The sequence below is a fragment of the bacterium genome (genome assembly GCA_035454885.1).
Taxonomy (GTDB): domain Bacteria; phylum UBA10199; class UBA10199; order JACPAL01.
In genome coordinates this window covers 1-41,486 of sequence record DATIGE010000045.1, presented here as the reverse complement: position 1 = coordinate 41,486, position 41,486 = coordinate 1, and the positions used below count along the sequence as shown (strand labels likewise).

Genomic DNA, 41,486 nt, shown 5'->3' with positions numbered 1-41,486 from the left:
CTGGAGGGAAGGGGCGATCGCCTGGGGAAGAAGGGTTGGGAAGGTGACGGTCATAGAAGTTCTCCTTGCTTGTGCGTCGTTAGCGATCGTCCCGAGGGAGCAAGAGTTGTTGCACGCGTGTGGTCGACGGCGAGTTTTGTGAGAATGGATAGGAAGGGATGAAAGAGATCATCGCGAAGAGGATGGGGTTGTCCTAGACCAAACAACACGAAAGTCATCATCTTCTTCCCCCAGGAAATACGCGCTCCAGCCTTGCGGCGGTAATTTCAGCGGACAGAGCCTCCTGATGGCTTCTTCAAGGGCTTGCGTGATTTGCCCGACGTAATCATTCTCAAAAAACTGTCCAAAGTTGGCGCGAAAGGGGCAAGCAGTAATCAATGTGTCTTTCTGGGCTTCCGGGGGCCTGGAGGGCCCTCGGCGTTGAAGAGGCCGCAACTCAACGGGGCGCTTGACGATGACGGGGCCATGATCGGAAGCCCCGTCCCAGCCGCCTCTCAACTCGTCTCCTACGTGGTGGGCCTCTCCGCCAGCTATGGAGCCCTCTGCGACCTGCGGGGGGAGGCGATCGATCCGGCTTTTCGCGCGCCCGCCGGCGAGGTTCTGGGGACGGTCGGCCGGAGTTTTGCCTTTCAAGAACCGATCATCGACTATCGTGCCGGCGGGATGACGCGCGTTCGAAGTCATCGCGAGATCGCGCGATATATCGAGGAGGCCGCCCCGTTGTACGCCGGTCATTGGCAAGAGATTTTGTACCGATCGGACGATCTGCAACGGAAGCTCTGGCCGCAGATCGAGGCGGCGGCCAAGGGGTTCGTCCGGGCCGGTTACGACACCTACGGGGACGCGGTCGTCTCCGGAGCGTGGGCGGCGGAGGCTCTCAAGGTGGGGATGGAGATTGCCCGGCGAAAAACGCTCGAGGCGCCGGAGCCCGTAGCGCCCCTTCCCCCGAACATGGCCCATTTGGGCTTGATGGTGGAACTCCTGAAAAAGTCCCTGGCCCAAGGCGACTTGGAGGACGCCCGGGTGCGGATCGAGTCCGTCCGCAGGCAAAGCTCCGGCGCGGCGATTCATCACTTCGAGGGCTATTTTCAAGCCCTGGCCCGGTTCTATTCCGAAACCCCCCTCGACAGCCGGATTCGGGATGTGATGGCCCTGGAACTCGAGGCGTCCGGAAGAAATGAGGCCCTGGGCTTGTTCGTCGAGGAGGTCGGCGATGTCTTGGACCGCTGGCGCCGGTTGAGCCCATGGCAAAGGGTCAAGCAAGGCCGGATGCTTTGGATAGCCCTCCAAGCGTGGCTCCGCTTTCGGCGTCTGAATGCGCGCCTCCGCCCCCGACAAGAAACTTGACATGGTAAGTCATATGATTTAATCAAATGATTACATCATATGAATGAATCCAAGGCCGCCAAGAATCCGAGCCCCGACACCTCCGAGGCCATCCTCCGGGCCGCGACGACCCTCTTCTCCCAAAAGGGGATCAACGGCACGACCACCCGCGAGATCGCGGACCTGGCGGGGGTCAATATCGCCGGCCTGCACTATCACTGGGGCGGGAAGGAAGACCTCCTCAAGGCCGTGTATCAGCGGGTGATCGAAGAATTGATGGGCCTGGTCGCCCGGATCTTCGATAATCCGGCGGCCCATTTGAAAGAAAACATCGAGACGCATCTCGGCCGGTTTCACGACTTTTTCATCGAGAACGCCGAATACGCGCGGATCCTTCTTTACGGCGACCTCGAAAAGCCGACTTTCATCGCCGAGTTGCGCGACCGGTACATCTTGCCGATCGTTCGCCAGGTCTCGGAACAAATGAAGTCGCTCATGAGGGAGAAGAAGATCCGCAAGATCGATCCGGAGGCGATGCTGCTCTCCATGTACGGTTCGCTCCTGGTTCCCTTCGCGGACTTTGCGGCCCAGAAGGCCTGCATGGGCGACACGATCCTGAATAAAAAGATAGCCCAGAGATTTCGAAGGCAGTTCATCGATTCGGTCCTCTCGACGTTAGGATTGGAGGTTCTATGAGAACAGAAACAGGACTCCTCGCGGTGCTCTTCGTGATGGGTGCATCGGCCGTGGACGCCTCGCCCGTCAAGGTCACGCACGATATCCGTTCCGATGGCCCGTCGCAGGTGATCGCGGAGGGCGTTCTCCGCGCCTCCCCGGAAAAGATCTGGTCCCAGATCATCCGGTTCAACGATTACGCGACCTTCATGCCCCACGTCCTGGAGAGTTTCTTCATCACGGAGAAGGGCGTCGAGGGCCTGAAAAACGCGGGGACGAGGAACGCGAACAAGCTCCGCGCCGTGGCGAAGAAATACAAGGTCGCCGTTCCGAGGCGGGAAGGTCAAAAGTGGGGCGGGCTCGTCTTCATGGTTCTCAACACGCCGTTTCCCGTCGAGAACCGCTGGTACGTGATCCGGACCGTCCAGGACGAAACCAAGGCGGCCGAACACAAGTACAAGAGATGCTGGGAACTCGTCACGGGTAACATCGAGTCGGCCCAGGGCTGCTGGACGTTCGTCCCCGGCGTGAATCCGGAGGAGACCGTCAGCCGCTACGATGACCAGGCGGACCCAGGCGGCAACGTCCCCGAGTGGGTGACGCGGATGGGCGCCACGCAGACGATTCCCCAGATGTTCGAAAAGGTCGAAAAACTCGCGCAGTCGATGGACTAAGGAGAGCGTTATGGCGAACCTGAAAGAATTGTCCGAATCCCTCCGGGAAAAACGGGAAAAGGTCCGACAGATGGGCGGGACGGAGGAGGTGGCCCGACAGCACAAGGCCGGGAAGCTCACCGCCCGCGAGCGGGTCGACCTCCTCTTTGACAAGGGGACCTTCGTCGAGTTGGGGATTTTGGGGCACCATCAATCACAGCACCCCTCCATGGAAGGCAAGTACACCCCCGCCGACGGCTGCATCACCGGCTACGGCAAGGTTCAGGGCCGGCTCGTCGCTTGCGCCGCCTATGACTTTACGGTCATGGCCGGCTCGATCGGTTACACGCAGGAACGCAAGGTCGATCGTCTCCGCGAATTGGCGATCCGGGAGAAAATTCCCTTTGTTTGGCTTCTCGATTCGGCAGGGGCCCGAATCCAGGAGCTCGCGGGCTCGCAATTCGCCGAGAGCGGCAAGATGTTCTACGACCAGGTCAAGATGAGCGGGTTCGTCCCGCAGGTGGCCGCCATGATGGGGCCTTGCGCCGCGGGCACCGCCTACGTTCCCGCCCTCGCCGACTTTGTGCCCATGGTGAGGGGGACGAGTTCGATGGCGCTGGCCGGGCCTCCGCTCGTGAAGGTCGTCATCGGAGAGGACATCACGATGGAGGACCTGGGCGGCTCGAAGGTGCATTGCGAGGTGAGCGGCGTCGGCGACCTGGAAGCGGCCGACGACAAGGCGTGCATCCAGGCGATCAAGGAATATCTGAGCTATTTCCCGTCGAATTGCGAGGAAAGGCCGCCGCTCTCAACCGGCGCCGGAGGCGAAGGCTTCGGTTACGATGAGGACATCCCCGACGACCGCGTGGATGAATCCATTCTGAACATCCTGCCCGACAGCCCCAAGAAGCCTTACGACATGAAGGCCGTCATCCAGAAGGTCGTCGACCATGGCCGGTTCTTCGAGATCAAACCAGGCTTCGCGAAAACCATCGTCGTGGGATTGGCGCGCGTCTGCGGCAAACCGGTGGGCATCGTCGCCAACCAGCCGATGGTGATGGGCGGCGTCCTCGACGTCGATTCCGCCGACAAGGCCGCGCGCTTCATCAATCTCTGCGACGCCTTCAACATCCCGCTGCTCTTTCTCCAAGACGTGCCGGGATTCATGGTCGGTTCCAAGGTGGAGAAGCAGGGCATCATTAGACACGGCGCCAAAATGCTTTACGCCGTGTCGCGCGCGAGCGTCCCCAAGCTGACGGTCGTGATCCGAAAGGCCTACGGGGCGGGCTATTACGTGATGTGCGGCAAGGGCTACGAGCCCGACGGCATCGTCGCCTGGCCCTCGGGCGAGATCTCGCTCATGGGGGCGGAGGGAGCGGTGAACATCATCTTCCGGAAGGCGATCGAGGAATCGGACAACCCCGAAGAGACGAGGAAGCAATTGGTGGAGATGTTTCAGAAGGAGATCAGCCTGGAGAAGGCGGCGGGGGCGGCCTACATCGACGACATCATCGACCCGAGGGAGACCAAGCGGTGGATCGTCAGGACATTGGAACTCGCGCAAAACAAGGCCACCCCATGGCCCAAGAAGCGCCATGGGGTGGCTCCGGTTTGATCTTCTTTCTCTTACAGCATGACGCAATTGTTCTGACTCAGGATGTCATCCGCTTCGTTGTGCGTCCCGACGGTCTGGCGCATTCTCCTCCCGCCGGTCGGACCTTGAAAGTGGCAGCCGATGCCGTTGGAGCCGTCGTATCCGCCGCCCGAGCTGCCGCCACCGGGAGGGGGCGGAGGCGTGGGCTCATCCGGCGGGGTGGGATCAACGACAATCTCACCGTCCACGGGCAAGATACCACCGACGGTGGGTTTGTCGCCGCCGCCGGGACCGGGATCGACGAACATGCACGTCTGGGGATCGCCGATCCGGCAACAGAGGTAGGGATTTCCTTGTGAGACCCAACCCGTCGGACAATGAGAATCCGCGCCTTCGTCTTCCGTCGGCGTATCGGTGTCGGATGGCGTATCGGTTTCGGTCGGCGTCCCGGCGACCTCGGGCGACGTGTTTTCCGGGACGATCGTATCGCCGGCCTCATCGGTCACGGCCTCGGGCAACGTTTCCTGTCCGGCCTCGGGCTGCAGTTGCATGTCTCTCAACTGCGCAGGCGACGTCTTGGCGTACGTGCAGCCGAACCCGGCGGCGGCAAACAGGAACAGGACAAATAGCTTCTTCATGACTTCCTCCTGCCGGGATGAAGAGCAAGAGGCGTGCCCAAAGGAGTGCATTGAAAGGACTCAGGTTTTTAGGTTGGATTCAGCTGGCGAGTTAAGCACGAGAAACAATTTGGGGAATAATCAGATGTGGGGCCTTCGGGGCGAGAGCGGTATCTCGCCCCGATATTGGGCGACCATTGGCTTTGCCAATGTGAAGCCCAGGATGGGCGCCCCGCGTCGCAGTTCACGGAGCGCCCCGTTCCTGAGGTCCTATAAGGAGGACACGTGTGCTGTCCTCTCCCTCGCAGACTTTCTCGAAGCGATTTTCTTGGCGCCCGTGCGGCTCGCCCTTTTCTTGGCGCCGGTGCCGCGGATCTTGGAGTGGGGGCCTGATGCGGCGACGGCCCTGGCCACCGACGGCGAGTCCTCGGCATCCCGAGTCGCCCCGGCGGCCTGACGTTTGGCGCCGGTGGCGGCCCTGGCCCAGGACGGCCCCTTGAATCCCAGAAATGAGAAGATTCCCGTCACGATGAGAGCGATCAGGTAGACGAAATAGTTCTTGGCTCCGCGAATGGTGGCCATGAGTCCCCCCTTGTTCCCTTGCAGTTAGCAAATGGAATGCCATGAGGCGTCGTCTGGGGATAAGTCGCTAACCTACGAATCCATAATATGATTCCCTTGTGATAGACTGTGACCATATATGGTCAAATTTCTGAAATTCCTCGGGATATTTTCAAGATGAGAAAGGGAAGCGTCAAAGGCTTGACGTCCCCCGGAGGGCTTGTTGCGACGTGACAAATTTATGCTGTGATCTCTTAGGGGCCTGTGGGCGTTACGGGCATGTAGTGGTACATTTTGGTGGGCGAGATGTAAAACTGGTAAGCGATCGCCGGTTTGCCCTCCGGGCCATGGACGGGCGAGCAGGCGACTTCGTCCTCGTCGGCCGTGTTGTTCGTGAGATTGTATTCCCCCGACCCGTCCGCGTTGATCCGCCAGATTTCCCAATCCTTCTCCGCGCCGCCGCTTCCATGAGGCTTGTTGGATGCGAAAAAGATGTACTTGCCGTCGTAGGAATAGCACGGATGCGCGTCCTTGGCCTCGCCGCTTCTGTCCGTGATCTGCGTCTGATGCTCGCAACGGTAGGTCTTGACCGGGATGCTGGTCGTCGACGTGGTTACGCCTGAAGGGAAGCAGACTTGTGTTCCCATGACGGAGGAGCAGCTCTGCGAAAAACCCGTTGGCATCGTGAAGTCGACGGTGGTCGCCGAAACCTTGAAATCGCAGGACCAAATGTCGCCGTCGCGGACAAACAGCAGCTTGTCGCTCCCGACGGCGAACGACGGGTCGGTCTCGTCGGTCCCATCAAAGTTAATGCCTTCGATCTTAACGGTTAATCCCAAATCCTGGGACGGATCGGTGGCATAAAGATCGTACTTTTCGTCGCCATCCTTACGGGAAAAGACGAGGTGGCCGTCTTTGGACCACGTGACCTCATTGAAGTCGAGCGTGCCTTGGGCGTTGTTGGGGACAAGGATCCTCGAATTCGCAGGGCCGATGTTTTCGGGATTGGTGCCCATGCGGATTTGCTTCACGAAAAATTGATTCTTGGACGGCTCTTCGTCGGACGGCGCGTTTTCCTTCGTGCACAGGTCGCTGCAGCCGTCGCCCGATGTCGTGTTGCCGTCGTCGCACTGTTCGTAGCCTTCCCGGATGTTGTTGCCGCAGACGGGAATCTGACCGGCGAGGAAGGCGAACTTGTTCCCATTCTGGCTCCATTTCAGATACCGAGGAATGTAATCTCCGCTTCCGTCGTCGTTCGCGTCGAGATCGAGACTATAACTTAAGGCGGGCGGGGAGGCGACGATGTCATAGATGCCCGTGGTACCTCCCAGCGGGACGGGAATGATGAGCAACATGACCATGCCAAAAAAGTCCGAGGCGATTTTCGTGCCATCATGATTGAACGTGGGCCCGCCTTGGAATTTCCAGATGAATGATTCCTTGGCGTTCTTCGTAATTTGAAGGGGTGCGGCCCCTCCCGCACAGTCGTTGGCGAGAAAGAGGTTTTCGGCCGCCGAACCCACGCGGTCGGAAACGAAGGCGTACCGGTTGCAATAAGTCTTCTCCGGGGGCGGAATCGCGGCGCAGGCGCTGGGGACCCCCGTGCAGGTATAGCCGGTTTCCACGGTGCAATCGGCGGCGCAACCGTCGGAGCCGGCGACGTTCCCGTCGTCACAGCCCTCCCCCGGGTCGAGGCTCCCGTCGCCGCAGGCGGTCGGGGGAGTTCCGGTGCCGCCGGTGGTCGTTTCACCACTGCCGCCCCCTGATGTCGTGCCACCCGTGGTCGCCCCTCCTGTCGTTGTCTCTCCCGTCGGCGTGATGACTTCTTCTTTTTCTCCCGCACCGGCCGTCGGGCCGGAGGTGTCACCGGTGGGAGGGGTCTTGGTGGTGCCCGATGCCTTGATCGTGGCCTCGTCGGGGGAACCGGCGCAGCCCCCGGCGCCCAAAACCAATGACGCGACGACGGGCAGCCAGAGGGCGCAGACCACAAGACTCAAGATTTTTTTCATGGAACTCCTCCCACTCCGGGCAGTAGCAAGATGAGTGCCATAAAATCCGGCGCGGTCGATAAGGCCTAATCCGTTGAAATAAGAGGTCTTTTTTTTACGCACCCCATTTCGACCCGGTGTGATTTTCACTCTCAAAACGATCAGTTTATCATTATGATAATTACAAAGGGTTCGTGTCGGTTTGATTGACCTGCCGGGCCGAGCCCGGGTATGTGTTGTCACACACCCTTCGGGTGCGGTTCATCTTTTGATTTCCGGAGGATTTCATCGTGGCCCCCAAGACCATCATCACCTGCGCCCTCACGGGCGTGCTCGCCAAAAAGGAACAATGCCCGGCGATTCCTTATTCGCCGGCGGAGATCGCCGAGGAGGCCAAGCGGGCCTACGACGCGGGAGCGGCGGTGGTTCATATCCACGCGCGCACGCCGGAAGGAGGGCCGAGTTGGGAGTCCAAGGTGTTCGGCGAGATCAAGGCCGAGATCCGAAAGCGTTGTCCCGTCATCCTGAACTTTTCATCGGGTGGGATCGGCCTGCCGATTCAGGAGCGGACGGTCCACATTACGGACCATAAGCCGGAGATCGGGGCCCTCAACATGGGGTCGATGAACTACGCGATCTATTCCAGGAAGAACAAAAAATTCTACCACGACTTCGTGTTCGCCAACCCGTTCGGCGACATCCAGTACTGCCTCGACCGCATCAACGAGGCGGGCGCCTTGCCGGAACTGGAATGTTTCGACGTCGGGCACACCGCCAACGCCGTGCCGTTCATCGACATGGGTGTCTTGAAGACCCCGGCCCATTTTTCGCTGATCCTGGGCGTTCTCGGCGGCATCCCCACCAAGGCCGGAAATCTCGCCTGCATGGCCAGCAATCTCCCCGAGGGTTCGCATTGGGAAGTGATCGGGATCGGGCGCGATCAATGGCGATTGATCGACGAGGCGCTGGCGTTGAACGGCGACATCCGCGTGGGCCTCGAAGACAATTTCTACCTTCCGAACGGCGAGATGGCGAAATCGAACGGTGATTTGGTGGCGGCGGCGGTCCTCAAGGTTCGAGAGAGGGGGAGAACGCCGGCGACGGTTCAGGACGCGCGGGCGGCCTTGCATTTGCCGGGACCTGGCTGACGGTGGCGACGAGAAAGCCCTCCGGCAGTTCGCGGTTCAGGCGGGAACGGATTTCCTCCGGGTCCACCGCGGCGTCCAACTCCAGTTTGAATTCCTGGTCGAACATCTCCTTGCCCACCGGCATGCCGGGTCCAAAGGAAATGCGCGGCTGCGGATGGAAGCCCTGGCTGAAGCGAACCGGAAGATCCCCCCGCGAGACGGCGCGGCGCAGGGTGTCGACGAATTCGAGGTGGCTCAAGAACGCGCCGGGGCCGGTTTTGGAGAAGGTGCAGGTGTAGGAAACGGTGTTTCCGGGTAGGGGCGCCAGGCCTGGCGCCCCTGCAACCGGGGTCCTTTTCTCAATGCTTGTTCGAAAATTCGCCACGATGTCCTTCAACGGCTCGATCTGATACAGCCTGACCTCCGTCGTCGTCTTCTTCTTCACGGCCTTGCCCTGGTCGTTCAGGACCGGCTGTTCATAAGAGCGGTTTCGGACTTCGGAATAGTCGCAGACACCGCAGGACGTGCAGGTCCCCGTTGAACAGTCGGCGATGAATTCCGTCTTGAGCGACGCCTGCCACTCCTCCCAGAGCCAGTCCTTCTTCATCTCCACGAAGAGATGGTCCCACGGAAGGATCTCGTCCCGCGTTCTTTCGCGTTCGACATAGAAGGCCGGGTCGATTCCCAGTTCCGTCCAAGCCTCCTTCCATTTCTCGTAACGCAGGCCCTCGTCCCACTCGTCGAAGCGGCAGCCCTTTTCCCAGGCCCGGAGGACGAGACTCGAGAGGCGCCTGTCGCCCCGGGAGAAGACACCTTCCAGGTAGCTCGTCTCGGGCTTGTGGGGCTTCAGGTTCAGGCGCCGCGAGCGGAGGCGCGACCGGAGGAGGTCGAGCTTGCGGTGACATTCCGCCAGGGGGATCTGCGGGGCCCACTGGTAGGGCGTGAACGGCTTGGGCACAAAGGGGGAGACGCCCAGGTTGATCTCGGCGCGGCGGTTGTGCTGGAGGCCGATGCCCAATGTCTTTTTGCCCAACTCCGCGATGGCCGCGACGTCCTCGTCGGTCTCGGTGGGCAGCCCGATCATGAAGTAGAACTTCATGAGGCTCCAGCCGTTGGAGAAGACGGTCTTGGCCGTCGTCAGGAGGTTTTCCTCGGAGTTGCCCTTATTAATCACGTTCCGCATCCGCTCGGTCGCCGCCTCCGGGGCGATGGTGAATCCGGTCTTCCGGACGCGCTTGATCTCCATCATCATGGCCTCGGTCAGTTGCTCCACGCGCGTGGCCGGGAGCGAAACGCCGACTTTCTTCGGTCCGTGCTCGTCCATGAGGTCCTTGAGGAGCGGGGTCACGCAGTCGTAGTCGCCGATGGAGAGGGAGACCAGGCTCACGTCCTCGAGGCCGGTCGCCGCCAGCTGATTCCGCACGATCCTCTTGACGGTTTCCGGCGATCGCTGGCGCTCGGGGCGGTAGATGTAGCCCGCCTGGCAGAACCGGCAGCCGCGCGTGCACCCGCGCTGGACCTCGACGCCGATCCGGTCGTGGATCACCTTGGTATGGGGGACGATGGGCGTGTCGGGAAAGTAAGCGGCGTTCAGGTCGGAGACGGTGCGCTTCCTGACGCCGGCGTAGCCTTCGAGAAGGGGACGGATCTCGCGGACCGTGCCGTCGCCGTTGTAGAAGACGTCGAAGAAAGAGGGGACGTAGACGCCCGGGATCCGCGCCAATCGTTTCAACAATTCGGGCCTATTGGTTTTGAACGTCTTGACCGCCTCGCAGACCTCGAGAATCGCCTCTTCGCCGTCGCCCACGACGATGGCGTCGAAGAACTCGGCGACCGGCTCCGGATTGAAGGCGCCCGTGCCGCCCCCCAGGATCAAGGGGTCAGACGCATCCCGGTCCTTGGCGAAGAACGGGATTTTCGCCAGGTCGAGCAGCGTCAGAATGTTCGTGTAGGTGAGTTCGTAAGGGATCGAGATGCCGAAGACGTCGAATCGACGGACGGGCTCGGAGGATTCGAGCGTCGTGAGCGGCAGGTCGTGCTCACGCATCTTGGCCTCCATGTCGGTCCAGGGGGCGTAGACGCGCTCGCAGGCGATGTCCGGCCGGTCGTTCAGGAGGTGGTAGAGGACCGACAGGCCGATGTTGCTCATGCCGATCTCGTAGGTGTCCGGGTAGCAGAGCGCGACCTTGACGTCGACGCGCGCAAGGTCCTTCTTGACCGCATTCTTCTCGTTGCCGAGGTAGCGCGATGGCTTGCGGACCTCGGGGAGAATTTTTAGGATCTTTTCCTTCATAAATGAGTTGAGGGCGCATGAAAGAATAGTATAGGTCTCGGGTCATGTCCACACTCCGCGCCTTATTCTTCACCGCCTTGTTGATCGCCTCCTCGACGGCGTCCGCGAACGGGGTCTTTGTTCCTCAGGGGAGGACGCTGGAAAAGCTCGATTTGAAACAGTCCCTGAAGGCCCCGGCGTCCGAGGAATGGACGGGGCCCGTGCTGATCAAGAACATCGGAGGAAACGAACACGTCAGCGCCCATCTCGTCTGGATCAGGACCGCGGAAAAGCTCCACACGCATGCCAAGCACGACGCGACCGTGATGCTTCTGAAGGGGCGGGGGACCTTCTGGTTCGGGGGGCAGGAGATCCGCATGAAGGAGGGCGACGTGTTGACGATCACCCGCGGCGTCGTGCACGCGTTCAGGAACGAGTCCAAGAAACCGGCGGCGGTCTACGTGGTCTTCAGTCCTCCTTTCGACGGCAAGGACGTCATCGAGGCCGGTGATGTCGTCCAATAAGATTGCGAAAGTCCTGCTCAAGCTCGGGGCCGTCGCGCTCCGACCCTCGAAACCCTACGTCTGGGCCTCGGGCATCCGCTCTCCCATCTATTGCGACAACCGCCTCCTCCTCTCGCACCCGAAGGAGCGCGACCGCGTGATGGAAGGCTTCCTCAAGCTCGTCAAGAACTTCAAATTCGACGCCGTGGCCGGAATCGCGACGGCGGGCATCCCCCACGCCGCCATCCTGGCCGACCGGCTCGGAGTGCCCATGCTCTACGTGCGCGCGAGCCCCAAGACGCACGGCAAGGGCAACCGGATCGAAGGGCAGGTCCGCAAGGGGGACCGCGTGCTCGTCGTGGAGGACTTGGTCAGCACGGGCCAGTCGAGCCTGGAGGCCGTCCGCGCGCTCCGACAGGCGGGGCTCAAGGCCGACGACTGCGTGGCGATCTTCACATACGGCTTCCCCTTCGCCAAAAACGCGTTTCAGAGGGAGCGCTGCCGGCTTCACACCCTGACGAATTTGCAGGCCCTCCTGGACGAGGCGGAAGAGACGGGACGGATTGCCCCTCAAGATCGCGGCCTGATCGAGAAATTCGCGAAAAATCCCCAGAATTGGTTTTCGGAATAGAGGAAAATCACGGCAGCAGGAGCTTCACGCGGGGATCGTGCTCGCGGCGGACGACCTCGAAGGCTGCGGACCGTTCGGCGGTGACCGTCTTGATCGTCTCCCATCCGGACTTCGTTTTTCCAAAGACCTGGATCTTCGCGGTGGCGTGCTCGGTGTGGTGCGAAAAACGCTCGCCGCCCGCCGGGTCTTGATAGCGGACGGCCATCATGCGTTCGGGGACGGTGTGGAAATCGCCGACGAACATGAGATCATCCGAAATCGTCTCGAAGTGCCAGCGGTCGAGCTCGCCCGCGCTCCGGTTGGTCCACCATTGGACGGGTGAATTGCACCGGTAGAGGCGCCCCTCCCATTGAAAGAAAAGCAGGGTGAGGGGAGGCGATGTCCTGTCCCCCAACCGGATCCGGGCCGAGAGACCGTCGAAGCAGAACGTCGGGTCGTCGAAGGTATTCGCGTTCGCCCAGATCCAAGACTCGCCGTGCTCGGTGCCCCACAGATGCCCTTGATGGGCGGGCATTTGGCCGAAGACCCAGCTCCGGTCGTTCCAGGAAAACTCTCCGGAGAGCGAGGTCGAGAGGTACGGAACCACGAACTTCGTCTTGGGAAAGGCGGTCTTGTACAGCGGTTTGGGAAAGTACCAGAGGGGCTCCGGACGGTCGTGAGGAGGAAATTTCAACTCCCAGGAGACGCGATGGCCGTCCTGTTCGACGGCGCCCCGGCAGCCATCGTCGAAGATCGCCGAAGGCCCGGCGGCGAAATAAAAGACGTCCCTCTCGATGCGGACGTTTTGGAGCGGATACGTTTTTTTGATCGCTGCGTTGCGGGACGGGTCTTTCGCGTCAAAGAGCATCGCCCAGACCGAGGCCTCGGGCGGGCGGTCGATGGATGACAGGATCGTGTAGCGCAGCCAGATCCCCACCGATTGGGCCGTGTCGCAACCCTTGACGTAGTAGACCTCGTAAAACGGCTTTTGGCGGCCGTTCCAGCGGGTGATGTTCGACTTTTCGCGAGGGGATAATGGCATGTGTAGGGGCGAATCTTGTATTCGCCCCTCTTACATATCATTTTTGTTCGGAATAATCATACACCCCGCGCCCGGTTTTACGCCCCAACCAACCCGCCTCGACGTATTTGCGCAGCAACGGGCAGGGCCGGTACTTGTCATCGCCGAGATCGTGATGGAGGACCTCCATGGCCGCGAGGGTCACGTCCAATCCGACGAAGTCTCCCAGGGTGAGGGGGCCCATCGGATGATTGGCGCCGAGCTTCATGCATTCGTCGATCGTCTTGGCGTCCGCGATTCCGTCCTGGAGGACGTAGAAGGCCTCGTTGATGAGCGGGAGGAGGAGGCGGTTGACGGCGAAACCGGCCGAGTCCTTGATCGCCGCCGGCGTCTTGCCGAGGGCCTTCGCGACGTCAAAGACGCTTTGGTAGGAGTCGTCCGAAGTCTGTATCCCTCGAATGATCTCCACCAAGGCCATGAGCGGAACCGGGTTAAAGAAGTGCATGCCGACGAACTTGTCGGGACGCCCGCTTGACGCGGCCAGCAGCGTGATGGAAATCGACGACGTGTTCGTCGCGAAGACGGCCTCTTTCTTGATGGCGCCGTTCAGCTGGGCGAAGAGATCCTTCTTGATCTGGATGTTTTCGGTGACGGCTTCGATGATGAGGTCGCAGTCCTTCAGCTCTTCGAGGCTCGTGCAAACCTTGATGAGTTTCTTGGCGTTCCCGACCTGCTCGGGCGTGACCTTGCCCTTCTCGACCAATCGCCCCCAATTCTTTTCGATCAGCGAGACGCCCTTCCTGGTGCGCTCTTCGCTCACGTCCTTGACCAAGACCTCGAAACCGCTCCAGGAGGCGACCTGGGCGATGCCGTGACCCATGGTGCCGGTGCCGAGGATTCCGATCTTATTGATTTTCATAACGAATCTCCTCTTCTGTTTCTCGTGGAAGGCGTCCGTTGTACTCAGCCGGGTAAAATTAAGTCAACGAAAAACCCGGTTTTTGGTATCATTACCAGTTGTATGAGATGGACCGCCTTCTTGCTCCTGGGTGCGCTGTTCCTGCCCTCGATCGTTTCCGCCGAGAGTTTTTATGCCCGGGAAGCCAAGGCCGAGAGGCTTTCCTGGATGCCCTTTTTGCCCCACGAGGCGATCGAAGCCGCCTTCTCCGACCCCACCGGCGAAGACGTTGAAGAGAATTCCGACTACCGGATCACCATCAACCTGCCGGCCCGGCGGCTCTTTCTTTATGAGATGGGAAAGTTGATCAAGGTCTATCCCGTCGCCGTCGGGTCGAACCGTTACCGCACGCCGGTCGGGCCACGCTATCTCTCCAACGTGACCTGGAACCCGTGGTGGTATCCGCCCCCGTCGGACTGGGCAAAAAACGAAAAACCGACGCCGCCTGGGCCGGGCAACCCCCTGGGACGGGTGAAAATGTCCTTGGGCGGCGACATCTACCTCCACGCGACGAACAAGGAATACACGGTGGGGACCCCCGCCTCGCACGGTTGCATGCGCATGAAGGGAAAGGACGCCGTCGAGCTGGCGTGGTTTTTTCAGTCCAAGTTTTCCGACCAGACCGATGAGACGCTGCGGCCCAAGTACGAGGCCCGCCGCTGGGAGAGCTTTTTCGTGCCTCTCAAGGAAAAGATTCCCGTGGATGTCGTCTATGAGCGCGTGACGGTCCTGGAGGACGCGGTGGTCGTTTACCCCGATATTTACGGCCGGGCCGGCGATCTTGAGGGGCCGGTGCTCAACCAACTCTCAAGCGTCGGCATTCCGGCTTGGGAAGTGGACCCGATGAAGTTGGAGGACTTGAAGCGCCTGCCGAATTCGACGTCGGTTCCGATCGGGGACTTGTTGTAGCACCGGGCGATCACGAGGATCGACCCTACGCCATTATTTCATCTGCGCCTTGATCGTCTCGTCGAGATTCTTCAACCCCTTCTTCTTCGCATTGACCAAGATCGCCATGTTGCCGGCGGGGTGCTTGTTCTCCCGCATGAGCTGATGGCATGTGCCGGTCTCGGCGAATTCGAAGGTCTGAGAGAGGCAAGGGTCGATCTTGTTCGCGAGGACCAGGTCGTTGAATCCCTTGGCCTGGTCGTCGTTGGCGAAGTGCGAACCCTGGAAACGCTTCTGGCGCATCCAGTGGTAGCGGAGGTCGATCGTCGCATTGTAACCGGAGGTGCCGGCGCAGATCACGACCATGCCGCCGGTGTCGCAGACGAAGATGGACGTCGGAACGGTCTCCTCGCCCGGGTGCTCGAAGACGATACGCGGGGACTTCTTTTCGCCCAGCACGTCCCAGATGGCCTTGCCGAAGGACTTCGCGCCCTGGGCCCACTGGTTGTATTTTTCCGTATCCTTCCAGTGCGGGAGCATGCCCCAATGGTTGAAGTTCTTCCGGTTGATGGCGCCCTTGGCGCCGAGCTTTTTGCAGAACTCGATCTTGTCGTCGCCGCCGACCACCGCGATGGGCACGCCTCCGGCCGCCTTGACGATCTGGATCGCCATCGAGCCCAATCCCCCCGTGCCGCCCCAAATCAGGACGACGTCGCCTTCCCGGACCTTGTGCTCGGGCCAGCCGTGGAGCATGCGGTAGGCGGTGGCGCCGACCAGCATGTAGGCCGCGGACTCCTCCCACGAGAGGTGCTTGGGCTTGGGCAGGCACTGGTGGTCTTGAACCTTGGTGAATTGCGCGAAGCTGCCCCAGTTGTTCTCGTAGCCCCAAATGCGGAAGCTCGGGGAATACATCGGGTCGATGCCGGCCTTGACCGACGCCTCGTCCTGTTTCCACTGGCCGCAATGGACGACGACCTCGTCGCCGACCTTGAGGTTCTTCACGGCGCTCCCGACCTTCCAGACGATGCCGGAGGCGTCGCTCCCGCCCACGTGGAAACCGCTCTCGTCCTTCCAGAAGGGATCTTTTGAACGCGGCTTGATGACGTCGACGGGGACGCCCAGGGCGGCCCAGACGTTGTTGTAGTTGACGCCCGCGGCCATGACGTAGACCAGGACCTCGTCCGGTTCGAGGGAGGGAATCTCGACGGCCTCCCGTTGGAAGGCATTCTTGGGCTCGCCGAAACGGTCCTGACGGACCACCTGAGCGTACATCTTCTTGGGGGTCTCGCCCAGGGGGGGGATTTCGCCGAGTTCGTAAATGTCCTTCGCCATGGGGCCTCCTGTTTCCGTTACGTCCATCCTGGCTGGACGTAACAGCCCCCGGGAAGGGGGGCCGAAAAATGAGCTTTCGTGTCTAGTCGAGCGCTGGGGTTCGCGTCAAGGCTAGACCAGGTCGGCGATTTCGGAGAGGATGCGGTTGAGCTCGAAGTCCTTGGGCGTATAGACCCGCGCGACGCCCAGTCTTTGGAGGTATGGCTTGTCGGATTCGGGAATAATGCCGCCGACGACCACCGGGATTTTTCCGAGTCCCGCCTTTTTCATCCTCTCCATGATGTCGGCCAGGAGCTCGTTGTGCGAGCCGGAGAGGATGGAGAGGCCGACAACGTTCGCGCCCTCGTCACGCGCGGCGGCGACGATCTGTTCGGGCGTGAGACGGATGCCCTGGTAGATGACCTCGAAACCGGCGTCGCGCGCGCGCACGGCGATCTGCTCGGCGCCGTTGGAGTGCCCGTCCAGGCCGGGTTTGCCCACGAGCATGCGGATGCGGCCGCCCAATTTTTTGCTTTTATCCTCCACCTTCTGGCGCAGGCCTTTGAAGGCCTCGGCGTTCGGGTCGGCCGATCGCTGGCCGCCCACGCCGGTGGGCGCCCGGTATTCGCCAAAAACCTCGCGGAGGGCGAAGGCCCACTCGCCGGTGGTGACGCCCGCGTGCGCGCACCCGACCGAGGCGGGCATGATGTTCTTGTCGTTCTTGGCCGCGGCCATCAGGTCTTCCAGGGCCTTCTTCACCTTTCCCTCATCCCGCGATTTGCGAAAGGCGTTCAGGCGGTCGATCTGTTGCCGTTCCGCCTTGGGATCGACCTTCATGAACCCGCCGTCCTCGCCGGTCGTGAGGGGGGATTTCTCGGATTCCGCGTAGCAATTGACGCCCACGATCTTGATCTCGCCGGCCTCGATCTTCCGGATCCTCTCCGCGTGGGAGGCGACGAGCGATTGTTTCATATAATCGATGGCCTTGAGGGATCCGCCGAGCAATTCGATCTTTTCGATCTCCTTCTTGGCGCCGGAAACCAACTCGTCCACCTTCGCGTCGACGACCTTCGAGCCGTTGAAGACGTCGCCGTATTCCAGCAGGTCCGTCTCGTAGGCGAGGATCTGCTGCATCCGGAGAGCGAGCTGCTGGTCCCAGGGGCGGGGGAGACCCAGGGCCTCGTTCCAGGCCGGGAGTTGGATGGCGCGCGCGCGCGCGTCCTTGGAGAGGGTGACGGCCAGCATCTCGTAGATGATGCGCGCGATGTTGTTTTCCGGCTGCCTTTCGGTGAGGCCGAGCGAGTTCACCTGCACGCCGTAGCGGAACATCCGGTACTTGGGGTCGTCGACGCCGTAACGGGTCCTGGTGATCTCGTCCCACAGGCGGACAAAGGCCCGCATCTTGCACATCTCCTCCACGAATCGGATGCCGGCGTTGACGAAGTACGAGATGCGTCCGACGACTTTTGAAAAATGCTGCGGCTCGACCTTGCCGGAGGCCTTCACGGCGTCCAGGACCGTGATCGCCGTGCAGAGAGAGAAGGCGATCTCCTGAACGGGCGTCGCCCCCGCCTCTTGAAGGTGGTAGCTGCAGATGTTGATCGGATTCCACTTCGGAACCTGATGGACCGTGAAAGCGATCATGTCGCCGATCAAGCGGAGCGAATGCTCGGGCGGAAAGATGTATGTGCCGCGCGAGAGATACTCCTTGATGATGTCGTTTTGGGTGGTTCCCTGAAGGGCCTTCACGTCGCCGCCCTGGTTTTCCGCAACGGCGATATAAAGAGCGAGCAACCACGCCGCGGTCGCGTTGATCGTCATCGACGTGTTCATCTTTTCCAGCGGAATGCCGTCGAAGAGGGCCGCCATGTCGCCGATGTGGGAGACGGGAACCCCGACCTTGCCCACCTCGCCCTTGGACATGACGTGGTCCGAGTCGTAACCGGTCTGCGTGGGCAGGTCGAAGGCGACGGAGAGACCGGTCTGGCCCTTCGCCAGGTTGGTCTTATAGAGCTCGTTCGAGGCCTTGGCGGACGAGTGTCCGGAATAGGTCCTCATGAGCCATGGAGATTCGCGTTGTGTCGTCATGATGATTTCCAGCTTAGGAAATCATACCCGAAGGGTCAAGGACGGGACGGGGAGCGGGTCGGGGACGGGCGCGAAAAGCGGAGTTTCGTCCGGATCTCGTCGGGCAGGTCCGTCTCCCCGATGACGGCGCTCTTGGGCAGACGGTAGTAGCTCCTTCGGAGGCGAAATTCGTTCCCCTCGATCTCGTGACGGATCTCCGCCAAGGGCACGGCGGCGCTGACCGCGCTCAGATTCCTGTCGCGGAAGCCGTCCGCCACCTTTTCCGTCTCGATCGTGAAGGGGTCCGAGAGGCTGAGCAGCCGGAAGGAGCGACCGAGAAAAGCCGCCTCGGTTCCCAAGCCTTGCAAATTCACGGGCTGGTGTCTGGCATCCTTGCCGGTGATCCGGATTCTGGCGTCGACGGATTCACCGGTGGCGGAGTAAAAGGCGATCATCGAGCGGACGAGACCGGAGAACCAATCCATGGTGAAGTCGGTGCGATGGACCTCCCCATTCGCAAAGAGGGCCACCGAGCGGCCGGCGGTATAAGTGGCGTCGAATTCGAGATAGTGCATGAGCGAATGGTACCAACCGTATCCCAGCACCACGGACTGATTCAAAACCTGCCGGATATGAATCGCCCGGCCGTCCTCGTTGATGAAAAGCCCTCCCTGTCCACGGGACAGGACGGAGAGGTGCCACCGGGAGCGGCTGGGAGAGGCCGGCGAGGAGGGTGCGCGAAAGGGATGATTGAGCCTCATTTCCTTCAGGCGCATTTCGTCGAGGAGGGCCGCAGACAGGGAAAGGCCCGGAAAGGTCGGGGCTCGATGCGGACCGGGAGTCGCCGCCTGGATCCGCGTCGAAGAATCCCTTTGCGGATCCCTTTGGGTCCGACCTTCGATCTCGCGGTAACGCACCGCCAGGGCCTCGGCTTCGTCGTTCAGGCGCCGCATGGAGGAGATGAAGTCCGCCATGTTCAGCGACGACATGCCCACGGATGTTATGCTGGCCCAGCTTGCGGAAATGAGGGGGGCCGAGAGCCCCCCCTGATGGTTGGAAAACAAATTCAGTGCTTCGCTCGCCGGTTGTTCGATGGCCCCGAGATGAATGACCGGACCGAGCGCGCTGACGACGGGGCAATGAATGGGATACATTCTTATCCTTTCCGGTCCTCATCGCATGTCAGTTAGTCTAGTTGCGAGAAAAATGTGACAGAATGGGACAGCGGGGCTACTGTTTCTGGATCAGGAAGCTGACGATGTGCGAGTTCAGGATCCGGGAAAAATAGGTCGGCACGAGCGGTCCGGCGATCGGCTCCTGGATCAATTCGAACGACGGAGGAAAGTATCGGCCCAGCATTTGAAGAATGACCTCCAAGTCGCCGGCTGTCTGGTAAGGGCAAAAATCCTCCTGCCAGAGAAACAGGCCGCCCGGGACGAGATTTTCCGACAACGTATCCAGCAAGACGTCATAGATAAGATTCGGGTGAAACGCGAGGATCAGGTCCGCGCGCAGGTTGCGGACATTTTTGAGTTCCCCCGACGATCCGAACCGGTAATCCGCCCGATGGTCTCCCCAGTCCAATCCTTCGTAGAAAGGGAGACTTTCCTCTCTCATGTCCCTGTCAAACAGGGTCAGCTGTGACGGCCTCCCGAACCGGCTTTGGATGCGATCTATCAGCCGGCGCGCGTAAAGTGGGTCGATTTTCGAGGGGCCGGGACCGAAGAGGGCCACATGCGGCGATCGCTCCGAAGAGAAGGGAAAAGATTCCAGGATCCGCTCCTCCGTCCTCTCCAGGTCGGGTCCGGCGTCCATGACAGGATAGGTATCCGCGGGACTGTAGAGCGTTGAAGCCTCATGGGCTTTGACCGTCTCGGACATGCCGGCCGTGAGATAGCGGACGGATCCAACCCCCAGATTGGGAAAGACGCCCGTTTGAGCGACGTTGGTCCACGAAAAGGCGGGTGCCGGGGGGATGGCGGACATGTTCAGCTCCTCATCAAATCTTTAAGCCTGATCGCACCGAAGACCGGAGGGCTTCGGTGTGGGGGCGCCCTATATCGCGGTGTGCCGGCAAAGGTTGCGATTTCTCAGAATGATAAGAATTATCAAAATGAGAGAATAAATCCGGACTTTCTTGCATAACCGATTTCTAACCTGCTGAATTGATTGCTGGTTGCGTCGAATGCCCTTGGTCTCGCGATTGCTTCACCAGTTCCGGAGGGGGATTTTTATGGGCGGGAGAATTCAGGCATGGTCGCTTTTGGCGATTCTTGCGTGTTTGTGGGGTTCGACGGCGGGCGCGGCGACGTTCACCGTAACAAACCTGGCGGACGACGGCTCGGTGGGGACGCTGCGCTACTGGCTGATGCATCCGGCCGTCAACGACGGGGACGTCATCAAGATTCCGCCGGGGACCTACGTCTTGGATCCCGCCAAGGGCCAGTTGACGATCAAGAAAAGCCTGACACTCGAGGGGGCGGGGTTCAATTTGACGGTGGTCGACGGGGGCGGCGCCTCGCGAGTCTTTCATGTCTCGGGAAATGATGGTGCGGGAGATGTTGTACTCAGCTCGATGACGATTCAGAACGGTCATTCCGACTCGATGGGCGGCGGCATCCTTTTCACCGGACCCGCCGCCACCCTGACCGTTCCCGGCACTCTCTCGATCATCAACTGTCACGTGACGAACAATCAAGCGAAGGATGCGGGTGGCGGCATCGCGGTCGCTCCTCAGGGAGGCGCCTTGTCAGTTCAATACAGCGTCATCGCAAACAATCAGGCGGGCCCAGGTCTCGGTTTAGGGGGAGGCATTCACCATGCGGGGAAGAAATTGATTATTACGAACACCCAGATCAACGATAACACAGCCCATCTCGCGGGCGGCGGGGTTCATAATAGTTCGAGCATGTTGATGGTAAACTCGACCATTGCCCGGAACTCCGCTCAGGGATACGGCGGCGGCGCTGACAATGCCGCTCTTGCGACCTTTTACCACGTGACAATAGCGGAGAACACTTCTCCGCAGGGGGCCGGCCTCTCGTCCTCCGGCGCTGCCGCTCTGTTGACTTTACGGAATTCCGCGATTGCAAAGAACGGTCCCGGCGGCAACTGCGTGTCTGGCGGGGCGTATTTTTCGCAAGGCTACAATCTCGATGACGACGCTACTTGCGTGTCAGGTCCGTACGATTTGATTGCGGATCCTCTTTTTGATCCCAAAGGTCTCGCTAACAATGGCGGACTCACGGAAACTTACGCCCTCTTACCTGGAAGCCCAGCCATCGACGCCGCGGATGTCCTGTCTGGGATGATCGGGATTGCCGGGGATCAAAGAGGATACGTCCGTTCCGTGGACGGGAACGGGGATGGCGTAGCAGGCGCCGATATCGGAGCCTATGAAGCAACGGCTCCAAGCGCCTCATGGTATCCTATTTGTGGCAATGGTAATGGAGAATTTCCGGAGGAATGCGACGACGCCAACACCGTCAGCGGCGACGGATGCAGCGGGATCTGTCAGTTGGAGGCCCCGGCGCCGAGCGGAGGCGGGACGGTCTTGGAACAGACTCCCATGGTTCAAATCAAGCCCGAGGCCGTTCTGAAGCTGCTTCCAATCTGCGGCAACGGCAAGGTCGAGGGGTTCGAGGAATGCGACCACGGGGCGAACAATGGGAAACCCGGCGACACATGCAACGCGCAGTGCAAGAACGCCCCGCAGAAGCGCGAGATGTCGGCGAAGCCCTGGTATCAGCGTCTGATCTTCCGGCGCAGGTGATCGAAATCAAGAGGGCCGCTTCTTGATCAAGAGCCGACGCTCGATCTCGAAGATCTTCTCGGGGATCTTCTCCTTCCCCAAATCCTTCTTGTCGTTTTCCTTCACGAAGAGATCGGCGCCGAATTTTTCCAACGCTTCTTTCGGGCGGATATTCTTGATCCCGATCAACTGCATCGTCACGATCCCGGCGTTCGTCCCGGCTGGCCCCTCGTCCTTGGCGAGGATCCTCGTGATCGCATAGACCGTCTCGCCCGCATAGGCCGGCTGCGTGTGGTAGCCCTCGGTGTATCCCAGGTCCCAGATCGCGTTCTCGCTCACGTCCCGCGAGGCGAGTCCCGCGAGCCACGCGAAGACGAGTCCCCCATAGATGATGGGCTCGCCGCTCATCGGTCCCGTCCGGCCCGTCGAGTAGAGGCGGTCGTAGTGGAGGGGGTGCGTGTTCATCACGCGGTAGGTCCACGGGATGTGCTCCTGGGTCATGGTCCGGCCGTTGGCGTGGACGATAATGTCGCCGACGGCGAAGTCCTCGAAGTAGGACCGCGTGCCCGTCAGATTGGCCGGGTACTTGCCGAAGGCCTGCGGGATGTTGAGGACGATGTCGGTGACGTTCTTTACCTCCGGAAACGGCTGCCCCGAGGTCGTCGAGGGGTCGCTCTTCTTGCCGGCAGGGGCCACCATGATCTTGCGGTCGTATTGGAGCACGAGTTCGTCTTTTTGATTCAAAGCGATCGTGCGGATCGTCACGATGCCCGGCTTTCCTTCGCCCTTTTCCTGGCGCTTCAGGACTTTGGTGAGCGCGCGGAGGGTGTCGCCCGGATAGACCGTCTTCAGGAAGTGGACGTCGTAATAACCCAGGTTCGCGATGGCCTTCTCGGAGTCGTTCTGGACGCCCAGGGAGAGGGCGACATTCATCGCCATGAGGGGGGAGACGGCCAGGTCCCTAAAGCCGTGTGACTTGGCGAACTCCGCGTTCAAATAAAGCGGGTTCGTCTCCATGAAGTTGGTGGCAAACTCGACGGCGAAGGCCCGGTCGATGGTCAACCCGCGCGGGTGGCAGAAGACCTCGCCCTCGGCGAAGTCCTCGAGGACCCGGCCGTATTGGGGGTATCTGGCCTTCGCGAGGTCGACAGGGGCCTCCTTGGATTTTTCGGTCTGTTTGGTGGCCGGGACCTTGAGTTCGGACATGGTGACCTCCGCCTTTCGGAGCGAAGCTTTTCGCAGGGAAGGGCGCAGGTTGTCAATCCGTTCGAAGACGGAGTCATCGGACCAAGCTGCATCCGCCGCCTCCGCCATCTTCACCACTAGTGCCGCCGGTGGCAGTCCCCCCTGTGGTGCCTCCAGTGGTTCCTCCCTCTTCGGTTGTGCACGTCGCGCTGCAGCCGTCAGCATCGACGGTATTGCCATCATCGCACTGCTCGACGCCGGCCTCGACGAATCCATCGCCGCAGACCGCATTTGTACAGGTGTTCGTGCAGGCATCCGTATCATCGGAATTGCCGTCGTCGCATTCCTCTCGCTCATGCGCGTCGGCGAAACCGTCCCCACAATGACTGAACTCGACGGCCCCGATGTCGCAGGCGGCCATCCCGTCCTCGTCTCCGTCCAAGGGACGGGGGATGCCGCGCTGGTCGGCGGGGGGACAGCCGGTATCGTCGCCGCCGTCGATGGCGGGACTTCCAGGCAGGGGAGCCAAGGTCAATGTCGCGCCGCCGTTGTCCTGAAGAATGGAGAGAAGGGGATCCGTGTTGATCCACTCCCCGGGAGCCAGGCTACAGTCGTTGGCGCTCTCGATGTTATGCCCCAAGGAAGTAAATGTCCCTCCTCCCCCGCAGTTACCACCCAAGTTACCGGCGATAATCGTGTTCCGAAGAGTTGCCTCATGGATGCCGTCAAAGTAGATTCCGCCGGCGTCACCGAAGAGACTGTCGGAGAAATTATCAAAGAGGGTGACATTCGTGAAAGAGGCATCTTCGGAGCTTATGAAGATGCCTCCCCCGTACTCAAGCCCCGTGTTGCCTGCAAACGTGCTGTTGACGACATCGATGGTGGCGCCGTTCGCGGCCGAAGACATGAAGCCGCCTCCGTCGGTTCCGGCGATGTTGTCTTGGAACGTTGAGCCCGTTATCGTCACGGTTTCCGCGATGGTGGTCCCTCCACCTCCCGTAAACATGGCGGAGTTTCCTTCGAACGAGCAATCGGTGATGGAAAGAGAGGTTCCGGCCAAGCTGGCGCTTCCCACGAATCCGCCGCCGGGTCCGTTGGCGGCGAGGTTGCCTAAAAAGGCGGACCCCGTCAGGGCGACGGTTTTGGCGGAGACGCTGACACCTCCCCCGACATTCGCAGCAAGGTTTTCCGAGACCGTCGAATTCATGATCTCGGCGGTTTCGGCCGAACTGTAGAGGCCCCCGCCGTTGACGGAGGCTTGATTTCCCGAGATGGTGCTGCCGGTAACCGTCGTCCTCGATCCGGCCCCGCTATCGGAACAATGCATCCCTCCGCCGAAGCCGGAAACTGCCTGGTTGCTGGAAAGGGTCGATCCGCTCATCAGATTGGTCGCACTGGCCGTTTCGATGCCTCCACCGGATGTGGAGGAGCGGTTGCCTCTGATCTGGCTGTCGGTGACGGTTAATGTCGCTGAGGCCATTATGTTTGAGAGTCCGCCTCCCGACGCCGCCAGATTGTCGAAGACGTTGCATCGTTCGAGGGTGAGGGACCCCGGACCTTCGTTGCCGATCCCTCCGCCGTCTCCGGCGCCCGCGTCGCCCCTGCGGATCGTGAGGTCCTGAAACGTCACGTTACCGCCGAGGACGTGAAAGACCCGGTCCGGTGTGGTGACGGTGCCGGCGCCGCCCTCGATGATCGTCGTCGAGGCCCCGGCCCCGGTGATCGTGAGGTCTTCGGTGATGTCGAGATCCCCCGTATTCGCCGCGTTTTCGCCGGTTCCCGTCCGGGAGAGGAGGTAGGAACCCGCCGGAACAACGATCGAATCGGCGCCCGAGTCGCCTTTGGCGCAGGCGTCGACGACGGCATTGGTGTTGGCGGCGATGATCGCCTCGCGCAGCGAGCAGTCGCTGTCGGCGTTCTGCTCGTCGTCCGTCGTATTGACGGTGATCGTGGCCGCGGTCGCCGCGCGAGACAGGGAAAAACCCGACGACAGACAAAGGGCGGAAAGGGCGAAAACCGCATGTCGATTCATAGAGCCCCCGTTTTTTCGGCAGTTTACACCTCTGAACGGGCGGCGTGCAGCGCTTTTCTTGGCGATGGGAAATCTGTGATGACAAACGAATACGGCGTCCGTCCGGGATTTAAAGCTGGAGGATTCGTTCCCTATGCAGATGAATACGCAAAACGGCCTCCCCTCTCGAGGGGAGGCCGCTTTGGTGTCTTCTTGTTGTAGGGGAGGGGTCACCCCGCTCCGACACGGTTTATTATCGGATCAGGCTGCAACCGCCGCCGCCGGTGCAATCGCCGCCGTTGCAGTCGCAGGCGTCGCCGATGCCGTCCGTATCCGTGTCCTCTTGGTCGGCGTTAGCGACATTCGGGCAGTTGTCGACGTTGTTGGAAACGCCGTCGCCGTCGTCATCGCCCAGGGCCCCTCCGGTTCCGCCGACGTCACAGGCATCTCCAATGCCGTCACTGTCGGCATCCGCTTGGTCCGCGTTCGCGACATTCGGGCAGTTGTCCGCCACGTCCACGGCGCCGTCGCCATCGGTATCGCTCTCCGTATCGCACGTAGCGCTACAGCCGTCACCGGCCGTCGTATTCCCGTCGTCGCAGGTCTCGCCGGCCGAGGCATTGATAACGGTGTCGCCGCAGGCCGAGGTCGTGCAGTTGGCGTTGCAGGCGGCCGATTCGCCCCCGTCGTCACAGACCTCGCCGAGGTTCACCACGCCGTCCCCGCATCCCGCTTCAACCGATCCGATATCGGCTTCCGCCGTGCCGCTGGCATCGCCGTCGATCGGACGGGCGACGCCTCGTTGGTCATCGGCCGGCGCGGTGGCAACCGTGGCATCAACGCCGTCGATGGCGGGGCTCCCGGCCAATGGCTCATGGATCCCCGTCGCCAGTCCATTGGCCGGGTCTCCGCCGTTGGCAGGAGTCAGGGGGCCCAAGAGGGGGGGGATCTCCGAGCCCGCCGAGCCGACTTGGTCGTTCAAGGAGGTGTCGAAGGTCTCATCGGCGCACCCCGCATCGGATCCGATCAGATTGTTGCCGCCGGAGGTCACATTCGTGCCGGAGGTGCTGCAATCCGGCGAAATCGTGCTCGTGGAGCTGCTGTTGAAGTTATTGGCGATGATAGAATTGGTGATCGTAAATGCCCCTGCGCCGGATTCCTGCTCGATGCCGCCCCCCATGCCCCCTCCGCCAAAATTGGCGTCGGCGCGATTTTCCGTAATTGTTACGTTGATGAGGGTGACCGTATTGTCTGTATTGTTGTCGTTGGAGATCCCGCCCCCGTCGTTATCCGCGCTATTGCTGCTGATGGTGGAATTCGTCACGTTGACCGAGGAAAGTGCGTCGTCATTCTTGATGCCTCCGCCGTCGGATCCCGCCGCGTTATTGGAAAGGGTAGAATAGGTGACGGTGAGATCGCCGCCATCCTCGCTATTGATCCCTCCGCCGTCAGTGTCGGCGCGATTTCCGTCGATCGTAGTTCCGGTGACCGTGATCGTCGCCTCAAGTCCATCGATTCCTCCTCCATCGCTGGTCACGGTCTCATTTCCAGAAATCGTGCTGTTGGTGACGCTGAGCGCCGTCTTGGTCACATCGTTCGTCGTTGTCCCGTCTGCCTCGATCCCGCCACCCCTGGAGTTCGCAGAATTCCTGACAATTGAAGTCCCGGTAATCGTTGCGGACGTTGTCACCGAGGCGTTGTCATTGAAAACCATGATGCCGCCGCCGTCGAAATTGGCGACCGTATTTTCCGAGATTACGGAATCCGTGACGGTCACGCTGCTTCCGGCATCCAGGTAGATTCCTCCCCCGTTGTTGTCGGCGTCGTTTCCGCTAATGACGCTGTCCGTAATGGTCGTCGTCGCTCCCGCGATGACGGCGACCCCGCCGCCGTTTCCATTGCCGGCCGTCGCCGAATTCCCGATGATCAGGCTGTTCGTGATTTCCGTGGCCGCCGCGCCTTCCGTGTCCACGCCGCCGCCTTCGTCGCTCACCGTGTTGTTCGCGATCACGCAATTTTGAATCCTGACCTTGGGGGTGGCACCGGCGGAATTTTGGTTCCAGACGCCGCCGCCGGTGATCACCGAGCCGTTGCCCTCGATCACCAAGGAGTCGAGGATCACATCCGCTTCAAAATGGATGGCGCGAACCCCCCTGTCTCCTCCCGTGGCCGTGAGGCCTGAGATGGTGTGGGGGCCCGCAGGGGATACGAAGGCCCCGTGGTCGATCTCAAAAACGTTGTCGCCGTTCCCGTTATTATCAACGATCAGAGAATCGGCCCCCGGCCCCTGAATCGTGACCGGCGAGGACAAGAAGATTGATGAGGTCGTCGTGATTGTTGTTCCGCCGCCGGCAGGGAATATGGCCGGGTCGAAGATGATGGTATCGGGCGTGTTGTCCAGATCGGCCTTCGCGACCGCGTCCCGGATATCGCAGTCGTTGCTCCCGTCACATGTCGCCGCGCATTGCCCCGGCGCACCTCCCGTGAAGGCCGTGCTGTCCACGCAGATGTTGGCCGCCATGGCCGGCGCGGCATACAGCAACCCTGCAATCCCGCCGGCCAGTATGAGACTTCTCGATTTCTTGATCGCCATAAGGTCCCCCCTCCAAGTTTTGATTTTCGGTGACTTTACACCATGGCGATGGGGGGTGGCAATTTTTTAAAAGTTAGAACAGGGGGTTTCGTATCCGGGTGAATACGGGGTGTTTCGGGCGAACACGAGGTTCGCCCCTACAGATATTGTTTGAGCAGCGTTGGCGCGATCACCCGAAGCGCCAGGACTTCTTCCGCCCCCTCGAAGATGGAGAACACGCGCGCGTCGACGAAGTACCGGCTGACCGCGTACTCCTCCGCGTAGCCGTAGCCGCCGTGGATCTGCAGGGCCTCGCGGGTCACCCATTCGCTGATCTTGGAGGCGTAGAACTTCACCAACGACGCCTCCATCTGGCCCTTGTGCTCGTCCATCAACCGGCAGGCGTGATACGTCGCCTGGCGGGCGGCCTGGATCAGGGCGGCCATCCGGACGAGCTTCCATTGCGTGATCTGATAATCGAGGATGGGCTTGTTGAAGACCTTCCGTTCGCCCGAGTAACGGAGGGCCGCCTCGAAGGCCGCCTGCATGACGCCCAAGGCGCGGGCCGCCGTCTGGAGCCGTCCGCCGGCGAAGCCCTCCATTTGGAGGTAGAAGCCCTTGCCCAGGCCCGCCTCGCCGCCGATCAGGTTCTCCTCCGGCACCCAGTAATTTTCGAAGGCGACCTCGTAGGAGTGCATGCCGCGGTAACCGATGGTCGGGATGGCCTTGCCCTCGATGTGGCCCCCGCCTTGGTCCGTCGGCTGGTCGTATTTGAATTCGTGGCCCTCGAAGCGCGGCTTTTCGGCGATGAGGATCGACATCCCGCGATGCTTCTTGGACATGTCGGGGTCGGTGCGGCAGAGGACCATGAGCGAATCGGCGAAGCCGGCGAACGTGCACCAGGTCTTCACGCCGTTGATAACCCATCCCTTCTTGCCGTTGAGATCCTTGCGCGCTGCGGTCACCTTCATGCCGGCGACGTCGCTGCCGTAGTCGGGCTCGGTCGCCGCCACGGCCGCCATCTTCTCGCCGGTGGCGAGCAAGGGGAGCCACTTGGCCTTCTGTTCCTCGGTGCCGCCCTTGAGGATCGCCTTCGAAAGGATCTCGGGTCGCGTGATGAGGCTCCCCGCGACGCCCAAGGAACCTCGCGATAGTTCTTCCGTAACAACGGCCATGCTCGTGTTGTCGGGCTTGGCGTCGTCCTGAAATCCGCCGAACTTTTGGGGGATCGAGAGCCCGAAGCATCCCAACTCGATCAGGCCCTTCAGGATGTCCTGCGGGATGAGCAGGTCATGGCGGTGCACCTTTTCGGCCACCGGGGCGACATTGTCCTCCGCGAACTTCCTGAAGGTGTCACGGAACATCTGATGCTGGTCGTCGAGGGCGAAGGTTCCTCCGCCCTTCTCACTAATGAGCTTCGCAACGCGCGTGTAGTTTTCCGACGTGAGGACCTTTTCGACGTCCTTGGTGAGTTCGATATTCCAGATGGTCTCGCGGAGTTTGGGCTCGTCGACGCCGAATTCATGGAAGCGGTAGCTGAGTTTTTGCGAGATGCTCGTGACGGTTTCGGCGGTGAAGATTTCCGCCAAGGCCCTTTCGACCTCGCCGGGATTCTTGGCGGCGTAGGCGGCAAGCTGCTCGGCCGCGTAGACCTCGGAGGCCATCCACGCCAGGTCGTAGGCGGCGGTCTGGAAGACGTCGAGCTTGGCGGTGGAGATCTCCTTCGGGTCCTTATCGTCCTTCGCGCGCTGCGCGAGATGGCGTCCCGCCACCGCAACGATCGTCTTGGCCGCTTCGAGGGCTTTATTCACCCCGCGCTTCTAACCGCGGCGCACGCGGCGTGTCAACCGAGACCAGCTAGATCGTCGCATGCAAATGATGCCTCTTTTCCGCCTCCGTCAGCTCGCCTTGGGCCTCCTCGAGGAGGTGGCGATAGACCATGGTCATCGGATACTCGCCCACGAGTTCCCGGTAGTAGGCGACCGTCAGGATGAGGAGATCGAGCCTGATCTTCTCTTCGGTCTCCGGATCCAAGTCCGGCCATTTTTCGGCGGGCATGGCTGTCATGGGGACCTCCTATTGAAGCCTTAGAAAATGCATCCCGCATGCCAGAAATTGCGTGCGACTCATCTCGAGAACTTGCGGACTTATCCACAGGCCGGACGGGCTGGATTTAGGACTTATCCACAGATTTTTTTGACGCCCTTGGGTCCGGTGTGACCCATCTCCATATTCCGGCCAGGGCGCTGGCAATGACCGAGTGGAAGAGGCTGGAGATCGCCGAGGGGATCGCGGTCAAGGGGTCGACGAAGTTCTGGCGGGCCAGGACGACGCCCAGCCCGGAGTTTTGCATGCCGACCTCGATCGAGATCGTCCGCGCGGTGATCTCGTGACGCCCGATGAGGAGGCTCCCCAGGTAGCCCAAGAGAAATCCCCCCGCGTGGAGCGAAAAGACGGCCCCGACGAGGCGGATTCCCGCCTTGAGAATCGCCTCACGCCCCGCCCCGATGATGCTCGCGACGATCAAGGTGATGAAGACCACGGCGATCAAGGGAGCCGCGGGGACGATCCGTGCCGTGCATGCGGGCAGAAAGCGCCGCAGGAGGACGCCGGCGGCCACCGGCAGGATGACCACCTGGATCGTGCTCCAAAAGAGGCCCGCTGCGGGGACGTCCACGCGGCTTCCCGCGAGCCAGGCGGTCAAGGCGGGCGTCATCACGACGGCCATGAGGGTCGTGATCGAGGTCATCGTCACCGAGAGGGCCACGTCCGCGCGCGCGATGTACGAAACGACGTTCGAGGCCGTTCCGCCCGGACAGCAGGCGACCAGGATCAGTCCGACGGCGAAGGGAGCGGGCAGGCCGAAGAGCGAGGCGATGGACCACCCGAGGGTGGGCATGATCGTATACTGCAGGACGACGCCCGTGAGCGTCCGTCCCGGATGTTTCAAGACCTCCGAAAAATCATCCGCCGCGAGCGTGAGACCCATGCCCAACATGATGATGCCCAAGCCGATCGAAAGGAGGGGACCCGTAAACCAGGTGAAAAGGGCCGGATGCCAAAGCGCGACGAGGCTTGCCGACGCGACCCACAGGGGAAAGGCCGTCGTCAGGCGGGCCAGGAGTTTCATGAAGCGGGACGGAGTGAAAGGACGCGCAGGATCTGTTCCGCCAGGGAGCTCGTACCCGGGAACGGCGATCGGGCGAGGGCCTGGAGATCGCTCATGACCTCGGGATGGTTGCGCGCGTAGACGGCCCAGCCGCGCGGGGTTCCGGCCTCGCGGGCCTCACGCTCCTGGCTGGCGAGGGCCGCGGGCAGGTCTCGGGCGAGGTGACGATTCCACCACTCCAGAGGACGCGGTTGGACGGCCGTCCAACGCCGGCCGGTGAGGCGTTCGTGGAGGTCCCAATACCGCCGCGCGCTGTCCCTCTTGATCTCTTCCGGCTCCTTTTCACGGTCCCGGATCCAGCGGAGGAGGGCCAGAACCCCCTCCAGTTGGTGGCCCCGGGGCAGGTCTTGAGACGGCCATGGGGAGCCCGTCTCATCGAGCCAGCCGGAAACGGCGGCGGCCGGGTGCAGGGCGTAGAGGCTCTTCCGGAACGAGGCGACGGGTTCGGAGGCGACCGTCAGGCCCGAGCCGGGGACGGCGATCAAGGAGCGCACGGCCGCCCGCATCAGGTCGGAGACGAAGGGCGCGTCGAGGAGGACGCCGTATGTGCCCAGCCTTTGTGCGAGGGCCGTCAGGCGGCGGAGGTTTTCTGCGGGCTCCTGCGCCCCTGCCGTTCCGAAGGACCCGGAGGCGACGACGCGCAGGTAGGGGGGGCGCGGCCTTGCCTTGTTTTCGCTCACACCCAGTTCAGCCGCGAGGACGGCCAACTGGCGCAGGAGGCGCAGGGGTTCCTCGGCGGGGCCTTCGGAGACGGGCGCGGTTTCGTTCGCCGAAAATTCACCGGAGTTCCGGAGGTCCTGCATGGCCTCCGTCGTCGACGGCGTCTCCAAGCCCGGTTCCCCCTCCAAGATCTGGCGCGTGCGGAAATAGGCGACGATCCAGAGCGCCTTGGGCGCGGACTCGGGGCCTCCTCCATAGCCGCTCCAGACGGCGGTCAGGGCCTCGCGCCGGAGCGCGAGCGGTTGCTGCCGGTTCTCCACGACGCCGAAGGCCGTTCGGAGATGTTCCTCGAAGAGATCCCAACGGGCCGGGCCGAAACGGGAGGGATTGATTTTGGGAAGGCGGACGGGCCAGGCGTTGATCATGGCCTTCCAGTAATCGAAAACGGGCAAGACCTCCCCGCGCAGCGGCGTCGTGAGGGAGAACAAGCCCCGCGCCGCATGGCCTCTGAGGCCCCAGGCGTCCTTGTCCGCCCTCTTCTTGAGGACCGAGACCAGGGCGTTCACGGACTCCGGAACGGGGGGCGGCTGGTCCAAGAGGCGCATGAGGAGGTTCGGGTTGACGGGCGTTCCCTTGAGTCCGGGAATCAGGAGAGGGCGCTTGGAGTCGATCAACTTGAGGGTGTATTCATGCCAGCCCGAGGCCTCGAGAAGGTCGGCCAGGAGCGGAATGTTGACGGAGATCGTCCGGTGGCCGGAGACTGCCAAAGAACCCAATTCGGTGAGGCACGCCGTGTCCCCGTTCCGTGCGGATTGGATGATCCGGTCCAGCAAATCACGCGCCTTGCCATGCTCGCCCCGGTCCCAGTGAAGGGCGAGGGCGCTTTCCAGGGAGGTCTTTCGGAGATCGCCGGCGGGCGCCAGCGCCGCCTGCCGGACGCGCCCGCCCTTTTGATCGGGCGCGTTTTGGATGAGGACGAGAAACGGTTTGGACGAAGGGCCCAGAGATTGGATGAGCTGCGTCAGTTCCCGAAGCGCGGTCCGGAGATTGTCGGCATTTTCCTCCCGGAGCCGTTGTTCGATCTTCCGGACCGACAGAGGGATTTCCGGGCGGGCCGAAAGGATCGATTCGTCCCTCAGGAGGGACAGGGCCTCGCGGGCCGCGGTGACGGCGGCGTCAAGATCGGGTCCCAAGGCCAAACGATGCATCTGCTGGCCCAAGGAGGCCAACTGGGCCAAATGACTCTGGAAAGCCGGTGGAAGCATCGCACTTCTTTCTCGGCCGTCCTACACGCGAGTTGCGGGTTTTACGAGAAAAAAGCCTTCTCGGCGGCCTCGGGGAGCTTCTGCCCCGAGACGTGGATTCTTTGGATCAACTCCCAATAATACCGGTAGGTCGCGCGGTCGTGGAGCTCGCCCTCGAACTGGATCGGGCCCCAGTTGGCCTCCTGCGCGGCCAAGAGGATCTTGCAGCCCGTCTCCACCTTGGAGTTGTCCGGGGTCATCGCCTGGACGATGGCGTCGATCTGCGTGGGGTAGATCGACCACATCCGGAGAAACCCGAACTCGTTACGGGCACGGGTGGCGTCGGCCTTGGTCTTCTCGAAGTCCTTCAAGTCCAATGTGACGTTGTGGGCGGGGATGACGCCGTTGGCGAGGGCCGCCGCGCAGAGTTCGGCCTTGGCGCGGGCGATCAGCCTGTGCTCGAACTGGCCCGGGGATCGCATGCACGAATCCGGGATCGCGCCGTGATAGCCGGAGACGAAGTCCATCAGGCCGAAGTCCAGGACCTGCATCCAGGGCATCTCCGCGATCTGCCAGACGTCCTTCAAGGCGCCGTGGGTCTCGATCAACACGTGAATGGGGATCTCGCGCTTGATCCCGTTCTTTTTGGCAACGTCCTGGATGTAGGCGATCATCTCCTTCACCTGAGATGCCGCCGTCGGCTTCGGGATCGTGACATAGGCGAGCTCGTTCCCGGCGCCGCCGACCAAGATGTCGACGTCCTGCTTCCAATACTTGTTGGTGTAATCGTGGATCCGGGCCCCCGCCATCTTGTGCTTGTTGAGCGGCCCCTTGGCCATCGCCACGATCATCTCGGCGTGCTCTTTTTCCTTCCCCGTCGGCGCCCCGTCCTCGCAGTCCATGGTGATGTCGAAGACGCCGCCCTTGGTGTTCTGCAGTTCCATTGCCTTCGTGATGAGCTTTTCCGACCCCGCGAAGTGCTCGCAGGACGGGATGATCGGGAAGGGCTTTTCGCCCTCGAAGAGGGCCTTGGACGGGTGCACGCCGGGCATAGTTTCTCCTTAAAAAAGAATGAGTCCGAATTGCGCGAGGTCTTACGAAGCGCGGACCGGCTTGTCAATATTTGGTCGGGATCAGGCTGCAACCCCCGCTGCCCCCGCCGGAGGTTGAGCCTCCGGTGGTTCCTCCCGTGGATCCTCCCGTGGCCGTGCAGGTGGAAGGGGATCCGGTGCAAGTGAAGCCGCTTTCCACCGCGCAGGCGTCCGAACAACCGTCGCCGGAGACGGCGTTCCCGTCGTCGCAGTCTTCCCCGGCGAAGGTTTGGAGCACGCCGTCGCCGCAGGCCACTTCGAAGGCGCCGATATCGACCGCCGCCGTTCCGTCGCCGTTGCCGTCCGCGGGACGGGAGATGCCGCGTTGATCGGTGGAAGGCGCTCCCGTCGCCGTGCCCGCGTCGATGGCGGGGCTGCCCTCCAGCAGGGCGTGCGTCAGCGTGGGGCCGCCGTTGTTCTCAAGGGGCCCCAGCAGGGGACCGGTCGAGGATAGATCTCCGGTCGCGGCGAAGGCACACGAGGCGCCGCTGTCAATGTTGTGACCGGCGGACGTGACCGCGACGGAGCAGTTCTGAGGCGAGTTATCGCTGACGATCGAGTTCTTGACGGTCAGCACGCCGCTGCCGAACGCGTCGATGCCGCCCCCGACGGTGACGGCGCTATTGCCGGTGATGGTCGAATTGACGATCGCTGAATCGGGTGTCGGACTCAGTGAGAAGACAAGCCCGCCGCCATACTCGCTCGCGGTGTTTCCGCTGACGGTGCAGTTCGTATAGGTCGCGGACCGGCTGAGAATGCCCCCGCCGTCCCGCGCCGAATTTCCGCTGATAGTGGAATTCACGCAGGCGATAAAGGGACCGGCGTCGTCGTAGATCCCTCCGCCATCACCATTTGCGCCCGCCGCGTTGTTTCTGAGCGCGCAATTGGTCAGAGTCAGCGTTCCTTGATTCAGGATGCCTCCTCCGTCCGTGGTGGATCCCACGGCATGGCCGTTCTGGATCGTGAGACCCGAGAGAGCCACGGTGACGCCGCCAGCGACCGGAGGATCGACGTGAAGGACACGGTCGGTGCCATTGCCGTCGATGATCGTGGTCTTCGCCCCGGCGCCGTTGAGGGTCGTGTTTCCTAGGATGTCTAGGTCGCCGGTGGCGGCAGCATCCTCGTTCAGTCCCGTGATCGTGAGAGTATAGGTCCCCGCCGGAAGAGTGATGACGTCGTCGCCGGCGGCCGCGTTCGCCGCGATGACCGCTCCCCTGAGGCTGCAATCATTGGCGGCGGCGGTGCAGGCGGTCGCCGCGGCGTTGTCGTCGGTCCGGTCGACGGCGAAGGTGGCCGCGGAAGCCGCGGCAGGCAGAAGAATGGCCAGGATCATGGGAACAAACAGGTTCATCTTCATATCATCTCCTTGTTAGGGAAGGATCAGGCTGCAGCCTCCGCCTCCGCCGCCACCTCCACCGCCGCCCCCGGTCGTGCCTCCCGAGGCGGTGCAGACGCTCGGCTCTCCGGTGCAAGTGAATCCGCTCTCCACGGCGCAGGCGTCCGAACAGCCATCGTCGGCGGCGGTGTTCCCATCGTCGCAAGCCTCGGAATTGCCGGATTGCACGAAGCCGTCCCCGCAAACGGCGTTCGCGCAGGCGTTGGTGCAGGTGTCATCGTTGTCGGAGTTCCCGTCGTCGCATTCCTCGCCTTGTCCCACGGCCCCGTCGCCGCAATGGTCGAACTCCACCGCGCCGACGTCGGTCGCGGCCGTCCCATCGTCGTCCCCGTCCACGGGCCGGGCGAAACCGCGCTGGTCGTGGTCGGGGGCGCCCGAATCGGTCCCGCGGTCGATCGCGGGGCTTCCCGCAAGGAGGGCGTGCGTGAAGGTCAATCCGCCGTTGTCGGCCAGGGGGCCTAACATCGGGTCGGTGTCGTGTTGGTCGCCGGTGACGGAGAAGGCGCAGGTGTTGGCGTCGTCGATGTTATTCCCTCCGGAGGTGATGGCCCCGCCGCAGTTGCCGCCGGAGCCGGCCGAGGCCAGGATCGTGTTCTTAAGGGTCGAGATACCGCCGCCGTTGAAGATGTTGCCGCCGCTCACGGCGGCCTCGTTGCCGAAGAAGGTGGAGTTGACGACGTCCACCGCTCCGTTAACGCCGGCGCCGCCGCCGTTCGTGGCCGCGAGATTGTCGCTGACCGTGACGTTGGTCAGGGTGGCGCTGGTTCCGGAGAAGAGGAGGCCGCCGCCCATGCCCGAATAAGCCTTGTTGCCGGAGATCGTGCTGTCGGTGATCGCCAGGGTGTCGACGGCCAAGAAGGCCCCGCCGCCCTGGGACCCGGATTGATTGTCGCGGATCGTGGAGCGCGTCATTTCGACCGCCACCACGCCCAGGACATAAATGCCGCCTCCGAAGTTGGCGGAGGAGTTCCCGGCCACGGTGCTTTCCGTCAGGGTCAAGGGCCCGGCAACGGCGACGCCTCCTCCGCCGACGGCCGCCGCGTTGTTGGAAAGGGTCACGTGTGTGAGCGTGTTCGCGTCGGTGGAGGCGTTTGCGATACCGCCACCGCCACTGGCGGCGGTGTTGCCGTCCAACACGACGTCGGTGAGACTCAGGGGGCCGTTCATGAAGATGGCGCCCCCGTTCCGGGTGCTGGAGTTGTCCGAGACACTCCCCACCGTCATGGTCAGACTGCTGCCCGACGCAGCCAAGATGCCGCCCCCGTCCTGCAAGGTGCCCGTGGCGCTGTTGCCGCGTATGTCGCAGTCCTCGATCGTCGCCGTTCCTTGAAAGGTGACGCCGGCCCCGCCGCCCGCTTGATTGTCCTCGATGGCGACACCCCTCAGGTGGAGATTGCCGCCTCCCCCGATCCTCAAGACCCCTCCGCCGGTGCCGGACGTCAGCCGGTTATGGCTGACCGAACCGCCTTCGATGGTGACGTCGCCGCCGCCGACCACGCCGCCTCCCAAGGGACCGCCACCCACGTTTCCTTCGACGATGGTGTTGACGAGGCTGAGGGTTTGGGCGGCGGCGATCCCGGCAGGGGATTGCACGGTCGTGTTGGACAGGACGAACGAGTCGGTCACCGTGACGGGGCCGCCCGACAGGAGGGCTCCCCCGGCTGTCGCGTTGTTATCGTTCAGGCCGACATCGGTCAAGGTGGCTGCGATGTTGCCGTCAATTAGAATTCCGCCCCCGGCTTGCGAGGAGCCGCCGTTGGTCGTGGCATCGCCGTTCCGGACCTCGACCCCGCTGAGGGTGAAGTTCGACGTCGGGGGCAGGACGTGGATGACCCGTTCGTGGAGGACCGAGCCGTTCCCGTTGATCGTCGTCACGGCGGATCCCTCGCCGGCAATCGTTACGTCTTCGGTGACATCCAAATCCCCGTCGGCGCCGGCGTCCTCGTCGGGGGTGGAGGCGATGGAGAGAGTGTAAGTTCCCTGAGGGAGGTGGATGACGTCCGTTCCGGCCAGGGCATTCGCCTCCATCACGGCCCCCCGCAGCGAACAAAGGCCCAAGGGACCCCCGCAATCCCCGTCCCCGGGAAACGAATCGACCAGGTCGAAGAATGTGTCGACGGTGAACTCGGCCGCCCGCGCGGGAAGGCTGAAGCAAAGCACGCCGAAGAAGACGGTTAGAAATCGAATTTTCACGTTCGGTTCCCCCTCATTGAATTTTCCCGATTTTATAGGAGAAGGGGCGAACAATCAAAGTCAAACCAAGTTTTCGGAAACAAGACGTATTCGGCTGTGTGCGGCTTTTCTTGTTTGTCTAGCGATCGATGGGTTGCGACAGTTCGAGCAAGAGCCCGCCGGTGGATTTTGGATGGACGAATGCGATTTTCTTGCCGTGAGCGCCGATGCGCGGTTTTTCGTCGATCAACTGGACGCCTGCCGCCTTGTAAGCCTTGAGCACCGCCTCGATGTCGTCCACCTGGATGCAGATGTGGTGAAGCCCGCCGCGCCCGCCGTTCTTTTCGATGTACTTGCCGATCGGGCCGTCCGGGGACGTGGATTGCAGAAGCTCCAGGTTGGTCTCTCCGACGCCGAAAAAGGCGGTCCTGGCCTTTTGCTCGGCGACCTCCTCGAAGTGATCGGGGGCCTGGCCCAGGAGGGCGGTGTAGGTCTTGACGGCCTCGTCCAGGTTGGGGACGGCGATGCCGATGTGGTCGACTTTTTTGAATTTCATCGTTGGCCTCCGAAATGAGAACAGGCGCCCAGCAAAGCGGGGCGCCTGTTCAAGAAACTACGCAGAGCTTCTGATGTCAACGGATCAGGCTGCAGCCGCCGCCGTCCTTTTTCGATTCGGTGGTGCAGGTGGCCGAGCAGCCGTCCCCATCGGTGAGGTTGCCGTCGTCGCATCCCTCGCCGGTCTCGACGATGTCGTTACCGCACTCCGCTCCGGGCACTTCATCGACGCAGGCGGCACTGCAACCGTCGCCGTCGACGGTGCCCCCGTCATCACACTCTTCGCCGGCCTCCAGAACGCCGTTTCCGCAGACGGGAAGGGCGGGCGCTTCCGTCTGGCAAGATGCGTCGCAGCCGTCACCCTCGGTGAGGTTGCCGTCGTCGCAGGTCTCGCCGGTTTCGACGATGCCGTTGCCGCAGACCGAGCCTGGAACCTCGTCCGTGCATGCGGAGGAGCAACCGTCGCCGCTCGCCGTGTTCCCGTCGTCGCATCCCTCGTCCGATGCCAAGACATTGTCCCCGCAGGTGCTGGTGCAGGTAGAAGGGTTGCCGGTGCAGTTAAAGCCGGTCTCCTGGGCGCAGGCGGAGGAGCAACCGTCGCCTGCCGTTGTATCGCCGTCGTCGCATCCCTCGTCCGATGCCAAGACATTGTCCCCGCAGGTGCTGGTGCAGGCGGAAGGGCTGCCGGTGCAGTTAAAGCCGGTCTCCTGGGCACAGGCGGACGAGCAGCCGTCGCCCGTCGTTGTATCGCCGTCGTCGCAGGTTTCGCCGGCGACGCTGTCTATGATGCCGTTTCCGCAGCTTTCGTCGGAGAGGCAATCGGCGGAACAGCCGTCACCGTCGGTGAGGTTGCCGTCGTCGCAGGCCTCGCCCGAGGTGGCGATACCGTTGCCGCAGGCGGTCGCGGTGCAATTGCTGTCGCAGCCGTCCCCGTCGGTGAGGTTGCCGTCGTCGCAGTCTTCGCCCGAGGTGACGATGCCGTTGCCGCAGGCGGTCGTGGTGCAGTTGCCGTCGCAGCCGTCCCCATCGGTGAGGTTGCCGTCGTCGCAGTCTTCGCCTGAATCCACAACATTATCGCCGCAAGATGGATTCTTGCAGTTCGTTCGGCAGGCGTCCGGGTTCACGTCGCTGTTACTCCCTCCGTCGTCGCATTCCTCGGTGCCGGGGATGAGGTTGTCGTTGATGGATCCGTCGCCGCAGAACTCGTCGATGCAGATGCTGCTGCAGCCGTCTCCCGAGTTCGTGTTGCTGTCGTCGCACTCCTCCCCGCATCCCCCGTCCAGGCTTCCATCGCCGCAGGTCGTGCCGCTGCCGGCGCAGACGCCGGCGCCGTCGCATTCGTCCGTCGGCGTGCAGGCACTGCCGTCGTCACAGGCGCTTCCGAGCGACTCAAACTGGCAAGTGGAATCGCAGCAGTCGCCGTTCGCGGTGTTGCCGTCGTCGCAATCTTCACCGGCCTGGGTGGCCCCGTCCCCGCAGCCGATACCCGTGCCGCTGAGAGAAACCAGAAGGGGGGTGCTCGGTCCGTCGGACGGGACAGTCAATGTCGCCGTCTTGGCCCCAAAACTGCTCGGTGTGAAGGTGACCGTGATGATGCAAGTGCCGGCTCCCGAGAGCGTGGCCCCGTTGCAGGTGTTGACCGACTCGGCGAAGTTCGCGGCGTTGGGACCGGTGATGGTGGTGGTGCCGATGGTCACCGCCGAGCCGGTTCCCTTGGAAAGGATGACCGTCAAGCCCGCCGAGGTCACGGACACTTCCGTATCCGGAAAGCTCAGGCTGGAAGTATCGGGTACGGGATCTGCGACCGCCGCTTCGGCCCGACCGGGGGCCATGAAGGCGATCAGAGCAGCAATACTCAAGAACCCTATTTCTCCGGATGCTTTTCGGAAAAATCCAGTGTGTTTCATAAGCCCCCCTTATGGCGTGAAAATGGCAGCGATTCGCCCCGTAATGGCACAAACTCTTAGATTGGCTAGGCTTTACACCCTAAGTGTATGAAATAATCAATCAATAATATCGCGTGATTAAGGTATGTTAAAGTTTGTAGAACAATAATATTAGAAATTGCGACAAATGATGTTTACTGAATATTGAGAATAAAAAAGACTCTCACAATGTTTCTTTTTGGAAGAAATTGCCTTGGCAGCGGGGAGTCGTTAGATTGTCTGAACACCAATGAGGGTGCGATTTCGTCTTTGATTTGTTAGAAGGGTCATCGTGTCCTACAAACAAAAGGTCATCAAAACCCTCCGGGTCAAAAACCAACAGCAGATCGGCGTTCTGGACAAGGTGATCCACGCCATCGCCTCCCAGGGCGGCGACATCGGCGACATCCGGACGCTGGCCTTGAGCACCTTCCACACGCTCCGCGACATCAGCGTCATTTGCAACGACGAGGAGCAGCTCCAGAAGATCGTTATTGCGGTCCGGGCGGTGAAGGAGACGCAACTGGAGGAGGTCATCGACGACGTGATGGAGCTTCACCGGGGCGGCAAGATCGCGGTCACGCCTCGCCACCCGGTGACGTCGGTCGAGGATCTTCGCAAGGTCTACACGCCGGGCGTGGCGGCGATCTGCAAGATGATCCATGCCGACCCCGGGACCGCGCACGAGTTCACCGGCATCGGGATGACCGTGGCCATCTGCACCAACGGCAGCCGGGTGTTGGGCCTCGGCAACATCGGGCCCGTGGCGTCGCTCCCGGTCATGGAGGGCAAGGCGGCGCTCTTCGCGCAGTTCTCGGGCATGAACATGGTGCCCGTGCTGATCAACACCCTCGAACCCAAGAAATTCATCGAGACGGTGTGTGCGATCGCGTCTTCCTACAGCGCCATTCAGTTGGAGGACATCCAGACGCCCGACTGTTTCGAGATCGAGGAGGAGCTGACGAAAAGGCTCGACGTCCCCGTGATGCACGACGACCAGCACGGCACGGCGGTGGTCTCGCTCGCCGCGGCCTTGAACGCCTGCCGCATCGTCGGGAAGGACCTGAAGAAATCGACCACCGGCCAGATCGGCCTGGGAGCGGCGGGCTCGGCGATCGCGCGGCTCATCATGACCTACACGGGAAAGCCGGTCATCGGCGAGGACCCGAATCCCCTGGCGGCCGAACGCTTTCAAAAAATGGGCGGCGAGATCGTTTCGTCGGTCGATGAGATCATGAAGAAGGCGGACGTCGTCATCTCCACCACGGGCCAGGCGGGGCTCATCAAGCCGGCGATGGTCCGGAAGGGCCAGATCATCCTCGCTCTCTCGAATCCGTATCCCGAGATCTCCATCGCCGATGCGGTCAAGGCCGGCGCCGGCTTCGCGAGCGACGGCAGCCGCGTGAACAACCTGCTCGGCTATCCCGGCATTCTCAAGGGCGCCGTCCTGGCGCGTGCGAGGAAGATGACGACCGCCATGTACATCGCGGCGGCCGAGGCGATCGTCCGCCACACGCCCGAAAAGGAACTCGTTCCCGATCCCCTCGATCCCGCCCTGCACGACCGGGTCGCGAAGTCGGTTGC

32 protein-coding genes are annotated in these 41,486 nt (G+C 61.9%); 10 read left to right on the top strand and 22 right to left on the bottom strand.

Annotation, left to right across the window (positions count from 1 at the left end; genetic code table 11):
• The first annotated feature begins 420 nt into the window (after positions 1 to 420).
• Genes VLJ37_08260 through VLJ37_08245 form a run of 4 tightly spaced genes read left to right on the top strand, consistent with a single transcriptional unit; the run spans position 421 to position 4,269 of the window.
• Positions 421 to 1,347, top strand: coding sequence for a hypothetical protein (locus tag VLJ37_08260; GenBank protein HSA59663.1), 927 nt, complete (start codon positions 421 to 423; stop codon positions 1,345 to 1,347).
• Positions 1,348 to 1,386: 39 nt separating this feature from the next.
• Positions 1,387 to 2,022, top strand: coding sequence for a TetR/AcrR family transcriptional regulator (locus VLJ37_08255; GenBank protein HSA59662.1), 636 nt, complete (start codon positions 1,387 to 1,389; stop codon positions 2,020 to 2,022).
• Positions 2,019 to 2,675: an SRPBCC family protein gene (locus VLJ37_08250; protein ID HSA59661.1), complete on the top strand. Its 657-nt coding sequence runs from the start codon at positions 2,019 to 2,021 to the stop codon at positions 2,673 to 2,675. The genes VLJ37_08255 and VLJ37_08250 overlap by 4 nt, the downstream gene beginning before the upstream one ends.
• Positions 2,676 to 2,685: 10 nt before the next feature.
• Positions 2,686 to 4,269, top strand: coding sequence for an acyl-CoA carboxylase subunit beta (locus tag VLJ37_08245; protein HSA59660.1), 1,584 nt, complete (start codon positions 2,686 to 2,688; stop codon positions 4,267 to 4,269).
• A gap of 11 nt (positions 4,270 to 4,280) precedes the next feature.
• Here VLJ37_08245 and VLJ37_08240 read toward each other — a convergent pair whose 3' ends face one another.
• From VLJ37_08240 to VLJ37_08230, 3 genes are all read right to left on the bottom strand, one after another.
• The gene (locus VLJ37_08240; protein HSA59659.1) at positions 4,281 to 4,886 is read right to left on the bottom strand and encodes a hypothetical protein; all 606 of its coding nucleotides are present in this window, start codon (positions 4,884 to 4,886) and stop codon (positions 4,281 to 4,283) included.
• A 249-nt stretch (positions 4,887 to 5,135) separates the two neighbouring features.
• Complete coding sequence (locus VLJ37_08235) at positions 5,136 to 5,447, bottom strand: hypothetical protein (protein ID HSA59658.1); 312 nt, start codon at positions 5,445 to 5,447, stop codon at positions 5,136 to 5,138.
• A gap of 233 nt (positions 5,448 to 5,680) precedes the next feature.
• On the bottom strand, positions 5,681 to 7,435 hold the full coding sequence (locus tag VLJ37_08230) for a DUF4215 domain-containing protein (GenBank protein ID HSA59657.1): 1,755 nt from the start codon (positions 7,433 to 7,435) through the stop codon (positions 5,681 to 5,683).
• Positions 7,436 to 7,704: 269 nt separating this feature from the next.
• Between VLJ37_08230 and VLJ37_08225 the strand changes: the two genes are divergently transcribed.
• Positions 7,705 to 8,562 (top strand): 3-keto-5-aminohexanoate cleavage protein, encoded by an 858-nt coding sequence (locus tag VLJ37_08225; protein HSA59656.1) that lies wholly within the window; start codon positions 7,705 to 7,707, stop codon positions 8,560 to 8,562.
• Here VLJ37_08225 and VLJ37_08220 read toward each other — a convergent pair.
• The gene (locus VLJ37_08220) at positions 8,483 to 10,834 is read right to left on the bottom strand and encodes a TIGR03960 family B12-binding radical SAM protein (protein HSA59655.1); all 2,352 of its coding nucleotides are present in this window, start codon (positions 10,832 to 10,834) and stop codon (positions 8,483 to 8,485) included. The genes VLJ37_08225 and VLJ37_08220 overlap by 80 nt on opposite strands.
• 44 nt (positions 10,835 to 10,878) lie before the next feature.
• On the opposite strand from VLJ37_08220, the gene VLJ37_08215 reads away from it, so the two are divergent.
• Together VLJ37_08215 and pyrE are read left to right on the top strand one after the other, a co-directional pair.
• Complete coding sequence (locus VLJ37_08215) at positions 10,879 to 11,337, top strand: cupin domain-containing protein (protein HSA59654.1); 459 nt, start codon at positions 10,879 to 10,881, stop codon at positions 11,335 to 11,337.
• Entirely contained in the window at positions 11,324 to 11,947 is a 624-nt protein-coding gene (gene pyrE, locus VLJ37_08210) for an orotate phosphoribosyltransferase (protein HSA59653.1), read from the top strand. The genes VLJ37_08215 and pyrE overlap by 14 nt, the downstream gene beginning before the upstream one ends.
• 7 nt (positions 11,948 to 11,954) lie before the next feature.
• Here pyrE and VLJ37_08205 read toward each other — a convergent pair whose 3' ends face one another.
• Together VLJ37_08205 and VLJ37_08200 are read right to left on the bottom strand one after the other, a co-directional pair.
• Entirely contained in the window at positions 11,955 to 12,968 is a 1,014-nt protein-coding gene (locus VLJ37_08205) for a hypothetical protein (protein HSA59652.1), read from the bottom strand.
• Between the two features lie 37 nt (positions 12,969 to 13,005).
• Positions 13,006 to 13,866: a 3-hydroxybutyryl-CoA dehydrogenase gene (locus VLJ37_08200; GenBank protein HSA59651.1), complete on the bottom strand. Its 861-nt coding sequence runs from the start codon at positions 13,864 to 13,866 to the stop codon at positions 13,006 to 13,008.
• Between the two features lie 102 nt (positions 13,867 to 13,968).
• On the opposite strand from VLJ37_08200, the gene VLJ37_08195 reads away from it, so the two are divergent.
• Positions 13,969 to 14,814 (top strand): L,D-transpeptidase, encoded by an 846-nt coding sequence (locus tag VLJ37_08195; protein ID HSA59650.1) that lies wholly within the window; start codon positions 13,969 to 13,971, stop codon positions 14,812 to 14,814.
• A 33-nt stretch (positions 14,815 to 14,847) separates the two neighbouring features.
• Here VLJ37_08195 and ccrA read toward each other — a convergent pair whose 3' ends face one another.
• The 4 genes from ccrA to VLJ37_08175 form a co-directional block, all read right to left on the bottom strand.
• Positions 14,848 to 16,125, bottom strand: coding sequence for a crotonyl-CoA carboxylase/reductase (gene ccrA / locus VLJ37_08190; protein ID HSA59649.1), 1,278 nt, complete (start codon positions 16,123 to 16,125; stop codon positions 14,848 to 14,850).
• Positions 16,126 to 16,236: 111 nt separating this feature from the next.
• Positions 16,237 to 18,192 carry a protein meaA gene (locus tag VLJ37_08185; GenBank protein ID HSA59648.1) on the bottom strand — a complete coding sequence of 652 codons (1,956 nt, stop codon included), beginning with the start codon at positions 18,190 to 18,192 and terminating at the stop codon, positions 16,237 to 16,239.
• A 35-nt stretch (positions 18,193 to 18,227) separates the two neighbouring features.
• Positions 18,228 to 19,325 (bottom strand): hypothetical protein, encoded by a 1,098-nt coding sequence (locus tag VLJ37_08180; protein ID HSA59647.1) that lies wholly within the window; start codon positions 19,323 to 19,325, stop codon positions 18,228 to 18,230.
• 76 nt (positions 19,326 to 19,401) lie between these two features.
• Positions 19,402 to 20,157, bottom strand: coding sequence for a hypothetical protein (locus tag VLJ37_08175; GenBank protein ID HSA59646.1), 756 nt, complete (start codon positions 20,155 to 20,157; stop codon positions 19,402 to 19,404).
• Positions 20,158 to 20,404: 247 nt separating this feature from the next.
• On the opposite strand from VLJ37_08175, the gene VLJ37_08170 reads away from it, so the two are divergent.
• Positions 20,405 to 21,943, top strand: a complete 1,539-nt coding sequence (locus tag VLJ37_08170; GenBank protein HSA59645.1) for a choice-of-anchor Q domain-containing protein — start codon at positions 20,405 to 20,407, stop codon at positions 21,941 to 21,943.
• 6 nt (positions 21,944 to 21,949) lie between these two features.
• Here the strand turns inward: VLJ37_08170 and VLJ37_08165 are convergent, their stop codons facing one another.
• The 12 genes from VLJ37_08165 to VLJ37_08110 form a co-directional block, all read right to left on the bottom strand.
• Positions 21,950 to 23,128 carry a MaoC family dehydratase gene (locus tag VLJ37_08165; protein ID HSA59644.1) on the bottom strand — a complete coding sequence of 393 codons (1,179 nt, stop codon included), beginning with the start codon at positions 23,126 to 23,128 and terminating at the stop codon, positions 21,950 to 21,952.
• Positions 23,129 to 23,201: 73 nt separating this feature from the next.
• On the bottom strand, positions 23,202 to 25,139 hold the full coding sequence (locus VLJ37_08160; GenBank protein HSA59643.1) for a choice-of-anchor Q domain-containing protein: 1,938 nt from the start codon (positions 25,137 to 25,139) through the stop codon (positions 23,202 to 23,204).
• Positions 25,140 to 25,371: 232 nt separating this feature from the next.
• Positions 25,372 to 27,711, bottom strand: coding sequence for a thrombospondin type 3 repeat-containing protein (locus VLJ37_08155; GenBank protein HSA59642.1), 2,340 nt, complete (start codon positions 27,709 to 27,711; stop codon positions 25,372 to 25,374).
• A 137-nt stretch (positions 27,712 to 27,848) separates the two neighbouring features.
• On the bottom strand, positions 27,849 to 29,471 hold the full coding sequence (locus VLJ37_08150; GenBank protein ID HSA59641.1) for an acyl-CoA dehydrogenase family protein: 1,623 nt from the start codon (positions 29,469 to 29,471) through the stop codon (positions 27,849 to 27,851).
• A gap of 76 nt (positions 29,472 to 29,547) precedes the next feature.
• Positions 29,548 to 29,757, bottom strand: coding sequence for a hypothetical protein (locus tag VLJ37_08145; protein HSA59640.1), 210 nt, complete (start codon positions 29,755 to 29,757; stop codon positions 29,548 to 29,550).
• A 106-nt stretch (positions 29,758 to 29,863) separates the two neighbouring features.
• The gene (locus VLJ37_08140; protein ID HSA59639.1) at positions 29,864 to 30,820 is read right to left on the bottom strand and encodes a bile acid:sodium symporter family protein; all 957 of its coding nucleotides are present in this window, start codon (positions 30,818 to 30,820) and stop codon (positions 29,864 to 29,866) included.
• The gene (locus tag VLJ37_08135; GenBank protein ID HSA59638.1) at positions 30,817 to 32,784 is read right to left on the bottom strand and encodes a hypothetical protein; all 1,968 of its coding nucleotides are present in this window, start codon (positions 32,782 to 32,784) and stop codon (positions 30,817 to 30,819) included. The genes VLJ37_08140 and VLJ37_08135 overlap by 4 nt, the downstream gene beginning before the upstream one ends.
• Positions 32,785 to 32,825: 41 nt before the next feature.
• A complete protein-coding gene (locus VLJ37_08130; protein HSA59637.1) occupies positions 32,826 to 33,815 on the bottom strand; it encodes an aldolase/citrate lyase family protein in 990 nt (329 codons plus the stop codon).
• 64 nt (positions 33,816 to 33,879) lie between these two features.
• Positions 33,880 to 35,211, bottom strand: a complete 1,332-nt coding sequence (locus VLJ37_08125; protein HSA59636.1) for a choice-of-anchor Q domain-containing protein — start codon at positions 35,209 to 35,211, stop codon at positions 33,880 to 33,882.
• A 12-nt stretch (positions 35,212 to 35,223) separates the two neighbouring features.
• Positions 35,224 to 37,443 (bottom strand): choice-of-anchor Q domain-containing protein, encoded by a 2,220-nt coding sequence (locus VLJ37_08120; GenBank protein ID HSA59635.1) that lies wholly within the window; start codon positions 37,441 to 37,443, stop codon positions 35,224 to 35,226.
• 118 nt (positions 37,444 to 37,561) lie between these two features.
• Positions 37,562 to 37,978 (bottom strand): methylmalonyl-CoA epimerase, encoded by a 417-nt coding sequence (gene mce, locus VLJ37_08115; protein ID HSA59634.1) that lies wholly within the window; start codon positions 37,976 to 37,978, stop codon positions 37,562 to 37,564.
• A 76-nt stretch (positions 37,979 to 38,054) separates the two neighbouring features.
• Positions 38,055 to 39,836, bottom strand: a complete 1,782-nt coding sequence (locus VLJ37_08110) for a DUF4215 domain-containing protein (GenBank protein HSA59633.1) — start codon at positions 39,834 to 39,836, stop codon at positions 38,055 to 38,057.
• 358 nt (positions 39,837 to 40,194) lie between these two features.
• Here VLJ37_08110 and VLJ37_08105 point away from each other — a divergent pair.
• On the top strand, positions 40,195 to 41,486 hold a 1,292-nt coding region (locus VLJ37_08105), incomplete at its 3' end, for a malic enzyme-like NAD(P)-binding protein (GenBank protein ID HSA59632.1).

Excerpts from the sequence above, each read along its gene's own strand:
- VLJ37_08255 (HSA59662.1), top strand. The coding sequence starts at position 1,387 with ATGAATGAATCCAAGGCCGCCAAGAATCCGAGCCCCGACACCTCCGAG.
- VLJ37_08250 (HSA59661.1), top strand. The coding sequence starts at position 2,019 with ATGAGAACAGAAACAGGACTCCTCGCGGTGCTCTTCGTGATGGGTGCA.
- VLJ37_08245 (HSA59660.1), top strand. The coding sequence starts at position 2,686 with ATGGCGAACCTGAAAGAATTGTCCGAATCCCTCCGGGAAAAACGGGAA.
- VLJ37_08240 (HSA59659.1), bottom strand. The coding sequence starts at position 4,886 with ATGAAGAAGCTATTTGTCCTGTTCCTGTTTGCCGCCGCCGGGTTCGGC.
- VLJ37_08235 (HSA59658.1), bottom strand. The coding sequence starts at position 5,447 with ATGGCCACCATTCGCGGAGCCAAGAACTATTTCGTCTACCTGATCGCT.
- VLJ37_08230 (HSA59657.1), bottom strand. The coding sequence starts at position 7,435 with ATGAAAAAAATCTTGAGTCTTGTGGTCTGCGCCCTCTGGCTGCCCGTC.
- VLJ37_08220 (HSA59655.1), bottom strand. The coding sequence starts at position 10,834 with ATGAAGGAAAAGATCCTAAAAATTCTCCCCGAGGTCCGCAAGCCATCG.
- VLJ37_08215 (HSA59654.1), top strand. The coding sequence starts at position 10,879 with ATGTCCACACTCCGCGCCTTATTCTTCACCGCCTTGTTGATCGCCTCC.
- pyrE (HSA59653.1), top strand. The coding sequence starts at position 11,324 with ATGTCGTCCAATAAGATTGCGAAAGTCCTGCTCAAGCTCGGGGCCGTC.
- VLJ37_08205 (HSA59652.1), bottom strand. The coding sequence starts at position 12,968 with ATGCCATTATCCCCTCGCGAAAAGTCGAACATCACCCGCTGGAACGGC.
- VLJ37_08200 (HSA59651.1), bottom strand. The coding sequence starts at position 13,866 with ATGAAAATCAATAAGATCGGAATCCTCGGCACCGGCACCATGGGTCAC.
- VLJ37_08195 (HSA59650.1), top strand. The coding sequence starts at position 13,969 with ATGAGATGGACCGCCTTCTTGCTCCTGGGTGCGCTGTTCCTGCCCTCG.
- ccrA (HSA59649.1), bottom strand. The coding sequence starts at position 16,125 with ATGGCGAAGGACATTTACGAACTCGGCGAAATCCCCCCCCTGGGCGAG.
- VLJ37_08185 (HSA59648.1), bottom strand. The coding sequence starts at position 18,192 with ATGACGACACAACGCGAATCTCCATGGCTCATGAGGACCTATTCCGGA.
- VLJ37_08180 (HSA59647.1), bottom strand. The coding sequence starts at position 19,325 with ATGTATCCCATTCATTGCCCCGTCGTCAGCGCGCTCGGTCCGGTCATT.
- VLJ37_08175 (HSA59646.1), bottom strand. The coding sequence starts at position 20,157 with ATGTCCGCCATCCCCCCGGCACCCGCCTTTTCGTGGACCAACGTCGCT.
- VLJ37_08170 (HSA59645.1), top strand. The coding sequence starts at position 20,405 with ATGGGCGGGAGAATTCAGGCATGGTCGCTTTTGGCGATTCTTGCGTGT.
- VLJ37_08165 (HSA59644.1), bottom strand. The coding sequence starts at position 23,128 with ATGTCCGAACTCAAGGTCCCGGCCACCAAACAGACCGAAAAATCCAAG.
- VLJ37_08160 (HSA59643.1), bottom strand. The coding sequence starts at position 25,139 with ATGAATCGACATGCGGTTTTCGCCCTTTCCGCCCTTTGTCTGTCGTCG.
- VLJ37_08155 (HSA59642.1), bottom strand. The coding sequence starts at position 27,711 with ATGGCGATCAAGAAATCGAGAAGTCTCATACTGGCCGGCGGGATTGCA.
- VLJ37_08145 (HSA59640.1), bottom strand. The coding sequence starts at position 29,757 with ATGACAGCCATGCCCGCCGAAAAATGGCCGGACTTGGATCCGGAGACC.
- VLJ37_08140 (HSA59639.1), bottom strand. The coding sequence starts at position 30,820 with ATGAAACTCCTGGCCCGCCTGACGACGGCCTTTCCCCTGTGGGTCGCG.
- VLJ37_08135 (HSA59638.1), bottom strand. The coding sequence starts at position 32,784 with ATGCTTCCACCGGCTTTCCAGAGTCATTTGGCCCAGTTGGCCTCCTTG.
- VLJ37_08130 (HSA59637.1), bottom strand. The coding sequence starts at position 33,815 with ATGCCCGGCGTGCACCCGTCCAAGGCCCTCTTCGAGGGCGAAAAGCCC.
- VLJ37_08125 (HSA59636.1), bottom strand. The coding sequence starts at position 35,211 with ATGAAGATGAACCTGTTTGTTCCCATGATCCTGGCCATTCTTCTGCCT.
- mce (HSA59634.1), bottom strand. The coding sequence starts at position 37,978 with ATGAAATTCAAAAAAGTCGACCACATCGGCATCGCCGTCCCCAACCTG.